Source organism: Acetatifactor aquisgranensis, from assembly GCF_943193215.1.
GTDB classification, from domain to species: Bacteria; Bacillota; Clostridia; order Lachnospirales; family Lachnospiraceae; genus Acetatifactor; species Acetatifactor aquisgranensis.
Window position 1 is genome coordinate 1 of sequence record NZ_CALPDH010000038.1, and the last position, 43717, is coordinate 43717.

Consider the following 43717-nt stretch of genomic DNA (forward strand, 5'->3'; position numbering starts at 1 on the left):
TAGATAGTATTTGACACTTGAGAATTAAATTTGACGTTTTTGTGCGGGAGACAGGAACTTTAGTTTGCTGGGCTACAACTAAGCTCTTTCAATGCCTGGAGAAGCACACTGTCCTCCAGCTGCATGAGAATGGGCAGCCCAAGAAACATGTCCTGCTCTATGCTGCATTCCGGCATAAACAGGAAATCCTCGGTGAGGCTCTCAATCTGCCGGCGCCTGTCCAACTGTTGTATATAATCATTTCTGCGGCGCTGCACTGCAGTTGCCAGATACGCCGTAAAACGATTCTGCATAATTTCTGTTTCGCTTTTTCCGTTATTTTTATGCCACATGGCTTTTCCTCCTAAAATTCCAGATTTTTAGTTGCAAAATCTGGAATTGGAGGTGAGCGGCATCGGGTAATACAAAAAGAACCATTACCCGTTTTACACCCCAGATAATCGTTCTTTTTCCAATCTTTTCTATCTTCCCCTAAAAAGTAGCGCAATGCACTACCATTCAGGTCCTTCTCTACCCACAAAAAACTTATGATTTTTTTAACGAAATTCCCCTGCCGATGCCCGGCTTAAGACCATTCCCCAATGTCTGCCATGCGTCCTCTCCCATGGCACAAAAAAGACACCCAAATAAGACTCTGATGAACCATGTTTTTTTTGTTCACCAGATGTCTGGGTGTTTAGTAGGTTATCACTCTACTTTTTAGAGTGTTTATACCATTTTTACTTTTATAAAGTGTGGCACTACACTACTTATAGGAGGTGACCACAATGTCTTTATCTATCAATGATGCCAAGGTCTTCGGTGCTGCGCTGAAGAAAGCCAGAAAGAAAAAACATCTGACGCAGGCACAGTGTGCGGAATTACTGGAACATTCCCTATCCTTCCAAAAGGATCTGGAACGTTGCCGCTGTTCACCCAGCATCGAAAATTTCTACCATATCTGCAGATTACTGGATATTTCTGCGGATGATTGTATTTTCCAGGATCACCATGACAGAACCGGTTCTACATACCAGGAGCTGTTAAGGCTGCTCCCACTTTGCGATGAAAAAGCTTTATCTGTCCTTGTATCCACAGCTACTGCACTCATTAGAGCAGACTCCATTCCTGAACTTGAGCGCTTGTCTGTAACTGTCTGCAGTAACGAAAAATAATATTCCGAAAAATAAAGAAGCCAGCGCTCAGATTTTGCTATCTGTTCCGCTGGCTTCTTTATGATTGCATGGAGACATTGCCCATGTCTGTTCTTATGTGATGAAATAAGTTTCAGCTGAATAATCTACAAATATCTATGTTCCTCTACCAGGACGGATTCGATTCCCCTTAATCCATACAGGGAATTATCTCCCTGCCTCTTGTATCATGGTGTATCTACATTTTACTATGGGTCTCGTTTCCGCAAATAAGACATAATAACCATTCTTCGGATTTCACCAACTGCCTTCACACTTTTGAATCCTTTCCATTAGACATCAGATGACCCGAACAGAAATCATTTATTCCTTTGGCGCGGCATACTTACTCCGCACCGCCTCCGGCAGTTCTTCATACTGCACTTCGTCCCAAGAAGTCACACCGCGCACCGGCACGACTTCCTGGGAAATGAACACGCCGTCCTGCAATTCTTTCGATGTTCCAAATGTAATCTCTTTTTCCTTCCCGTTCTCATCATAAGAGGTGAGCGTATAGGAATACGGGAGGTTTCCCTTGAAATTGACCACACCACCCTTGGAGTCGTTTTCATCGATTTTGCTGTTGTCAATCTGTGTATAATAGATGGTGGCTTTGCTGCCATCAAACAATGAGGGAACCGTAAACGCAACGACGGCAATCAAAAGTACTATGACCGCTGCAAGGATGGCAAACACTGTTTTTTTCTTAGATTTCATACTCATATCCTCCATTACCAACCCTTTTTCAAGGGCGTTTTTGTTTTTTTCCTGGCAGACCACCGCCTATCTGTGCCGGACTTCATGGTCAGGAGAATGACCGCCGTCAACGCAATCATCAGAGCCATACTTCCGCAGCACAGCGGAGTATTCCAGGTGACATCATAACTTCGATATCCAATCATTCCCAGGCTGGCCGTTATGGGATAAAGATTGGACAATTTTACACTGCCGGCTGCGAACATCCCGCCATAACCGTAAACAAAGGCAATAATGACGCCGGTCATATTGCCTCCCGAAATACAGGCGGAAACCGCAATGATGGGCAGAACGGCGATATAAAGGCACAGACAGTTGAAGCTCATCTGTACTGCCGTCTGTACCACTGCGGGAACAGTAAGCCCCGGAAATCCCGCAATCAGATTGCCGAGAACGGTCAGCGCCGCGCAGGCCAGCCCGAACAGGGCGGAAACCAGTCCGCCGACCACCAGCTTGCCACACAGCAGAGCGCGGTAGGAAACGGGAATCGTCACAATGTTTTTCAGCGTATCATCCTTTTCCTCCCTGGCAATCATATAGCCAGTAATCAGGGTGATACATACAGGAAAGATAGTTGTAGCATTATTTTTGATAACCTGCTCCGCCAGAAAGGAAAAGGTCCACACAGAGCCATCCTGAGCCGTGGAGCTGAACAGGGCCAGCAAGACGGACAGCGCCATCAAAAGAACACCGGCCCACAGGACATGATAGCGTTTCAGTTTCCAAAGCTCGGTTTTAATCATCCGAAACATTTCTATTCCCCCCTTCTCTTATACAGGCGGTCGATCAGCAGTACCGACAAAATCGCCATAACACTCAAGGTGGCAGCGGTCTGAAAGGTAGAGGGAATGAGGTGCGCTAATTCCGTCAGGTTCATGGAAATGCCATGGTCCGCCATATTACCAGCAAACCATAGATTTGTCAGCGGAATGGGGAACAGCAGGCAGAGCTCTTTAGGGAGTATACTATACAGGCCCTCCAGCGTCAGGCTCAAAACACTGTAAAATACACACAGAAGGATGGAGAAAATATAGGTCCTGCTGAAAAAGACCACAAGAACCACCAAAGGCAGGGTTCCGGCTGTGATAAAGATTCCCAACATAACAGACGCCAGCAGCTTGTAAGCAAGACCTCCCACCTCCGCCACCACACTGCCGCACAAAATCGTGGCGAATGTGGAGGCGAGGGAAAACAGGATACCCATGAGGAACAGCACAATAATTTTTGTCAAAACCATCTGTGTGCTTGTCACCGGGATGGTCCGCAGGCTTTTGAAGGTATCATTGTCCCGCTCCATAAAGAACAGCATGGTTGCCAGAACGCCAATGACGCAGGGCAGGAGAAGTAGCACGCCATACCCCATGATAAAGCTGAACAGCGCGTCAAAAATCTCGGCTTTCGTGTCATAGCGCCCCATAATGCGGGGCGTCATCGCTACGGCCGTCACAGGAAGGGGAAACAGAAACGCTGCCAGCACCACCAGAAGCACAAACCGCTTCCGCTTCAGTTTCCAAAACTCACACTGGATCAGTTTAAGCAATCCCAACACCTCCTGTCACCTTCTTGAAGTAGTCCTCCAGAGTGTCCTCGCACAGATGGGCCTCGGAAACAGTAATATCATGTTCCACGAAACAGCGGATCATCTCCGGCATGGGGAGGGAGGTGTCCATCAGGAACAGCGTGTGTTTATCTTCAATCTGATAGTCCTGCGCCTTGAACTGACGGGCCAGCAAACTGGATGCCCTATTCGCATCAGAAAGGATAAATCGGATGTATTTGCCGTTCCTGCTCTCCAGCTCTGCAAGGCTTTCTTCCTCCAGCAGTTTCCCCTTGTCAATAATCCCGATATCATCCGCCAGCAGCGCAATCTCGGAGAGGATATGGCTGGAGATCAGGATAGTCTTGCCCTGGGCGTCGCACAGCTCCCGGATAAAGGAACGTACCTCCGCAATGCCAATGGGGTCCAGACCATTGATGGGTTCATCCAAAATTAACAGCTCCGGGTTGTGCATGATGGCCAGGGCAATGGCAAGCCGCTGTTTCATACCAAGAGAATACTGGGCATAGAGCTTTTTGTCCCGATAGGGCAGACCAACCAGCTCCAAGGCGTTTTGGATTGCGTTATGCTGTTTCACATCCCGAAGCACCGCAAAGATTTTCAGGTTTTCCGTTCCGGTCAGGTTTGGATAAAATCCCGGCGACTCGATCAGGCTGCCCACACGGGGCAGAATTTCCCTGGCTGCGGTGCGGATGTCCTCACCGAAAATGTGCAGTTCGCCGGAACTGGGGGCCGTCAGGCCCAGGAGCATTTTCATGGTGGTGGTTTTCCCAGCTCCGTTGCGGCCCAGCAGGCCGTAAATCCGCCCCCGCCGGACGTGAATGTTCAAGTCGGAAACGCTTTTCTGGCTTCCATAGAGTTTTGTCAGTCCAGCCGTCTCAATAATACAGTCATTCATTGGCAATACCTCCTTGTCGTTTGTGACATTATCATAGCACCTTCTCCTTGAGAGAACCTTGCGGCAAACTTGAATTTACCTTGAGATTGGAACGCTGTCCTATGCAGGATATGAAAAAAGAGGTATAATACACCCAGTCGGAACTGTTGGGAGGTGTGCTGCGTGAAAGACAAACCGATTCTTGTTGTGGACGATGAGCTTGATCTGCTGGCTATGGTCCGATCGATTTTTGAGCGGGCGGGATTTACACAGATCATAACCGCTTCCTCCGGGGAAGCGGCTTTGGATGAATTTTTTAAGAAAAAGCCTGCAATGGCAATTCTGGATGTGATGATGCCGGACATGGACGGGTTTGAGTTGCTGCGGGAAATCCGTCAGATCAGCGGGATTCCCGTCCTGATGCTGACCGCTAAAGGAGAAGCCGAGGACAGGTGCCGAGGACTGGAACTGGGGGCAGACGATTATCTGGTCAAGCCTTTTCTGCCCAAGGAGCTTCTTCTGCGGGTCAACGCAATTTTGAAACGGGCATATCCCGACGGCAATCGGACGGTAATTCTTGCTGCATCCACAGTGGATTTAGACCGTGCGGAGGTCCGCCGGGGCGAAACGGTTTTCTCTCTGACCGGAAAGGAGTACGCAATTTTTCTGAAGCTGGCGGAGAATGCCGGGCGTGTCGTCACCATTGGCGCTCTATGTCAGGCCGTCTGCGGAGAAATCTGGACAGGATATGAAAATACGCTCATGTCCCATATCCGTCACTTGCGGGAGAAGATCGAAGATACTCCATCAGTGCCAGTCTCTCTCCTGACCATCAAGGGCCTGGGCTACAAACTCGTGGTAAAGGGGTGATCATTTTGAATCCGATACAAAGGTTTTTCCGGAAATATTTCCTTTCTACAATCGCAGCTCTGGCGCTGTTCCTGTTGATGAACCTTGCGCTTGCGGTCGCAATCCGGGTGATTGCTGACTGCCGTACTTCTGCCCCCGACTTGTCGGTATCTGCTCTCTCCGCTATGGTGTCAGAGGTGAGTGGTGTGATTGAGGCGGAACCGGATTTGTCCCGCATACTGTCCAAAAACCACGCCTGGGCCATGCTGTTGAGCGACGATGGCGCGGTTATCTGGGAAGAACAGATGCCGAATGATCTGCCCCGCTCTTATACAGCCGCTCAGATTGCCCAATTCAGCAGATGGTACTTGCAGGAATATCCAGTATTTGTCTGGCAACATCCAGCCGGACTGTTTGTATTGGCCTATCCCGTAAATAGTCTGCAACGATACAACTTTGCTATGGAAACCGGCGATGTTTGGGCTATGGTCATCACAGTGTTTGGCATATTTCTTGTCAGTATCTTACTGATGCTGTTTTTACTGTGGCGCAACACGCGCAGGGTAGAACAGGCGGTAAAGCCCATTCTGACAGGTATCATCGCAATGTCCCAGGGTAAGCCGGTTCAATTAGAGGAACACGGCGAGCTTACGGACATCAATGCGGAATTGAACTGGGCCAGTGAACAGCTCCACAAAAAAGACACGGCCCGCGCCGATTGGATCAGTGGAATTTCCCACGATATACGCACCCCGTTGTCGGTCATGCTGGGCTACGCCGGGGAAATCGAGGACAACGACGCACTTCCGTCTGATGTTCAGAAACAGGCTGGTTTAATTCGTAAACATGGGGAAAAGCTGCGGCAGTTAATTATTGACTTGAATCTTGTGTCAAGACTGGAATATGCTATGCAGCCATTGCAAAAAACCTCTGTCAGTCCGGTTGAGTTATCCAGGCAAGTCATCAGTGATTATATGAATAACGATCTGGACGAGCAGTATGTGATTGACCTTTATGCAGGGGATGGTGCTGAATCAATTCTAATTGAGGGTGACAACACTTTGCTTACCCGTATGCTGGAAAACTTAATTGGTAATAGCATTGCCCACAATCCGGATGGATGTCATATTTGTGTTTCGGTTGAATTGACTGACAGAATGTGTAAACTTATGGTTCAGGACTCTGGCAAAGGCATGGACGAGACTGCTTTACGGATGTTAAACGCAGCAGAGTGTGTTAGCTTCACACAAAGCAATGGTAGCGGGATTCCTCATGGAAACGGCTTGAAAATCGCAAGACAGATTGTTTCTGCCCACAAGGGAACGATCAAATTTTTCGAAACAGAACCTCATGGGGTAACTGTTGTTGTGAAGCTTCCAACAATGAAGTAGGGCGGCAGAGGAGCAAGAATCTTCTCTAGTGGGTATGGAGATTACTCCCCATACCCCTAATCAAAACCGTGCGTGCTATTTAACATATAAGACTTTTCACCTTACATTCATTGCTCATTGATAGTTTCAGTAATTGCCATATTGCGTATACGCTTTGCCGGAGTATAAATTGATATAATACAAGAAAAAACAACCAGTAAAAGTACAAGGGCAATAGTAGTAAAGGGAATATTCCATGAGCCGCCAAAATGGGTAATAACAACCTTTGTGTAAATCAGATAGTGAAGCAGCAGTCCAAGTATAATTCCGACAGTCGTACCGCAGACAGCGTATGTGGCTGCTTCAGCAGTTATCATTTTTGTAACCTGTCTGCTTCCCATACCAACAGCACGCATAGCCCCATACTGTTTAATTCTTGCTGACACACCCATTGAAACACTGTTCATAATGTTCAAAATGGTTATTAAGGAAATGATAGCAAGGAAACTGTATGCCGCAATTCGGAACACCCAGTAGGAACCATTGATCTCATCATCTTCCTCTCTGTTGTCTGCAATTACATTTCCTTCTGACAGTCCATAAATTTTGTTTACCGCTGCATCAGATACATCTTTTTCTAATACAATGCCTACCATAGCATAGCCTTGTTCGCCTATCAGACGTGTGCAGGTTTCTTCCGAACATACCACAACGGTCGAACCGCTGATGCTTCCCACACCCTCAGACATAACACACGCAACTTCAAGTTCTTCGGAACCTATTTTTATTTTATCTCCCACATCCAGTCCTGTATGGTTACTGTAGACTGCCATGACATATTGAGAATTTCCATACACTTTTGCTATATTTCCGCTTACAACGGATTTCCTGAAGTTGTCCATCATGGTATCTCCATAGGAAAATAAATCAACCGTTGACATATTCCCGTTAATTTCTGCGGGATAGCTCATGCTATACATCATGCCAAAAACAGACTCTACCCCCGATATTCCGGAAATTTCTTCTGATATGCTTTTATCTATGGAATTAGACTCATCCTGACTGGTAACCGTAATGTCCGGAGTTAAATCACTCACTGATGGAAGCAGCCTGTGAACAATATCAAGACAAGCGGAAAAAGTCAAAAAAAGCATAATTGTAAGGGCAAAGGAGCCTGTCATAAGGACTAAGTTTTTCTTAACTCCTGTTGCATGGTGGACACCAAGGGAAGTTTCCACTTTGAAAAGCCTTGTATTTGCCGCATGGACGATTTTTTTGTTTGTTTCTGCGTTGCCGGATATTGCTGCTATGGGCGAAACTTTTGCTGCCTGTTTAGCCGGGGATTGTGCTGCAATAAACACGGTAATGATACCTATGGCTACCCCACAGAGGATACCACTTATACTTACTGAAAATAGTGGCATATCTACCCATTCGCCTTTTACGATAAATTTTAGTATCAGACACGATACCCAACAAATTACCGTTCCTAACGCACAACCAATAGGAATTGCTGTTTTACACCAATTCAGTGCTTCAAGCCTTACAAAACGTACAATCTGTTGTTTACTTGCACCAATGCAACGCATCATTCCGAAAAATTTTGTCCGTTGGGCAACATTACTGTTCATGCAGCTTGAAATCATAAAGATTCCTGCAATTAGTATAATGACAAAACAAGCTATCACCAAAGGGTAGAGTTCATTTACGCTTTCATTGCTGCTCGCCCCTAACAGGCTCAAAACGGGCGTGTTTTCACTAATATTTTCAGAAGTGAGCGAATATTGCTCTTTTATACTGGCAATCGTTTTTTTCAAACCGTTCTCACTTTGAAACCGAATATAAAATTGAGATGTAGGTTCTATGCCATTCAAATTTCTCACTTCATCAAACGCAGCTTTGCACATATACATACAGGTTCCGTCAATAATGTCGTTAAATTCCTCATCATCTTCATAAAATCCTGATATTGTATAAGTAAAATCGCCTGCGAGCGTATTAAGAGTAATATCATCGCCTATCTGGACTTTGAAAAGCTCCTTTGCGTCTGCACTAATGGCAATTTCCTTTTCATTTTGTGGGTAGGAGCCTTCCAACGGATAATTCATCATATCTGTGACGTAGGCTTCTTCGACGCCATACAGCACAACATTTTTTCCGTTGATATAATAGTTGCAATCTGCATTTTCATTTATTACATCATACCATGAGGAGTATGCCACATCAGAATTATCTATAATCTGTTCGGCTTTATCCTCTGGCATATTTTGAAGAACAATATGCCAATCTCCGTGATTACTCCGCATTGCTGTTATCTGTCCGTTTGTCCACATCTCCAGCAAAGAAAAGATTGCAGTTACAAGGAATACAGCAAGAATAATGCAAATGCGTGTCATGCGGCTTTGCCGCCTGTGAACCTTTGCGGAAATCGGGATAAGGCTTAAATAGCTTTTCATTCGCGGCACCTCCCTAAATCGGTCAGCACACCGTCTGATACCTGTAAAATTCGGTCTGCGCTCTGTGCAATGTTCCTATTATGAGTAATCATAATAATGGTTTGCTCATACTTCCTTGACGCTTCTTTTAACAGGGCAATGACTTCGCTGCTGTTCTGCGTGTCAAGGTTTCCTGTTGGCTCGTCGGCAAGGATTAACGACGGGCGCGTGATAAGGGCGCGTCCGATTGCCACACGCTGCTGCTGTCCGCCAGATAACTGGCTCGGCAAATGGTTACGGCGTTCTTTCAGATTAAGAACAGTAAGCAGTTCTTCCAGATATTTTTTGTCCGGCTTCTGATAGTCAAGCAGCACCGGGAAAATAATATTTTGCTCAACGGTAAGCTCCGGCACAAGATTGAACGCCTGAAAAATAAATCCGATATTCCTCCGGCGGAAAACGGTAAGTTTGCGGTCGTTCATGGAAAAAATATCCTTGCCGCCAATCGTTACCTTTCCAGATGTAGGCGTATCAAGTGCGCCTATCATATTGAGCAGCGTACTTTTTCCGGAGCCGGATTCTCCAACGATAGCCACATACTCGCCTTTTGGAACGGAAAAGCTCACTTTTTTCAAAGCGTGTACGGCAGTTTCGCCGCTTCCATATGTTTTACAGATATTGTTGACTTCCAATAAGTTCATGTGTAAACACCTCTTTCTGTTTTGATAGCCCCACTATAACAGAAAAATCCTACACCAATATTACAATCAGCCTACAATTTTGTAGGAATCAGGAAATTCATTGTGAAAGAGGTTCCGCTGCCTAATGTACTGTCTGCTTCAATCGTTCCATTATGGGCTTCCACAATCGCATTTGCTAATGACAGTCCAAGCCCGATACCCTGCGTGTCTTTAGAAAAACGGCTGCGGTAAAACCGCTTGAAAATATGGTGCAAGTCCTCCGGGTGTATGCCGCTGCCGTTATCCTTTACGGTAATCTGAACAATAGAAGTGAACGCCCGCCACTCAATACGGATCATACCGCCATTTTCAGTGTGGTCAAGGGCGTTCTTTACAAGGTTGCTGATTGCTTCGATTATCCAGTTGCGGTCACATAAAAGTGAGATTTCTTCATTGCCTGATAAGCAGATTTCTTTTCCCTCCTGTTCGGCACGAAACAGGAAATGCTTTTTTACATTCTCTGCAAGCTCGGACACATTTTCTAATGACTTTTCTAACACAATCGTACCCGCGTCCAGCTTCGTAATTTTCAAAAGGCTCTGTACCAGGGTTTCGATACGGTCAAGCTCCTGCTCGGAAAGCTGGCTAAATTCCTGTATTGTCGGAAGTTCCTGTTCTTTTGCTTCGCCCTGTATAATGCCATTGTAAATATTGAGGGCGGCAAGCGGTGTCTTTAGCTGATGTGAAATATCCGATATGGTACCTCGTAAAAATTTTTTTGAACTTTTTTCATTCTCGGCATGAGCGTTCAGGATTGCAACCAAAGAATTAACTTCATGGAACAGCCTGTATAGCTCGCCCTCGTCGTTACACTCAATGGTAATGTCTTTGTTGCCGGAAATATATTCTGTAATCTGCGATATGGCATTTTCCATGATTTTATGCTGTTCCCTAAAATACCCGTAACAAAGCAGCAATATGACAGATCCCATACATACGCCGCAGATTATGACGTAATATGCCGCATTTCTACCCGCAAAAGCCGCTAATAATACTGAAAGTAACGTAAAAAACACGATAGAGAAAACCATACTGGCAAAAAGGATTTTGATTTTTCTGTTTGCAAATATTTTCATCATATCCCCGGTTCCTCCGTATTCCATTTGTAGCCCATACCGCGAACAGTAACAATCCTTTTGGGTTCTCCCGGATTGTCCTCAATTTTTGTACGAAGCCTGCGGATATAAACAGTAAGAGAATTATTGTCTATATAATTTTCGCTGCAATCCCATAGTTTTCCTAAAATCTGTTCCGGGGAAAGTATCTGGTCGGGGTTTTCCATGAACAGGCATAACAATTTATATTCACTCGCCGTCAAATCAAGCAGTTTCCCCCGTTTATAAACCTCTCCTTTTAGAAGTCTTATGCTTATATCGTTGGAGTTCAGTTCTGTAACAGCGGTATTGAAATTCTCGCTCCTGCGGAGCAATGCGTTAATCCTTGACATAAATATTGCCAGCTTGAAAGGCTTTGTAATATAATCATCGCCCCCAATATCAAGCCCCATAATAATATCTGTTTCTTCATCAGCAGCAGTAAGAAATATGACAGGCACTTTTGAAGTCAGGCGTATCTTTCTGCAAAAATCAAAGCCGGAACCATCGGGAAGCGATACATCCAGAATGACTAAATCATATTTATCATTTACCCATAACGTATCAGCTTCCAGTGTGGTACGGGCAACGTCTATTTCATATCCCTCTTTTTTTACGGCAAAAGACAGACCGCTGATTAAACTTAAATCATCTTCCAATAAAAATAATCGTTTCATTTGCTGTGTCTCTTTCCCCTATGAATTTGCCATAACAACTGCCTTTAGTTTCTGTACGCTTTCCTCCGCCCCGCAGGAGCGAATCATGTCCGAGATTTCTCGATAAGCCTCCTTTGCACTCTCCGCCTCCGAGGGAATATAGACCCACTGACTCATAAAGCTGTGGGCATAATTGCAATGGATATTGCCGGTGTAAATCTGCACAACGGGGTCCTCCACCTTACAGCCAGTCTGCTGGGCGCAGTCTGAACGGAAGGAAAAATAATTCTGACCGTCTTTTACATAAATAATGTTAATTTTTAGGTCCTCTTTTGCAATATTCATTCTTTCACTGATTCCGGCCTCCTGATTGTAGGCGTTTTCCGCTTCGACCTTTTCAAAGTAAAAGCGATCCCGATGTGCTTCGACAATATCATCTTCCATATCCCGATATTTTTCCGGCACCAGGAGATTCAGCGTCAGATCGTCATAAACAAACTGTCCCGTCAAATCACTGCCGTCTGCGGTTTCGATTGGGTTATGCACAAAGTAGTTCCTGCTCACGCGAATACAGCGTCCGTTAGGGTCGATTTCCTCCGCAAACTGCATCCCATTCATGGTATAGAGCGGCGTACTCGCATCATCCATAGCCTGATAGTTGTAGAAGTCCGCAACGAAGGCCCCCGCTTTGTCCTCCAGTTCGGCAAGAAGATGGGCGCTGCGGGCCGCGATCTCCAGATATTGCACAGGGTCGTCCTCGCCGGTGTACTGTACCTGGGTCGTATAGATATGGCTCTGCTCCTGTGCCGTCCCCTCGTTGGCAGCCGATGCGGGCGTTTCTTCTTTTCCGCCACAGGCGGTCAGACCTGCAAGACAGGCCAACGCCAGGATTCCACATAAAAACTGTTTCATAAAAACTCCTCCGTTCGTTTTATTCTATCTTAAAAAGTAAATAGACTGACATTCGGAAACCGGAGGCAACCTGCCTCCGGCTTCCAGACGAGCATTCAGTTTTGATGCAGCCGCTCGATGATACTGACCTTTGCAATCTGCCGGTACATAAGCGCCGGTATTGCAGCCGTTAAAAGGAGCAGGAACGGATAGACCGCCAGCATGGGCCACATGACAAATTGGTAGGTGAAAAACCAAATCCCACTGGAAATGCCCCTTACGATTACCACCGAGAACAAAGCCCCCAGGACGGCGGATGTGATGATTGTTCCCGCCGCATAGTACAGCCCCTCAAAGGAGAGCATACGCTTTAACTGCTTTCCGGTCATGCCAATGCTTTGCAGCATGGCAAATTCCTTTTTGCGGGTGATGACACTGGTCAGAACGGAGTTGACAAAGTTTGTAATCCCAATGATCCCGATGATGATGCTCAACGCCCCGCCGATGGTGATAATCAGGGAGGTCAGGCCCTCAAAGGAGCTGACATAGGTCGATTTGGACTCAAAGTCCATACTGGGTTCCACGCTGTCGATATAGCTTTTCAAAAACTCCTCCATAGCTGGTTCTGTCCCCGGCTTCACGTTGAAGGGGAAGTTGACCAGGTGCGGCTGGTCGCAGAGGGGCAGATAAATTTCCGTAGGGAGATAGAGTCTTGAAGCGCCGGTATTGCGGGTAGTAGTGGTGTTTTCGTTTTTTCGGACCTTTGCCATAATGGTAAATTCATAGCTCTCCCCAATGGTATCGGAGAGGCCGTCCTTTCGGATATGGTTCAGCTGGATGGTATCTCCAACATGGATATTCGGATTGTCGATCACCGTTCCATCATCTGTACATTCCACGCTCAACAGGATATACTTGCCTGTTTTCAGCTGTTCCAGGTCGATGGTTCCCTCTACCGCCTCCATCGTGTTCAGAACAAAATCATCTGCGCCGTATATGTCCACAAAAGGATTTCCGTTCTCGTCTTTATTGTAGTTTGTAAATGCGGCGTGGTCGGTAGAAAAGTTTTCTTCCAAAAGGCGGGAGGTATAGAGCCTGCCGCCGTCGTCAAAGTTTTCATTCTGCCGGACGGCCTGGATAAAGCTCTCCGTCAGATCGCCTTCGCTCTTTTCAAACTGGTACTGGAAATAGTCCGCAGTGGAAATCACAAAGTCAACATTCAAAAATTTCTCGATATACTTGTCAATATCAAATCCACCGGACAGGGTAAATACCGTATTGAACAGAACAATGCTTAATGTCATGGACACGATGACCAGCACGGTTCGTTTGCGGTTGCGGCCCAGGTTAGCCAGAGCCATGAAGTGGAGCTTCGCGCCGTGGGTGGACTTCTTGTCCGTGACCTTGCGGCTTCCGAATGCTGCCGCGTCGTTTTCCGTGTAGCGGATGGCCTCAATGGCCGAAACCGTTCCGGCGATTTTGGCCGGCTTGCGGACGCTGATAAAAACGGTCAGCAGGGCAAAGGCGGCGGAGCCAATGAAGATCAGCGGATTGACCGTCACACTAATCCCGGCGTCGGCAGTATAGGTTGTGCCATTCATCAGGAACGGCACCAGGGCACGCCCAATCACAAAGCCAATCAGTAGTCCAATGGGGATGCTGACAGCACAGAGCCTGATGGCCTGCCGGTTAATCAGCCGCTGGATCTGGCGTTGTGTTGTACCCAGGGTCTTGAGCTGCCCATAGGATTGAATATCCTGAATGACGGAAATCTGAAAAATGTTGTAGATAATCAGATAGCCCGTTATGATAATCAGCAGAACGCCCACGATGCCGGAAATCAGCATGGCAGGGTTTTCTGATAATGCGCCGCTCTGGTAAGCGGGACTGATGCCCGCAATGATATAACTGCTGTCCCCCGGACTGCCGCCCATAGTGTCGCAGGTATAGCCAGCTTCGGAAAGAAGCTGATGCAGACGGCTTTCCACATCGCCTCTGCCCTGAAACATGATGTAGGCGGTCACAACACCGGAATAGTCGTTGTCCACGGGGTAGGTATAGGTCAGAATGTCTGAATGAGCGTCAAGAAAGGCTTTTGATATGATCAGCCGCCCGATGTTGCTCAAACTGTCGGTTTCCCAAAAGCCACAGAGAGTAAAATCTGTGGTATACACAATGCCCTTGACCTCATAGGTCAGCGAAACCGTTTCCCCAACCTGTGCCGGAACGCCCAGAGCCTCCAGCGTTTTTGTGTCTGCGATAATCTCATTTTCCGCGACCGGCCGACGGCCTGTTGTGGGGGTATAGCGGGCAAACTCCAGGGCGGTATCATCCATATACCACAGGTCAGACCGCCAGCGTTCCAGGCCCGGATTTTTCAGCCGGTAGGAAACTGCCTTTGCATAAGCGATGCGTTCGATCAGGGGACTGCCCGCCACATTGTTGTAAACCTCGTCGCTGATATAGGTCAGAGCCGCCTGACCATCGCCGCCTGCCTTGCGGATGTTCTGGTCGTGAACCGTGTCCAGCAGGCCGGAACCCAGGGTGAAAATCGTGGTAAACAGGATCGTCGTCAGAATGATTGCGATAACCGCAATGATGTTCCGGCTTTTGCTGGCCTTGTAGTAGCGGCCGGACAGTCTTTTCATGACTGCGCCGTTGTTGTTTCCGAATAAAATATCGTTCATGTCTGCGCCCTCCTTACTGGGAAATCCTGCCGTCCTCGATGCGGATAATGCGGTCGGCAAGCTGGGCGATCTCGTTGTTGTGGGTAATCATCACCAATGTCTGGCGGAACTTGCTGCTGGTGACTTTCAGAAGCCCCATCACATCGGCGCTGGTCCGGCTGTCCAGATTGCCGGTTGGCTCGTCCGCCAGGACGATGGCAGGCTTGGAGACCAGGGCGCGGGCGATGGCCACACGCTGCTGCTGCCCGCCGGAAAGATTATTCGGCATACTGTTCAGTTTATTCTCCAGAGCCAGCAGGCGCACCACCTCGTCCATGAACTTCTGATCGACCGTATCGCCGTCCAGCTCCACGGGCAGGACGATGTTTTCATAGACGTTCAGAACGGGGACAAGGTTGTAATTCTGGAAGATAAAGCCAATGTTGCGGCGGCGGAAAATGGTGAGCTGTTCATCCTTCAGGCCGGCCAGCTCTTTGTCTTTCACCTTGACGCTGCCGGAAGTAGGCACATCCAGCCCGCCCATCATGTTCAGCAGTGTGGACTTGCCGCTGCCGGAGGTCCCCACGATGGCGGCAAACTCCCCCTGTTCAATGGAGAGAGTCACGCCGTCCAGCGCCTTTGTAACATTCGGCTCTGTGCCGTAGTGTTTTTTTAGATCGGTTGTTTGCAAAATGCTCATGATAAACACCATCCTTTCTGTGATGCCGTTATCCTAACAGCCAATCCTCACAGAAATGTCACAGATGGCTGGGTTTTTCGCCTTGAAATGTTACAATACTGTAATAGTTCAAGGCAGCCGTTTGATTGAGGGTTATTTCTTAAATGTAAGAAAAGCGCAGACAAGGGCATATCCGGTCACAGCAATCAAAGAAGCCTCCACACCAAATCCGCCTCCCGTCAGCCATATATTGTCCGAAGGAATGATAACGGAACAGATCGGATTGCCATACGCTCCCTCTGCGGTGGTGATGTGTAGTATGTCTGTGACCATAACAAAATTCCATACAGCGTGCATAAGCGCCCCATTGCTGATGGAATTTCCTTTATAAGCAGCAAGCGAAAACATAACACCGACCAGCGTACCGCTTATCACTAAAAGCAAAACACCTGCAATCGTAAAGTATTCCATAGACGGAATATGCGCCAAACCAAAAAGGAGCGATGGCGCCAGTATAGCAGCGTATTGATTCCATCTTCGCTCAAGCAGCGTCATGATGAAACCGCGAAACAACATTTCCTCCAGCACACCGGCTTTTAAAGCGGTAATCATAGAAGCGATTACGATAAAGACGCTTTCACTGGGCGCAGGCATATGTGTTTCTGCTTTACCAATGGCCAGAAAAACAATGACAACAAAGGCAGGCAAGAGAGTGGATAAAAGAATGCCCCAGCCTTGGATGTTCCATGTGATTTTGAAATCACTCATCTTCAAATGCAGAGCTTTGTTTGTGTAAAGCCAAAAGAGAAACGCGGTAACAAAAGTACAGCCCAACATTCTCAATATGACATAGAAACTTGCATTCTGGAATTTGACAAGTGAAAAAAGCCGGTCAAAAATGATACTGTTCGCCAAATCTCCAGCCAAAAACAACAGAAAATAGGCAGCGATGTTTACAAGCGTTTTAGATGTCGAAAAGGAAGGAAATTGCGTTTCCATCAAATAGCCCCCTTGGTTTGAATTTTGAACATGTAGATTGATCACTCAACAAACTGGAATTTATCATTGCGAATGTTCAGCCAAATATTTCAGAAATTCTTCTGTTTTTGACCAGTACAAAATCCCCCAATTTTCAAAATTCCATTCTTCCATATAATCGTTACATTCAAAATCAATATAATATATCAATCTGTTCTGCACCACAAAATTTGTGGGAAAATAATCAATGTTGGTGTTTGCGGGATAGAGCAGACTGCACATATCTTTTATCTGTTCTATGTATTCGTTTTTCATACAATCAGATTTTACAAGTTCATATATGGTTCTGCCCTCGATATATTCTTTCAAAATCCTTTCATTCACTATATCAACATCTATCATTTCGGGGATTCTGATACCAATTTTTTTCAGTCTATTATAATCATTTATCTCTGCCTGAATCTTATTGCCAAACTGATAATAACTGCATGGCTCGTGATGTATCTGCTTTAAAACATACTGTTGCTCTCCATCGCTTGCTAAATAAGAATAACCGCCTTTACCTTTTCCCAAAAGCCCAATAATCTTATATTCTTTTCCATTTACGAGTAATGTGTTAGGCATATTTACGTCAACCATTTCTATACCTCCAAATTCCAGTTTACCGTTTCCATTTATCCAGCTTATACCCCTTCTGCTCCAATCTGGCCCGGAAAGCCTCCAAAAAGTCCAGGAACCGTTCCTTTTCTTCCGGCTGATGGATGTTCTTGGGGCCATACATGGTTTTGCTGCTGGTGCCGCCAATGTCCAGCAGTTCCCCAAAACTGCCGTAGTCCTTTCTGTACTCCAGACAGGCTTTGGTGATCTTAGGGTCATAAGACACATTGACAATACTGTCCATATCGAGGAACACCGCCTCCGAGTGGTTCTCCAGCGCACTGTCCACCTGGATCAGCACAATGCAAAAATCACTTCGCCGGTAGCCCATAACATAGAAACAGAACGTGGTAGTATTAGTATCAAAGACAAATCCTTCCTCAAATTTGGAAGAATACATACAGGCGTAGAGAACTTCGTAGCTGTCGCCATCCTTCACAGTTTCGTTAAAAATCTCCCGCAGCCGTTTTTTCTTCGCCGCGCAGTCTGCCGGATCGTACTCCGGCGCTTTCGGTTTTCTGGAAAACAGTCCCATGATTGGTTCCTCCTAATCTAAATTATTTACAAGGCTAATATTGTAACAGGCAATTGTCACAGAAATGTTACAAGCGGCTGGATTTTGAAACTTTATCTGCGGGGCAGAAATATGGAAACCATAGAGCCTTGTCCCAGCGAAGAAGTGGCCTTGATGTAGACACCCTGCATGGTGACGGTCTCACGGGCCAGGTGCAGTCCGATGTCGATGCCGCCCTCCGGCGTGTACTTTGCGGCGCTTGATAGCAGGCACAGCTATATGTACTCATGGAGCCAATCAATTCCTGGATAAAACGCCCCTGTCCGAATAAAATATTCAACTGCCTTGATACCCGTTTCAATATCGGTAAGCGCATGAATTTTGGCAATCGGCGACTGACCTCCGCTTTTAAGATCTGTATATATACTTTTGTCTGAAAAATCCATTTTGCTGACCTGGCCGGCAGTATCCACAAATGCAGGATTATAAGAAAAATAAGTGTTTTCTCCCAAATCGCCCCAAAACCAGATTGCGATCCATTTGCCGTCACAGTTTACTTCAAGCCAATTATCCTCTCCGCATGGGTCTAAGAATAAATAAATATTGATTCCACTGGGAATTTTCTTTAAGACCTCCGCTATCACCTGTTCTGTGATTTTTTCTCCATGATATTCCTGATAGGGCGGGTCAAAATATTCAATGTGCTGAACCTTGATTGCTTGAGAGTCAAACGGCGGAATATATGCTTGCTTTGGAATCATCTGCGATTTCATGATTTTCTCCTTTCATACTTGAACCCCTGTGTTTGTCAGTGTATCTATGGGGGAATATGTAAAGCATCACTGCTCTGAGGAAAACATAGCTTTCTGGATATTCTTCTGCTAATATGAGCTGTCAAAGTAATTCCCGCTTTTCGGCAGATTCTTGAACATATTCATGATCATGTCATATGTCATGGATGAAGTATCAATCTCCAGTTTCTTCCCGTCCTTTAACTTGATTACGGTAACGTTATCACCCACGTAAGCAACCGTATTATCATCAAGGTACTGTATCATTCCTGTCATTTCCGCAAATTTTTTCACCGGATATTCTCCCGTCTCCTTGCACATTTCCCAAAATTTTTCAGTATCTTCCCCTGTCATATATGGCTGTTTGCCGTCTATAACATACCATGAGAGACCCGTTGCCGGATCTGTATATTTTGGTGCTGTCAACGCCCATTCTTCCAATGTCTTGTCTTTGTACCACGTGGTCAGGCCGCTGTCATTTGATACTGTGCCTTGCTCCTGTTATACTTGTTCGTTGATACATTGTTCTGATAAAAATTCTGCTCTATTCCATTTACGCTCTTTTTTCAAATCCATTGTTGTCATTTTTTCACGGCTCATCTGTCGTTCCGAACCGTTCCTGCTCCCTCATAATAAGTCCGAGCAATCTATTACAAAACGCATTTCCCTACCGCTTCCGCAATCAGGGTGTCCTTCACTTCAATGTCATACCCATGCACTGTGAAATGACTGTTATATTCATTGTTTTTACTTAAATCTATACACTGCTATTACAATACATACATTTATTCCAATCACAAGAATATGCTTTTTCCATGTCAGACTTAAATATCCAACAAATTCCCGGATAAAAGCATTCAGTGTAAAATACCATTTTGTTTTAGAACCGAAACCCACACATCTTATTCCCTGCCTCTTTGCCAGTATTAACGCCCTGAACATGTGATAAGCAGTTGTGACAACTATAATTTGTGGATTCTGTTTATTTATCAGTTTTCTCGAAAACCGTAGGTTTTCCTCCGTGGACACAGATTTCTGTTCCAAAATGACTTTTTCCGCACTTACGCCTTTATCAATCGCATAATCTGCCATAGCTTTACTTTCTGGAATATCCTCTCCTGAACCTTGTCCGCCAGACATAATCAGTACAGCATTTGGATTATAGCACAGCAATTCTATTCCTTTTTCAATCCGTGCTGCAAGTAACGGCGTAACCCTGCTTCCAATAATTCCTGCCCCCAGTACAATAATGTAATCTGCGTTTCTTTTCTTTTTTAAGTGAAGAAGATTGAGCACTGCGGAAAGTGAATACACTGCCAGCACCAACAATATATATACTACTATGAAACTAATAATTTTATACAGCATTGTACCTAATGTATTCTTTCCCAAGTTTCCAATTACCGGCCAGACCGCCAGATAAATACATAACAGAACAGAAAACAACATTGATAATAGATTTGTCGGTTTTATTCCTTCATGTCTAATAACTCTTACCCCTTCTATAAAGAACACAAGAATCAAAGCCACTGGAAACAAAGCCACACTGCCTACTGCTAAAACAAACATAACAATCAGTATTCCAATCACTAAAGCATGCGCTGCCAGCCATTCTGAACATTGGTATAAGACAAACAACAAAAATATCGCCAGACACATCATCATAATCAAAAACGAGGCTCCACTCCATAATGTTCTGGAATCATGAAACATAATTCCTGCGAATATGCAGACTGAAACAAAAAATACAAAAAATGCAAACTGCCACATAATATACTCCTTATGCCATCTTGCAGCCAGACTATCAAGCTGCCTGCAAAATGGCAGAAAATATTTCTAAATAATAACATTTCCCATCCTTGCTAAGCCATGTCATCTCTAAGTGCATCAATAATATTTTCTTTCCTGATTTTGCTGGTAGCATACAACATTGTAATAAAAACAATACAAAATACACCTAATATGCTGATTATCATGCTTTGCCACGGAAAACGATACGAAAATCTTTCAAGCTGTTCATTCGTAACCAGCCCTTTATAAATCAGCCATGAAAGAATACCTGCAATCGGCACTCCAAACAGAATCGTGCGCAATCCATAAAAGAAACACTCGAAATTCATCATCCGGTTAAAACCATGTTCCGACATTCCAACCGAACGCAGCATGGCAAGTTCCCGCCTCCTGATGCGGATGTTTGTTGAAATCGTATTAAATACATTTGCAACCGCAATCAATGAAATCATAGCTCCAAAGGCGTAAATAAACACATCTACAACAAAAGTGATGCTCCGGAACAGATCAACTGCGGAAGATAGATTTATAAGCGTATAATCATAGGCAATCCCCGCATCTGTAATTTCAGACTGAATCTGCGCCATTGTCTGCGTAGGCGTATCTGTCCAAAAAGTCAGACCTGATTTAGTAAGTCCCGTTAATCCGTCAAAATCAGCGTTCATTGACCATGGAATCACCATAAAAAATAAGTATTCCGGTGTAGAATCAAGCGGAAGCGTATCTAACGGATAATTATCCACCACGGTTACACAGACTGTTTTTGCCATTCCCCAGTCCAGAAGGTCATTTTCCCCCACATCAGAATAAATGGTAAATTCCATCAAAGCGTTTTCATCGTTGGGAATTATACCACGTCCAATAAGGAAAACGAGTTTGGATGATATAATCTTTCACTCTCCCGTTTCCGGAATTTTAACCATAGGGAAGGAATATGGAAAATACAGAGCCGTATCCCACAGCGGAAGATACCTTGATATAGCCGCCCTGCATAGTAATGATCTCGCGGGCCAGGTACAGCCCGATCCCGATTCCCGGAGCATCGTGGACTTCTTCTTCCCGATAGAAACGTTTGAAAATCATGCCCTGCCGGTTCTCCGCAATTCCTTTTCCACTGTCCGTGATGTCGATTTTTATATAGAACTCCCAGCTCTGGACGGTAACGCAGATTGTACCGCTTTCTGGGGTGTACTTCACTGCATTGTCCAGGATATTGAACAGAGCCTCGCTCGTCCATTTCCGGTCATGGGCCAGCACTATGTCTGGCGGACAATCTACGCTGACACGGATATTTTTCTTTTCGGCGTTCAGCAGAATACCGCCCAGCGATGCCGCAAGCGTATCATAGAGCGGCTGCGCCTTTTTGTCCAGAGAAATTACGCCGGTTTCCAGCCGGGAGGTCTTGATCATGGCCTGCATGAGAAAATCCAGCTTATCAAGCTGGCCGCTGGATGCATATAAAAACTCCTGCTGTTTTTCCTCTGACATAGACTGTTCCAGCAAGGTGGCGTTTACCATCTGGAGATTGGCAATGGGCGTTTTCACCTGATGGGATATGTCGGAGATCAACTCCTGCAAGTCAGCCCGATCTTTTGCCACGCTCTCCTGGTTCTCCCGCATGACTTCATACAGGCGCAGCAGCCGGTGATTGATTTTGTAAAACAGGCTTTCCTCCTCGCAGACCTGCGGCGGCTGGGCTGCTCCATTCAGCATATCGTCTATCGTCCGGCAAAGGCTGTCCGAAAATAGAACCAGTTTGCGGCGGAGGAATGCCACAAAGAGGATCACACAGGTAAGCACCAATACGATATACAGCAGGCACAGCCAGACAATAATCAGATTTCTGGTAAGCAGAACTGCCGCAATCATGGCAATCAGCGAAATTGTTCCTAAAAAAGCTGCTCCTATTCCACAGGCTCGGTTAGCAGAAAGACCATTCACTTTTTCAGCCCTCCGATCCACATATAACCCATACCATAAACAGTCTTGATATATTGCAGGCCGTCCACTTCAATTTTTCCCCGGATACGGCTGACTGCAACCGTCAGAGCATGTTCATCCACATAGTTTTCGTCTGCGTCCCACAGTTTTTCCAAAAGCGTCTGGCGGGTCAGGACAATCTGCGGATTTCTCACCATCACCTTGAGCAGACGGTATTCCAGCGGCGTGAATGTAATCGGTTCTCCGTCAAGGTCGGCAGTCATTTCTGAAAAGTTGATCGACAGAGCGCCATCCGTGTAGCAGTCGCCGCCTGTCTGCCTCCGGATGCGTCCCAACAGTGCCGATACCTTTTTGCGGAACACGCTGATCGGGAAGGGCTTTGTTACATAATCATCTGCCCCCAGCTCAAACCCTTTCAGCATATCACTTTCCATATCGTTGGCCGTCAGGAAGATTACTGCAGTATCTGGGCGGCGTTCTTTGATCTGTTCGCAAAAATCAAAGCCGTTTCCATCGGGCAGGTTGACATCCAGCACAATCAGGTCATAGTCCTGCGTTTCGCAAAAGCTGATCGCCGTTGCTTTTGTCATGGCAGCATCTACGATATAACCAGCCGTAGAAAGATTGTAGCATAGCGTATTATTCAAAAGGCGGTCATCTTCAACTACTAAAAGCCTCATGCACTCACTCCCTTTCCGTATTTATTGTATCAGGGAAATGTCACAAAAATCTCACAAGACCAAAATGTTTTTTCATCTCCTAAATGTAGATTTTGTTCTTTTTCCGCTTGTATGTTATGATTTGGAACAAATCATAACATACAACAGCTAAAAGTCAACCTATATCAGACAGCAGCACTTATACTTGCTATATTTATGCTGTTATGAATATATCTGCTCACTTTACATCCATCTCCTCCACCCATTTAAGCCCCTTATTCTCTTTCAAAATTCCCATGTGGTACAGCACCTGAATGCAGTCTGCATACCCCTGTATATAGGCACGTTTCTCCTGAGCAGAAGCCAAATCTTCCTGGCATTCCTTCATTTCTTCTGCCTTCTCCCGCTGTCCTGCGGATAAGGTTTCCAAAAGCTCCTCCCATTCAGATTCCTTCTCTTTCCATATTTCCAGTGTTTTTTCATATTCTGGGGTACGCACATAGCTTCTCCTTCCTATGTTCTCCCCGTTTAGGCTGCCTAGGAACTGGGCCATCTTCTGCCACACATCATTTAACATCTCACATCCTCCTTTCAATGTGCATCATCAGCCTCTATATTTTCCCTATATTTTTTCTTTTACTGTACATTATACATGTTATAGACGAGTTTTATCAACCATAATCGCTTAATTATTTATGTTATAGCAGATAAAATTAAGCCATAACATGGAGGTGAGCAAATGGACGATTTGTTAAAGCAGGTTGGATATCGGATACTAAGCCGTAGAAAGCAGCTGCGTATGACACAGGAAGAGCTGGCAGAAAAGGCTGGTATTACTCCGCAAACTGTTTCTTCTGCGGAATTAGGTAAAAAAGCACTGCGCCCGGAAAATATTATACGGATCAGCTCAGCACTGGGAATCAGCACCGATTATCTGCTCCTTGGCGAAATAAATGCCTGTGACCATTCCACTTTAATTTCCAAAATCTCAAATTTATCACCAATCCATTATCAACATCTGGAAGATATCATCAACAGCTTTATTGCAGCACTGGAATGCCAGGATACACAGGGAGCCAAATAACACCTCCCTGTTTTTAATTGCTGCGAAATGCTGACATTGTATCTGCGATCAATGCCAATGTAACCGGATCTACTTCTTTTTGTACTCCTTCTCCGTTTTTCATTTTTTTCGGTTCAGACATTATCTGCTCCTCTTTCAGTTCTGCTTTCGTATCCTCCGCCCTGCCTTTTTTCTCGTATCCGTTCCTATTACGGTTCAGGATCTCCATAACAATCCCTTCAATGGATTCTCTGTCGATTGCCTGTGGAAAAAGTATATCCGGTGTCTTCTCGCAGTTTATATAATGAAGAACTGCATTCACAATAAACTGTGCCTTTCTATGGGGACCTTGTTGCTCCAGCAGGCGTATCACTGCATCATGAGACGGATCATTCTCGTTAAACTTAATGCTGAACCGTTCCCGATCCTTTTTTACACTCATAGGCTCACCTGCCTATAGTTTCTGCTTTGTAAAGAAATTCATACCCCTTTGCATTGGCACTGATATCCTCTACAAACAGGGGATTCCCCACCTTTCTGGATGCTTCAATATGCCGGCGCAGCAGGATTGCTCCGCCTCCCACAAAGACTACCATGCCGGACATCAGATCCAGCATACGTTCCCGCAGGCTGTTTGCCAGATCATTAACAAAACCCTGTGCCAGCTTTTCTACCAGAGAAACAACTGCCGGGGAATAGGTACTTTCCCCGTCTTTCAGGATGCCGTCAATATCCGCCTCTTCCAGCAAAATATCAAATTCAGCGTTGGCTTTTGTCCGTATCCGGTTATACAGAAGGATCACACCATTTTCCAAAGAATCACATACTGTCAGGTCTGCCCGGCCGGAACGCATCATCAGATAGTCTGCCGTAAATCCACCGATATCAATGATCAGCACTCTCGGTTTTCCAATCAGCTTGTCCATCATGGTCACCGCTGCCGCAAAAGCCTGGGGATAGCATCGCACATCTTCAATATAAATCGTATAGGGCTTTCCGCGATAACGAAACTTTTCAATTCCCCGGTTAGAAAAATACTGAAGAAAAGCTTTGTTCTGCGCTCCATAATGCGCCGGCGGCAGACCGACTGCAAGACTGATCCGCATAATTTCCTCTCCATATCCTTCTTCGGCAAGGATTTCTTCCGCAATCCCAAACAGCGTAAGGATAAAGAAACGGTCATCCTCCGTCTTATCCCTCTTATAGGGAATCCTCTGGTTTGACAGTGTATAAAACCTGTCCTGATATTCCAGGATGTCACTGCCGAAAGGTTTCGTGATACTTTCTGCCAGCCCGGACACAAAGGGCGGACAGTGGATTGTTTTCATTTGTTTGTTCCCATGGTCGATTGCAATTAACATAAGTTTCCCATCTCCTTTTTTATTTTATACTTATCCTTTACGCATGGATTACGCATTTTTCAACAAAACAGAAAAAAATACAGGACAGACAACATATCCTGCTGCCCGCCCTGCATTCTGTCCTGTAAAACCTGTCCTGCCTGTTCTGGTCAGGTATGTATCCCATAATACGCTTTCTCCATATTTTCCCGCCCATGAAGAATGATTCCTCCGCAGATTCCGGTTCCGTATGGCGTCTGTTCCCGAAAGAAAAAGCTGTATGGCTCGAAATCATCGTATATTGTAATCTGCCTGCTCCCTTTCCATGCAAAATGTCTCCAGAGAGCCTTCCCCAGCTTTTTCCGAAGAAGTTTTTCCCCTGTGACCGCCTTCAGATTCCGTCTGCTCTGGAATTCAATCCTCGGTCTGGGCTTTTCATCCAAAGACAAAATCCTTTTCTGCTCTCCGTTATTTTTCCTGCTTTCCCGGACATACTCCTGAAACTTCTCATAGGAGAGCAGAACCGTTTCCTCTCTTCCAGAAACCTTTCCTCCGCCTGCATCACTCAGCCAGGTAAAGTTTATGACCAGAATATCGGTTTCGTCCATTGTTTTCCGCAGAGACAGTCTTGCAAAAGAATGGATATCTGATATAACCTTATACCCCTTTTCCTCCATCTCCGCTAATTCTTTATCTGTAATCGTAAATCCCTGTGGGGAACGATATTCCTCTGATAATGTCCTCAGATAAATATAATCCTCAGATGCCGACAATTTTATCATGGTTCTCTTGCTCATTTGATTTCCTCCTTTAAAGACAGGAGAGAACTCTACAAGCTCTCTCCCATACATAAAATCCTATTGTTTTAGACCCTTGCCTATTCGCCGGCCATATGGAAAAACTGTTCCGGTGTCAGGACTTTTATTCCCAGTTCCCTGGCCTTTGCCAGCTTGCTGCCGGCTTTTTCTCCACAGACCAGATAATCTGTTTTACTGCTCACCGAACTTCCTGCACGGGCACCCAGAGATTCAATTTTCGCGTTGATACCACTTCGGGTATAAGGCTCCACCTTTCCGGTCACTACAATCGTCATTCCTACAAAAGGATTCTCCGATACGGAAACCATGCTGTCCTCTGGTGAGTTGATCTCGATATTTAACATTTTCTGTAATACCTCCCATACATAAAGATTCTCTTCATCATAAAACCATTCATGGATATTGTTGTGCAGAGTATCTCCGAAATCCGGAAGCTGTGTAAAATCATACTGATGATGCACTGCATCCTCGAATTCCTCCAGGCTCCCATGAAACTGTCTGCAAAGCGTGCGGCTGGCTGTGTTCCCCACCATTGGAATATCCATAGCAATCAGATAACGCTCAAAAGTCGTGTTCCTGCTGCCCTGAATCGCATCCCAGAGCCGCTGCCAGGATTTCTCTCCAAAGCCTTCCATCTGAATGATCTCATTCCTGTGCCTGTCCAGTTCATAAATATCCATATAGGTATGAATCCAGCCTCTGCCTATGAATTTTTCCAGTGTCGCTTCAGACAGCCCTTCAATATTCATAGCCTTCTGGCCTGCAAAATGAACGAACTGACGCAGCCGTCTGGTTTCACAATTCAGATTGTCACAAAACAGTGTCTTTGTGATCTTTTCTTTTCCATCCTCTATGGAACGACTTTCATGGACACGGGTTGGTTCCCCGCAGCAGGGGCATTTATCAGGTATTACCTCTGCCAGAGAAAAATCACCACGATCCAGATTTTCTTCCACATGGGGGATGATCATATTCCGCTTGCTGACCAGTATCCGGCAGCCAAGTTTTAGTTCCATGCCCTCAATAAAAGACATGTTATGCAGGCTGGCCCTGGATACCTCACAGCCGTCAATCTGTACTGGCTGGAAAACTGCCACCGGAGAGATCTCCCCGGAACGGGAAGGGTTCCATTCAACTGCGAGCAGCTTTGTCTCATGGAGCTCATCCTCAAACTTAAAGGCCAAACCGTCTTTGTAGTGGTGGCCTGTCCTTCCACAGGACATGGAAAAACCAATATCATTATAAGATGCCACGATTCCGTCAATGGGGATATCATTATCACTGGCAAACTGCCGCAGTTTCCCGATGCCATCCTCCATCTCCTGACAAGTAAGGCTCCGCCTGCTTATGACAAATTTGCAGACCTGAAATCCCAGTTCCGGAAGTTTTCGCAGTTTCTGGGACTTTAACTCCAGTTCAGGGAATCCCTCCACTACAGCAAAAGGCATATACATCACTTTTCTTTCCCGGCAGACCGCACTGTCTAAAAGGCGCACAGAACCAGCGGCCAGGTTCCTTCCGTTCTTATAGCGTTCTCCACTGCTGTCTGTCAGGGTTTCTCTCAGACGATGAAAATCACCGGGGCGGATGAAAGCCTCCCCGCTCACTACCAGTCTCTCCCGATAAGGAATACTCTGGGGTATCCCGGAAATACCACGGACATTGTGGGTGACCACCTCACCGGTATCTCCGTCGCCGCGGGTAGCCGCCTGGGCCAGTTTTCCATCCTCATAAGTCAGCTTGACGGTCAGCCCGTCCAGCTTCAGCATCAGAAGAATCTGATGCTCACCCACAAAGGAAACCAGTTCTTCTACGCTCTTGGTCTTTTCCAGTGATAACAGGGAAATGGGATGGTTCGTCTTTTCCAGCTCGCTGACTGCTTCAAATCCCACTGTCCGGGTGGGGGAATCCGTCATCCAGATTCCCGTCTCCATCTCCAGCACTGCCAGCTCGTCACACATCCTGTCATAGACGGCATCCGAAACAGACGGGGCATTGCCGTTATAATATTCGTCTCTGTACCGGTTCAGCTGTGCGGTCAGTGCCTGCACTTTTTCCCATGCATTCTGTGCCATTTAAGCCACCTCCTCTATAATGCGGAATGACATGATCAGATATTGCTTCGTATGCTCGTTGTCGCTGCAGTACACACTGCAGATATCATTTTCAAACTCCCAAAAGGATGCTTTCTTCCACCAGAGAACATTTCCTTTCCCATCGTTGGCAAGCGTCACTTCATTATCCGGCTCATCCGGTACGATGCTGTAGAATCCCTGGGTATTGGACTTGGTGATTCTGCGTTTCTGCCCGGCATATTCCGTGCGGCAATGAGAAATGATCTCAATATTGGTTCCCTTCTTTAAAGACTTTTTTAACTGGCTTAAATTTTTGATCATATAGTCCTCCTTGTAAAAAAGACAGGATGCCGATAAGACATCCTGCCAGTATTTATTATGCGGCCGCCGGTAAAACAGTTTCCGCAAGTTCCTCTTTGTTCTCCATCAAATCTGCCATCAATACGTCAACTAAAAGCTGGCCTCTAAGGTCACCTGTATTGATAACAATCTGATTTTCCCGCATTTGTGTAAATTCCTGATTCCGCAGGATACGGCTTTTTTCTGCAAGCCCTCTTTCTTTGGAGGTGATTCTTTTGGAAATTACCTTCTGCCACTCCTGCAGGAATTTTTCTGCGTCTTTGATATCCTCCTTTTGTCTGTCATACATAGTCCGTTTCTGCCTTACAGTTCCATCCGGTTCAATCTCCAGCGTATAATATGAAGTGTCCAGATCAGATGTCCTGCGAAGAAACAGCACATAGCTTTCATTTCTTTCAATGCGTTCCCAATACCGGTCACTGCTCCCCACACAATGATGGAGTTTTTCTCCTTCATTCATGATTTCTTCAATCCGGGAAGGAACGATAACCGTATAATCTTCTCCTGCATACCCATAGATTGCTCTGACTTCCTGATAAATGTCCTCAATATGCGGATATTTTTCCAGAATTTCTCCAGCCCTGATTGCAAGCTCCTTCTGTCCGCAGAGCTTTACAAGTTCATCATGCCGCTGGCGCAGTCTCCGTACACGATAGATGATCGCGTCATTGGTATCCATTTTCAGGCGACAGGCCATAGAAAGATAATCGGCCCATGTAGTAAGTACCTGATCACTTTTCATACGGTTTTCACACATCTGACGCCTTATGTAATTATAGATCTGCACAATGCTCATCCTATCTGTTATAAACCGCAGTTTATCCGGTACAATTTTTTCTTTGCAGAACCAGGAAACCACCTCATCCGGCAGACATTTTCCGGTAACCTTCTCATATTGAAGCCATGTCAAAAACTGACGTCTGCCCCTGTTTTCCCTAAGCCGCTTTAACTGCTGGGAATCTATTCCCAAAAGCTTCAACAGGCTTTTGGATCTTGGATTCTTAAATGCTTCTTTAAAATGATAGTAATTACCCATACATTCCGATACCAAAGCAGGCAGATGAGCCTTTGCCAGCTGTTCCAGCTGAGGTATCCTGTCAAATACTGCAAAATATTTTTCCGGGTCCATGTTCTTATTGTCCTGAAGGGCTTCTATGATTCCCGTACAGCGTAACTCTTTTTTTCCAAGTGAAGGAAGGGTTTTTCCATATACCCGCCCATTCCCATTTCCATACCAGTTTGGACTACAGAAATCAGTACAGATCCACCTGGTTTCCGAATGTTTATAATCTCCCCAGTAATAGGCATTCCGTGGCTCTGCATTATGGTCATAAAGAGCTCTTCGCACTTCCCAGCTGCTGCATTCCGGATTTTCATACTCTCCTTTCCGATATTTTCTATATCCTCTAAATTCCCGAAGCATGAATCCATCCTCACATCTCTGCATCAGATACATAGGATGATATTCCGTCATAACTGTGCCGGCCTTTCCAATAGATTTGTATATAACCTTGTGACGGCACCGTGGACAGTGCCCGATTTTATTATGACGTGGATTTTTTATATCCACCTCTTTTTCACAAAATGTACAATATCCGGTTTTTGCTCCTTTCCTGCTGTACTGATAGAACATATAATTTTCTGTAATCCCAACCTTGTTTACCCAGCGTTCCCAGTCTTTTGGCAGCTCCGGCGTCTGTTCCAGGTCAAGATCCCATGGATCAGTTTCTCTTTTATGGCGCCGCTTCAACTCGTCTGCACGAACCTTCAACTGATACTCCAACAGCCCCTGATAGCCGCCATGCTCAACACCGAGATACTTTTTAATCAGTTCATATCCTTGTGGACTGATCCATTTTTTCTCAGAATAATATACATACCCTGGCCAGGGAATCATATCAAGTTTGGCCGTAAGCCATTTTTGTGCAATCCGGTCATACGTGAGAAATTCTCCTTTTTCTTTGTCAATATACAATTCATAAACTGGCATTCTTCCTCCCGTTCTCATGTGTTCCGTAAGGAAAAAAGCCACTTTCATGAAGCTATTTAAGACCTGACAACGCATATACAGCCCGCATTGGTAGGATATATGAACACGCTCACCGTTCCAATAGCGCTGCACTGTGCGCTGCGGTAAATCCAAATCTGCCATCTGCATCATTTTTGATGTGGCATTCAGTGTCCGCAATTTTAACAATTCCTTTTTTCTCATATCAAAGCCACCTGCCTCTCTGTCAGATCTGTGCCGTACCATGTATCCGGCAGAACTTTTTTGCCGTCTACCTGCGCCAGCGCAATCTGAATAATATGCCCATTCACCGGATCTTCCTTAGCAAAAGCAAGGATGTCTCCTTTTTTACCGCTGGCTACCGGGGCGATTCCTCTCACCACGGCATATCCGGCGGATGCCTCTGCTTTATCCCTTGATACATGGCAGCTCCATTCCCGCAGCGGATGGTCTGCCATAAAAGCGAGACTGTGAAGAAAGAAATCCTCTTTTGTCAGCTTTTTCAGTATCGTCAACTCTGTACAGGAGATTTTGGTATCATCCCCATCCTCATCCATATCTCCTCCGGCATTTACGATATAGTATTCTGCCTGATTCATATTGGAATAATAAGTAAGACAATCCAGAGGATTTTCTGCACAATGAAAACCATTTTTACGGCAGTTTGCTTTTTCCGTTTTGTTAAGGCCCATAACAAATTGATACCCCAGGCAGATAAGGCCGGGTTTAAAGCCTTTATATGCTATCATCTTTTTCACCTCCATGAAACTATATTCATCCTGCCTTTTTTTCCGGCGTCAGCATACCTTCAAGAGAAAGCTGTTCCATAAAGGATATCTGCCCGTTATCTTCAGATTCCTTTTTCTCCGTTTTCTTCTCTGCCGGTTTTTTAGCCGCAGCTTTTTTTGTTACCGTTTTCTTTCCTTTGGAGCCGGCTGCCGTCTTCCCTGCATAAGGCCGTGGAACAAATTCTTCCTCGTCCTCTTTATCCTCCTTCACGTCCATGGTACGGAAATATTCTTCGGCCCAGTGATAACAAATGTCATCCGGAATATCGCTGGAATAACAGGGCGTATCCCGCCCCGGCTGTATCCCGGATGCTTTTATCTCATCCTGGATATATTCATAAGCTTTCCGGTTGATATATTGGAAACAGCGAACCATATTCTTCTGGGGAAGCATGACCTGTTTGGCAAATGCCACATCTTCCAGGCATGCGGTCTGGATATACTCAGAAACGCATTCCTTCATATTGCGGCGTGTCAGCTTCTCTGTATCAGTGCTAACCCTCTTCATGGATTCAGCAGTCAGCTCCTCATCGTTCATAGCCTTGATTCGGTCAAGCTGTGCCTGCCTTTTCGCCTGTTTTTCCTGTTCTTTTGCCTCCCATTCTGCTTTGCGCCTGGCCTCTGCCGCCTCATGTTCCGCACGTTTTTTATCTTCCGATTCTTCCTCCATATTGGAATCCGTAGAGCCAGTTTCTTTTTCTTCCTGCTCCTCTTTTTCTCCTGCATCTTCTTCAGGGCAGGTATTTTCTTCTTCCGTCTCCGCCTGTACTACAGTCTCTGCAGCTGCTCCCTGGACTGGCAAATGACTGGCCTGTTCCGCTCCGCTCTCAAAGGGATTGCCCGAAACCGAAGCTGTTACCGGAAGAAATCCGTCCAGTGCGCCTTCCTCTGTTCTTTCCGCAGTACTTCCGAATAATCCGTCTTCCTCAAACGGATTGTCTCCTATATTCATTTCCATGCCCATATTTGTAAAAGTATCCATAAAAATCTCCTTTCATAAAAACGGCATGGAGCGGGCTGTTCCCATTCCATGCCATACCTGCCGCCCATTTCTTACCCTTTCATTGGCTTTGCAAGAAAGGGAGAGAAACGGACAGGTTCAAATATTCTGCCATCCACATAAAAATAGTGGCGGCCGGTCTCATCATCTAATTCCACCACATCCGAGGATGCAAGAGGACGTCCCTGGTAACCTTCCGGTATATGATTCCCATAGTGATCCAGAATCTGTTCCAGGATTTTTTTCTCTTCCCAATGCTCAGGAAAGAGAAGTTCTGACTCACATACCAGCTGATAATCGGAAGCAGGAGGCTGGCCGTATCCGGCTTTATGCAGATCCCGAATCCCTTTAAAGGCAAAGGGGATCGTCTCCCGCCCCTCTTCAAAGACAAGCTGGTAAATACGGAACCTGCACTTCTTTCCGGGAGAATCCGCAGACTTTTCTACAGACCCTTTTTCTTCCGGACAGAAAACCGCATGCTCCTCCGGTAAATTCTTCTTTTCACCTTCTTTCTGTTGTTTTTCCTTTCTGAGCGCCAGCTGCCAGTCATCAATCCCTTTGTAATTGGGATTCCAGGTCAGCCGCCGGCACTCCATTCCATACTGTCTTGCAAGCAGATAAATTTTGGAACTTCCTTTTGCAATCATTTCATTGCTGTATTTGTCCATGTCATGGGCTTCAATGATCAGCTCGGTTCCATTCTGTGCCAGGAGGGCAAATAGGGGGCCAAGCTGCTGCACATTGTTTGCTCCGGCAATCGCCACAAAGGAGCGGTTCAGCAGGCAGTGGGCAATATCTGCTTTCAGAATCCCTTCTGTGACATAAATGGTCCGTGCAAAAGGGTTTCCAATAAAATGTACCGGACTGCCGGAAGTGGTTCCCATGTTCTTTCCCGCGGAAGAGAACCAGATATATTTCGTTCCGGCTTTTTCCGGTGGGTCATCCTTGTCCTTAAAAGGTTTATCTAAAAGAATCTGCATTCCCCGGATCAGCCCGTCAACACCGACAGCCGGTATCAGGATTCCTGCCGTGCGGCTGCTGAATCTCAGTGTCCAGTATCCGCCTTCATGGAGATAGAACCCCGGAACACCTTCCACTTTGCAGCCCTGTTTTATCAGCCTTTCCGTCAGAGAACGGCATAAGAAATAGGGCGGGGTACTCTTAAATCCCAGGCTGTCTATCTGCCCGTCACTAAGCCCCCGCTTCTCCGAGCGCAGATGCGCCCGGTGTGCAGGGTTCAGGGACAGCATTTCAAGCAGCAGGGAGTAAGTCTGGTGTATCTCCTGCAGGCTGGCACGTTCCGACTGAGTGATTCCCATAGCTGTCTGTCCGCCTGTAAGGGATTCCTTTACCGGCCCCCCTGTATAAGCGTCCGTATTCTCTGAACCGCCATATCCCCAGGAAGTATCCCCTGCCTGGAGGGCATCACAGATTTCCCGGTAGGCTTCGGAATTGGTAGTATTGTTGACCCTTGCATACAGGTTCAGCATCCCGCCGTGTTCACCGCAGTAGTTGCACCGCCACACATTCTTTACAAAATTGACATTCATCTTTCCTCTCCGGTCGCCGCAGAACGGACAGTCTGTGTAAACGCTGTCCGTCTGCCTGCGCCGGATATGCAGATGCAGAAGTTCCACCACATCCATGATCCCGAACGGGAAATCTTCTGAAAACGAGGCCATTGTCTGTGCCCTCCTTCCCTGTAGTGTCTTTCACTGTCCCTTCTGTGGTTATCCATGTACCGCCATTACCCGGCTTTCTTTACTGCCAGGGAATCCAGCATGATCTGTGCCGCCGCCCGGAGAATATTGTTATCCCCTTTGTAGCCGCCGTACAGATAAAATTTCAGACTGGGAGGACGCCTCTCTGCTACTTCCGCAATAGTCTGGCCCTTGCAGACGCCCGTATCCACGACCACCTGCCCTGCCTCTTCAAAGGTCATCAGCTTGACGATCTCCTCCACAGGCATATCAGGGGTATATCTGGCCGTTGTTTTCTCCTGTACCGATGCTCCGGCAACAGGCAGTTGGGGAATCTCTGGTGCCGGATCTCCGGCAGCCGGCAGATTCTGTACTTCTGATGCCTGGTCTTTGACCTGGTCTGTTTCACTGGAAGGAAGATTTTGCCCGCCTAACAGTGCCATCATTCCCTGCACTGCTTTCTGCGTGTCTTCTTCCGTATTCTTTCTTCCGGAAACGGGAAGAGTGTTACCCATATTTTCCGTTTTAAGAACTTCTGTGCCTGTCTGTATGGGAAGTGATTCCGCTTCCCTCACAGCCTGTACGTTCTCCCGGACATCCGCCTGGGATTTCACTGGAAGGCTGCTGTCTGCAGTCTGCGCCTGAACCTTATCTGTCTGCACATTTTCCATGGTTTCATGAGTTTTGGCATTCTCAGCAGATGTTACAGGAATCTGTTTTTCCGCTTTCTGCCCTGTTCCAAGCAGCGGCAGACTGCTTTCCACAGATTTCTTTTCCTCTGTTTTGGTATTTACAGCTATCTGACCGCCTGAAACAGGCAGTCCGGATTCCTGCGCCGGCTTTTGCAATTCTTTTTCATCCGTGGCTGTCGGGAATGGCCTGACCACACCTCCGGCAGGCGTTCCCGCTGACTGTTCTGCCTCACCAGATGCCTTCTGCATGCCGGCCGGAGCTGCCAAAGGATGTCCCTGGGCGGTCCCATTTAAGGGAATCCTGCTCCCATAACGGCTCCCTTTCGCCCCCATGTTGACGTCGGCAAACTGGATGCCAAAGCCTGCATCTGACAGTGCCTCGTCCATAGCCGCCTGCTGTGCTGCCTGAATATAATGCCCTCCCGGCGCTTCTTCCTTTGTACAACTGGAAGTAAAGCTGCCTATGGGGTTCTCGTCTGTACGCTCCAGGAAAACCTGTGCCTCGTAAATTGCCATCTGCTCCGTGATACGGAGGGCATTGAGCCGGATACGCCCTTTCGGGTTCGCCAGCCGGAACCATAACTTCTTATAGGGAAGGTCCAGCTGCAGAACCGTCTCCCCGTTATCCGGGGAAATGACACGGCGGAGCAGCTTCAGCGGGTTAAAGCCCGGCACCTTGTTCAGCTCTGCCACTGCGGGAATACTTTCATACATTGTTGCTGTGTGTTCGTTCTTATTCATCTTGAAAACTCCCTTCATCAAATAAATAAGGGATACCCTGTGCATTTTCTGCACCATATCCCATTTTTAACCTGCTGCTTTCAGTTTTTCTTCCAGGAACTCCGGCACAATTATCCCGGCGCTTTTTGCATAAGCCTTGTAATACAGGCGGATGCGTTCTCCCAGAAGGGTGTTCCTTTTGCTGATCTCATTCTTGTGTATGGCCATAAACAGCACGCTCTTTTCTCCTGCCAGCACTACCTTTTTCCTGGCACGGGTGATTCCGGTATACAGAAGATTCCGATAGAGCATGATATAGTGTGCCTTCAGTATAGGCATCAGTACGATATCATATTCGGAACCCATGGCCTTATGGATGGTGGTCGCATATGCAAGATCCAGATTCACCAGATCCTCCGTGCTGTATTCCAGGCTGCGGTTCTCTCCGAATTCCAGGCCAATCCGTTTCCCGTCCGGCGTATCATCTATATATCGGATGAAACCCAGGTCTCCGTTGGATACCTTGTCAGTATTCTTCGTCTGCATGATACGGTCGCCGACACGGAATGTCTTCGGGCCGATACGCACCTCATCCTCTGTTGACTGGAATGGATTCACGATCTCCCGGATGGCAGCATTCAGGTGGTCTGAAGACGCCGCCCCTTCTGTCCGGAAGGGAGAAAGGATCTGCACATGCTCAATCCCGTTGCTCTCAATTTCCTGGCAGTACCTCTCGATGATAGCCGCTGCCGCATCTTCCTGACTGTCACAGAGCAGAAACTGAAAATCATTTCCGTAATACAGCCTGGTATTGCCGTCATGGATAAACCGTGCGTTGTGAGCAATCAGGCTGTCCTTTGCCTGACGGAAAATTTCATCCAGCACTGTAACCGGCACAAGGCCGCACTGGATCAATTCCTTGAATACGTTTCCCGCTCCTACGCTGGGCAGCTGGTCCGGGTCTCCGACTAAAATGATCTTCGCCCCTTTTTTCAATGCGGGAAAGAATTTCCCTGCCAGCCACATATCCACCATGGAAAACTCATCCACGATCACCATGTCCGCATCCAGGCCGTCTTTTTTTCTATTGCGGCTGCCCTCATCCTCTTCGCTGACAAGGCCAAGCCCGCTGTGAAGGGTGCATGCCCCCTCAAACCCGGTGCTTTCCGCCATCCTCCGGCTCGCACGGCCCGTAGGCGCCATAAGGACGATCTTATTATCCGGCCAGAGCCTTCGGTAAACCTCTAAAATAATCTTCAGCACGGTTGTCTTTCCTGTACCCGGAGAACCGGTGATGATGGACAGGTTGTAGAGAAAAGCCGTCCTGACTGCGGATTCCTGTTTTCCGGATGTCCGAAGCCCCAGTTCTGTCCTGACAGTTTCAATGACAGCAGAAATATCTTTCATCGGCGGCCTTTCCTCCGCCAGCAGCCTTGCAATCCGGCTGGCAGTCTCGTCCTCCTGTGCAAATACGGCAGGATGGTAGATATTGTCTCTCATGGATACCACAGAGCCGTTTAAAATCATGCCGTCCAGTTCCTTTTCCACTTCCTCCGGCCGCACACGCATTTCCGGCAGGGGAATCTTTTCGTTCAGCAGCTTAAAGGCCGCCTTGCACAAAGTTTCTCTTTCCAGGAACAGATGCCCCTGCTTTCCCTTCGCTTCGTCCAGCGTACAGTGAAGCGCACCCCCTATCCGCATGGGATCACGGGGACGGTTATCCGTCTTCCTTACAATGGCATCCACCCGCCGGAACCCAAAGCCTGGTATCCGGCACAGCTCGAAGGGACTTTTTTTCAAAAGATCCATACAGGCCGGCCCAAAATGCTGGTAGATCTTCAATGCCGTCTTTGGTGTCAGCTTAAAGGGCGCAAGAAGTGTCATGATGTCGCGCAGCATCCGGCTCTCCGCAAAAGAAGTCCGGATATCCTCCAGCTTGTTTTCCGTAATCCCCCGGACCTCCAGAAGCCGTTCCGGATGCTTTTCCAGTATGTCCAGCGTGCCTGTGCCGAACTTTGCCACGATCTCCGCAGCGGTCTTTTCCCCGATGCCTTTGATCAGACCGGAACCCAGGTAACTCAGCACGCCCTCCTTTGTCTTCGGCACGATCTCGCGCCACTGCTCCACCTGAAGCTGCATGCCGTATTTTCCGTTTACCCATTCACCGTCCAGTTCCAGCTCCACGGCATCCGTCATGGGGATTTCATAGCCGACAGCAGTGAAACGGATCAGGTGATCCCTATACCGTCTTTTATCCCTCGCCTTTTCCGGGATGGACGTATCTGCGGTCTTCACAATGACAATGCAGAATTTATTTGACGGGTTGTGGAAGATCTTCCCGTCATAAGTTCCGATATAACTCATTCTCTCACCTCCATAAAAACCATAAGATCAACATGCTCACAATCACTGCCAGGACAGCGCCCAGCAGGGGAGACAGTACCAGAAACCAGCCCAGTCGTATGAGCCAGTATACATCTTTCAGCAGGAGAAATAAGAGAACTCCCCCTATGCTCCCCAGTATCAGTGTCTTTCTTTTCATTTTCCTGTTTCCTTTCTTTTTTCTATCATCCGTTCGTATGTTCCTGTCCGGTTTCAGGCAGCATCCACGGCGCTGACTTTCACATGGAATGTCCGAAACTCTGATACCGTTACAAACTGTTCATAGATTTCCGGATACTGCAGTTTCAGCCGTGCCAGGTTGTCCTTGTCAACGATCATCTTACGGACCGGATTGTATGTCACCGTATAGCGGCTCCCGCCCATATCGCAGACAGCCTTACAGCTCGTTCCCAGCTCCGCAGCCAGGATTGCTTTCAGCCTCTGGATATCGGCCTCCAGCTTTTTGGAAAATTTATCCGACTGTTTCTTCTGCTCCTGGAGCTGCATGTAACGCATCAGCGTGGACTGCATGGTGCCTTTCAGGATAATGGTTTCCGCATCCTTGTCTGCACGGCCGCAATACTGCCTGGCGCTTGCAAGGATCACATCTCCATCCTCCAGATAAGGCGGCGGAACCTGTTTCTGCACATAGCTGTTCCAGAATTCCTGTTCCAGGAATATCATTTCTTCCTCGTATGCTGTATCCCTGCGGATCTCCCGTATGATGACCTCATCCTCCGTGTTTCCATACAGACAGCAGAAAAATACCCGGTCTATATCCATCACGGCCATGTAATGCCTGCCCTGTGCCTCATAATAGACCGGCACAATCTCCCGGCCGTCTTTCCACCACAGGTCTTTTGCATTATAATTGGTGGTCTTGATCTCCAGGATTGCCTCTGTGCCGTCCGGCATGGTGATAAAATAATCCACATCCGCCAGCATGAACGGAAAAAGAGGATGCTGGAACATCTTCTTGATCTGATAGAGCTTAAGTCCTGTCTTGCGTCCAAATATCTTTGCCACAAGGTCTTCCAGAAGATGACCCATTTCCAGAGCCACCCAGTTGGACTCATTTTCCTCCACCGCCGCGATACCAAGCTTGTCATAATAGATATCCCTTGCGGTACGGAAAGGGGATATTCCCATGATGGCTGCTGCGTCACTGCCGCCGATCCCTTTACGTCTCCAGTCCAGCCATTCCTCACGGGTAAGGTTTTCTGTTTCCACCAATACCAGCGGACTGTTCCTTCCCTTTTCAAATACCATGCCGGGCATATTTACGCCCCCCTTCTTGCTCTGTGTGTGAAGTTTACTGTCCGTATGATGGTACAGTTCTTCTGATACCGGGCATTTGCTTTCTGGGCAGCAGTATCCTGAAACGGACAGCCTGCCGCCTGTTTCTTCCAGTTTTTACTGGCTTTTTTGTTTCTTGCACTCATTCTTTTTACCTGCCTTTCTAAAAATGTTTTATCCTCAAAGCCTGAAACGGCGTTTGGGCGGTGAAATAATTAAAAAGCGGAAATGACTGCCAAATCTTTGGCGTCCATGGATTTCCATGAACCATTGTCATTTCCGCTCTATAAGGGAATATCATCCCGTAACATAAAAAAGGCCAGTAAACCACTGCCCGGAAGGCATAGTGGTACTACTGGCACAAAATACAAACTTAACAGCGTGTGCAATGCGGAGCATATTCCGCATACAGCCTGAACAGACTATATCTCCCATACGGGATGCGCACAAAAATCAATTACAAGGACAGTTTAGCACAAGATATTGATTAAGTCAAGCTGTCAATACTATATATAGTATTGTCGGATGCGTAAGCACCAGATCTGGTACAATGAGAGATTTTCTTCTCAGGAAGCTTCCATGTCAAACAGAGAAAGCTGTACCGGCTGTTCTTTTTTCTCTTTCTCTTTTTTAAGGCGCATCTCTTCCAGCTCTGCAATCCGTTCCCGGCCCAGCCATTTATCCGCATGGCGCCGGTCTGCGCTGAACTCCTCCAGGCTCTCATATCCATGCTCTATCAGTTTCTTTTCCAGGCGCTTAACTGCAGATTCCCTCAGCTGCCGCCGCCTTTCCCTTTTGTTTTCTGAATTTTGTTTTTCCATATCGGAGGCATGTACGATCTGGATTCCGTTACGGATATCCTCCAGGTCCTGCATCAGATCCCGGCTCTCCCTCTGTTCAGCACGGACATTCAGAATCTCAAAGGAAAAGTGCCTGCCGTGGTATTCAGAGAAAAACAGTTCCGTAAAATAGTGGTTCCGCATTTTGTCCCTTATCCTGTCCTGGCAGAGTCTGGCGCATATTTTGGCGATATCCATGCTCACCGGATGGTCAAACAGCTTTTTTCCCTTAATGATCTGGGTATCCATCTGCCCCTCAAACAGTGTGCCGTTTAAGTCGCACCTAAGATATGTGATCTTAACATCATAAAACACATTCCCCCGTTTTTTATCCAGCTCATGCCCCAGAACCGGACACAGCCCTGCGCACCTCCTTAATCCGCAGTAATAAGGATCATAATTCATTTCCCATTCCAGCGTATCCCTGTTAAACCTCGTATGCTCCCGGCAGACGCGCCCCTTCTTTTGAAGCTCGAAACTGACCTCCTGCCTTCGTATCTCTTCATCATGGAGTTTTAAGATATGCTCCACACTTCCTTCATAACAGTATTCTTCATCTGTCATATGGACTTCACAATCATACCGGAGTACGCCGTGATCCTGAAGGTACTCATGTTTCAGCGTGCATTCCTTTTTTTCATAAGGACAGTGGATCGTTGCCATATCGTTTTCAAACGTCCACTCAATACCCATGTAACTCATGTTGCTGTGACACTGGAGGCCTTTACACTGCAGGCCGCAGGGAGTCTTAAAGGTCTGCTCATAGATCCACCAGCGTTCATAGGTAAAGCCTCCATAAAAATTATCAAGGGTCTTTTTCTCCCATGTGGAGACGTCCACCCTTACATGGTCCGGATGGCGGTCTGCGGTATAGCCTTCCGCCAGCAGCCGTTTTGTCAAAGCGTTGTATTCCTTATACTCATTCTCTTTCATTTTCTTCCTCCTTACAGGCCCTGGCAGGGGCGCATCCCAAAATAGTCTTCCATGCGGTCCCTCAGCCTCTCCGCTGACATGCCGTATTCTCCGGCAATACAGGATTCACAGCATGGATATTTGTATGCCAGGGTTTTTGATAACCGGGCATCCCAGCTGTTTAACTGCCGTCCGCATTTGTTACAGTCCTGATCCAGCCATCTTACTTTCTGCAATCGTTCTCCTCCTTCCTGATATATAAATTTCTATCCTCAGCCTTCCCGGCATCTGGGCAGCAAAAAAGCAGGAATGACTTCCCTGATATATCTGGCGTCCATAATTTCTATGAACCGGCGTCATTCCTGCTCTGATAAGAGATTATTAAATTCTAAACTAAAAAGCCAGCGGTAGATCACTTGCTGGGCATAGTGATACTGCTGGCACATTCATACAAACTTAACAGCGTGTGCAATGCGGGAAATATTCCGCCTACAGGTGTTTCTGACTGTAGCTCCATAAAAGGATTCGCACAAAAATCAATTACAAGGGAAGTGTAGCACAAGATATGGAATCCGTCAATGATTTGCAACTATATATAGTAGGAACATACTTATGGAGCGTAATTTCCTCCGGTGGTGGACGGGCTTTTTTTAATGTGTCAATGACCGTCGGATTTTGTTGATACGCTTTGCGATTCATGGCGGCTACCTCCTTTAGCCGTCGCTTTAACAAAAACCGCATATTACTTTAGAGGATAAAAGAAACGGCGGCTTTGATCTCTCAAAAGCCGCCGTGTAAGAATAGGCGCATGAAAACCTCTGCTGTACGACGGCTTTTTTCTTTTGCCCTATGCAAAATTCTATTTCTAAAGATATGACAAAGAGTATAAGAAATTCCTTAAATAAAATCCCTATTTTTTCAGTTGGTAGAAATTATAAAATGCTGCGTTTTTTGCAATAAGTGTTTCAAAGGTGCCATGCTCAATGATTTTTCCGTCTGCCATAAAGATAATTTCATCATAGAGTTCAAGAATATCTTTGCTCATATTGTGGGTAATAGTGAGTAGCGTTAAATCAGATATTGCTAACAATCTGCTTTCAATATCATACGCAGTTTGCATATCAATAGCAGACGTACCCTCGTCTAAAATTAACAGCGGCTTTTTACGAATTAAAGCCCTTGCTACGGCAATTCGCTGTTTTTGACCACCGGAAAGGTTATTACCATTTTCCCCAACATGATATTCAAGTCCGTTTGGTACTTGCTCAACGAAATGCAATAAGCCACTATCAGACAGTGCAGATTGTAATTCTTCTTTGTCATAATCTTCATGTAGGCAAATATTGTCTAAAATGCTTTCGTCAAACATATAGACATTTTGATGAATGACCGACGACAGGGCGGTTATTTTATCAATATCCACAATGGAAAGACTATCTTCATCATACAGAACATCACCTTTGAAATCAGAATAATATCCGGCAATCAGCTTGATAAGTGTAGATTTTCCGCAGCCGCTTTTACCAACAAAGGCATATTTTTTTCCTTTTTCAATGGATAATGAAATACCGTTTATGACTTCAATTTCTTTATCATAAGAAAAATGCAAATCTTCTATACAAATCGTCTCATTGAAAGTAGGGGATTTTTTTGTATCTGTGTCTTGCTCCCTATAATCTGAAAATTCATTTAGCTTTTGTGCAATCGGCTTTATACTTTTAATTTTAGGAATATTGCTAAAAATAATTAAAAGCGGATTTGCAAGATTGCTGCTAACCTGCACCATACCTAATAAGGCCCCTGCGCTGATACGCCCGATAATAATGAAATATGCCGAAAGAAAAACAACAACAACCTGAACGAGAAGCGCAAGAACCATAGAAACCGCTTCATTGGCAGCAATCGCTTTGTCAACTGAATATTTTGCTTTTATCGTGTCCTCATTACTTGCTTCAAATCGTGAGAGGACATATTTTTTCATTCGGTACGACTTGATAATTTCAAAGCCGGATAACAGGTCTTTTACATGGTTTGTAAAAGAGGATAGCATATCAGAATATTTATCCTGCCGTTTGGAGAGCAATCCTCCAAACAGACTGGGTACAATAAGCATAATAGCGATTGCAATAATTACGCATACCGTAACGATAATGTCGAAGTAAATCATTACAGCAAGGGACGCTATGAAAATAATAGTGTATTGAATGACTTGCAGGAGAGGAAGTAAAAAATTGTCCTCAATCATTTTTACATCATTCGTAATTGCAGATAAGTAATCTGCGGTATGGTTTTTAGAGTAGTCCTCAATCGTGTGTTTCTCAATTCCCATAAAGGTTTTAGAACGGACAGCTTTCATAATCTTGCAGACAAATTTTTTGCTAAACAAAGATTGCAAGTACATAAATACTCCCATTAGCGCAAAGTAGACGAAAGAAAAGAGCAGTATTCTGATAAATCCCTCCATATTGCCCATATCTACAATGTCCATAACCTGTTGCAACAAGATAGCGATAAACACATAGGACAAAGAACTAATAGCAGTAAATAATACGGTAAGAAACAGCAGAAGTTTGTATTGTTTTAAGTAGCGTATCATATAGCAGTGTCCTCCTATTTTCTGTTATAATCTCTCGGAATCTTTAAGCCAATA

At 46.1% G+C, this 43717-nt stretch carries 43 protein-coding genes; 4 read left to right on the top strand and 39 right to left on the bottom strand.

Going from position 1 to position 43717, the window contains the following annotated elements:
* Positions 1-59: 59 nt before the first annotated feature.
* Positions 60-332, bottom strand: coding sequence for a hypothetical protein (locus tag NFS35_RS23970; protein ID WP_251209582.1), 273 nt, complete (start codon positions 330-332; stop codon positions 60-62).
* A 435-nt stretch (positions 333-767) separates the two neighbouring features.
* Here NFS35_RS23970 and NFS35_RS23975 point away from each other — a divergent pair, with 435 nt between their 5' ends.
* Positions 768-1154, top strand: a complete 387-nt coding sequence (locus NFS35_RS23975; protein WP_251209583.1) for a helix-turn-helix domain-containing protein — start codon at positions 768-770, stop codon at positions 1152-1154.
* A 342-nt stretch (positions 1155-1496) separates the two neighbouring features.
* Here the strand turns inward: NFS35_RS23975 and NFS35_RS23980 are convergent, their stop codons facing one another.
* From NFS35_RS23980 to NFS35_RS23995, 4 genes are read right to left on the bottom strand one after another with little or no spacing between them, the layout of a single operon-like run.
* Entirely contained in the window at positions 1497-1889 is a 393-nt protein-coding gene (locus tag NFS35_RS23980) for a YxeA family protein (RefSeq protein ID WP_251209584.1), read from the bottom strand.
* Between the two features lie 14 nt (positions 1890-1903).
* Positions 1904-2680, bottom strand: a complete 777-nt coding sequence (locus tag NFS35_RS23985) for an ABC transporter permease (protein WP_251209585.1) — start codon at positions 2678-2680, stop codon at positions 1904-1906.
* Between the two features lie 2 nt (positions 2681-2682).
* On the bottom strand, positions 2683-3468 hold the full coding sequence (locus NFS35_RS23990; RefSeq protein ID WP_251209586.1) for an ABC transporter permease: 786 nt from the start codon (positions 3466-3468) through the stop codon (positions 2683-2685).
* On the bottom strand, positions 3461-4384 hold the full coding sequence (locus tag NFS35_RS23995) for an ABC transporter ATP-binding protein (protein WP_251209587.1): 924 nt from the start codon (positions 4382-4384) through the stop codon (positions 3461-3463). Before NFS35_RS23995 ends, NFS35_RS23990 begins: the two co-directional genes overlap by 8 nt.
* A 162-nt stretch (positions 4385-4546) precedes the next feature.
* On the opposite strand from NFS35_RS23995, the gene NFS35_RS24000 reads away from it, so the two are divergent.
* Both NFS35_RS24000 and NFS35_RS24005 read left to right on the top strand, forming a co-directional pair.
* A complete protein-coding gene (locus tag NFS35_RS24000) occupies positions 4547-5233 on the top strand; it encodes a response regulator transcription factor (RefSeq protein ID WP_251209588.1) in 687 nt (228 codons plus the stop codon).
* A gap of 5 nt (positions 5234-5238) precedes the next feature.
* Positions 5239-6603, top strand: coding sequence for a sensor histidine kinase (locus NFS35_RS24005; protein WP_251209589.1), 1365 nt, complete (start codon positions 5239-5241; stop codon positions 6601-6603).
* Positions 6604-6710: 107 nt separating this feature from the next.
* Here NFS35_RS24005 and NFS35_RS24010 read toward each other — a convergent pair whose 3' ends face one another.
* The 17 genes from NFS35_RS24010 to NFS35_RS24095 form a co-directional block, all read right to left on the bottom strand.
* Positions 6711-9038: an ABC transporter permease gene (locus NFS35_RS24010; RefSeq protein ID WP_251209590.1), complete on the bottom strand. Its 2328-nt coding sequence runs from the start codon at positions 9036-9038 to the stop codon at positions 6711-6713.
* Positions 9035-9718, bottom strand: a complete 684-nt coding sequence (locus tag NFS35_RS24015; protein ID WP_251209591.1) for an ABC transporter ATP-binding protein — start codon at positions 9716-9718, stop codon at positions 9035-9037. The genes NFS35_RS24010 and NFS35_RS24015 overlap by 4 nt, the downstream gene beginning before the upstream one ends.
* A 71-nt stretch (positions 9719-9789) precedes the next feature.
* Positions 9790-10833, bottom strand: a complete 1044-nt coding sequence (locus NFS35_RS24020; RefSeq protein WP_251209623.1) for a sensor histidine kinase — start codon at positions 10831-10833, stop codon at positions 9790-9792.
* Positions 10833-11528 (bottom strand): response regulator transcription factor, encoded by a 696-nt coding sequence (locus NFS35_RS24025; protein WP_251209592.1) that lies wholly within the window; start codon positions 11526-11528, stop codon positions 10833-10835. Before NFS35_RS24025 ends, NFS35_RS24020 begins: the two co-directional genes overlap by 1 nt.
* 18 nt (positions 11529-11546) lie before the next feature.
* The gene (locus NFS35_RS24030) at positions 11547-12419 is read right to left on the bottom strand and encodes a hypothetical protein (RefSeq protein ID WP_251209593.1); all 873 of its coding nucleotides are present in this window, start codon (positions 12417-12419) and stop codon (positions 11547-11549) included.
* A gap of 95 nt (positions 12420-12514) precedes the next feature.
* Positions 12515-15085, bottom strand: a complete 2571-nt coding sequence (locus tag NFS35_RS24035; protein WP_251209594.1) for an ABC transporter permease — start codon at positions 15083-15085, stop codon at positions 12515-12517.
* Positions 15086-15098: 13 nt separating this feature from the next.
* On the bottom strand, positions 15099-15764 hold the full coding sequence (locus tag NFS35_RS24040; protein WP_251209595.1) for an ABC transporter ATP-binding protein: 666 nt from the start codon (positions 15762-15764) through the stop codon (positions 15099-15101).
* Between the two features lie 132 nt (positions 15765-15896).
* A complete protein-coding gene (locus NFS35_RS24045) occupies positions 15897-16742 on the bottom strand; it encodes a CPBP family intramembrane glutamic endopeptidase (RefSeq protein WP_251209596.1) in 846 nt (281 codons plus the stop codon).
* A gap of 63 nt (positions 16743-16805) precedes the next feature.
* Positions 16806-17360, bottom strand: coding sequence for a BUD32 family EKC/KEOPS complex subunit (locus tag NFS35_RS24050; protein WP_325213808.1), 555 nt, complete (start codon positions 17358-17360; stop codon positions 16806-16808).
* A gap of 22 nt (positions 17361-17382) precedes the next feature.
* A complete protein-coding gene (locus NFS35_RS24055) occupies positions 17383-17913 on the bottom strand; it encodes a type 2 periplasmic-binding domain-containing protein (protein ID WP_251209597.1) in 531 nt (176 codons plus the stop codon).
* A gap of 254 nt (positions 17914-18167) precedes the next feature.
* Complete coding sequence (locus NFS35_RS24065; RefSeq protein ID WP_251209598.1) at positions 18168-18665, bottom strand: hypothetical protein; 498 nt, start codon at positions 18663-18665, stop codon at positions 18168-18170.
* A 108-nt stretch (positions 18666-18773) separates the two neighbouring features.
* A complete protein-coding gene (locus NFS35_RS24070) occupies positions 18774-18977 on the bottom strand; it encodes a hypothetical protein (RefSeq protein ID WP_251209599.1) in 204 nt (67 codons plus the stop codon).
* Between the two features lie 453 nt (positions 18978-19430).
* Positions 19431-20453, bottom strand: a complete 1023-nt coding sequence (locus NFS35_RS24075; protein WP_251209600.1) for a YdcF family protein — start codon at positions 20451-20453, stop codon at positions 19431-19433.
* 92 nt (positions 20454-20545) lie between these two features.
* Positions 20546-21298, bottom strand: coding sequence for an ABC transporter permease (locus NFS35_RS24080; RefSeq protein ID WP_251209601.1), 753 nt, complete (start codon positions 21296-21298; stop codon positions 20546-20548).
* 91 nt (positions 21299-21389) lie between these two features.
* A complete protein-coding gene (locus tag NFS35_RS24085; protein ID WP_251209602.1) occupies positions 21390-22415 on the bottom strand; it encodes a sensor histidine kinase in 1026 nt (341 codons plus the stop codon).
* Entirely contained in the window at positions 22412-23095 is a 684-nt protein-coding gene (locus NFS35_RS24090) for a response regulator transcription factor (protein WP_251209603.1), read from the bottom strand. Before NFS35_RS24090 ends, NFS35_RS24085 begins: the two co-directional genes overlap by 4 nt.
* A gap of 217 nt (positions 23096-23312) precedes the next feature.
* Complete coding sequence (locus NFS35_RS24095; RefSeq protein ID WP_251209604.1) at positions 23313-23651, bottom strand: DUF6809 family protein; 339 nt, start codon at positions 23649-23651, stop codon at positions 23313-23315.
* Positions 23652-23813: 162 nt separating this feature from the next.
* Here NFS35_RS24095 and NFS35_RS24100 point away from each other — a divergent pair, with 162 nt between their 5' ends.
* On the top strand, positions 23814-24158 hold the full coding sequence (locus NFS35_RS24100; RefSeq protein ID WP_251209605.1) for a helix-turn-helix domain-containing protein: 345 nt from the start codon (positions 23814-23816) through the stop codon (positions 24156-24158).
* Between the two features lie 13 nt (positions 24159-24171).
* On the opposite strand, the gene NFS35_RS24105 is transcribed toward NFS35_RS24100, so the two are convergent.
* From NFS35_RS24105 to NFS35_RS24185, 17 genes are all read right to left on the bottom strand, one after another.
* A complete protein-coding gene (locus NFS35_RS24105) occupies positions 24172-24579 on the bottom strand; it encodes a hypothetical protein (RefSeq protein WP_251209606.1) in 408 nt (135 codons plus the stop codon).
* Positions 24580-24583: 4 nt separating this feature from the next.
* Complete coding sequence (locus NFS35_RS24110; protein ID WP_251209607.1) at positions 24584-25498, bottom strand: ParM/StbA family protein; 915 nt, start codon at positions 25496-25498, stop codon at positions 24584-24586.
* Between the two features lie 149 nt (positions 25499-25647).
* Positions 25648-26274: a DUF4120 family protein gene (locus NFS35_RS24115; protein ID WP_251209608.1), complete on the bottom strand. Its 627-nt coding sequence runs from the start codon at positions 26272-26274 to the stop codon at positions 25648-25650.
* Positions 26275-26354: 80 nt separating this feature from the next.
* A complete protein-coding gene (ligA, locus tag NFS35_RS24120) occupies positions 26355-28370 on the bottom strand; it encodes an NAD-dependent DNA ligase LigA (protein ID WP_251209609.1) in 2016 nt (671 codons plus the stop codon).
* Entirely contained in the window at positions 28371-28691 is a 321-nt protein-coding gene (locus tag NFS35_RS24125; RefSeq protein WP_251209610.1) for a hypothetical protein, read from the bottom strand.
* Positions 28692-28746: 55 nt separating this feature from the next.
* A complete protein-coding gene (locus NFS35_RS24130) occupies positions 28747-29859 on the bottom strand; it encodes a PcfJ domain-containing protein (protein WP_251209611.1) in 1113 nt (370 codons plus the stop codon).
* Positions 29860-29882: 23 nt separating this feature from the next.
* Positions 29883-30161: a hypothetical protein gene (locus NFS35_RS24135; protein WP_251209612.1), complete on the bottom strand. Its 279-nt coding sequence runs from the start codon at positions 30159-30161 to the stop codon at positions 29883-29885.
* Between the two features lie 777 nt (positions 30162-30938).
* The gene (locus NFS35_RS24140; protein WP_251209613.1) at positions 30939-31487 is read right to left on the bottom strand and encodes a DUF7666 domain-containing protein; all 549 of its coding nucleotides are present in this window, start codon (positions 31485-31487) and stop codon (positions 30939-30941) included.
* A gap of 25 nt (positions 31488-31512) precedes the next feature.
* The gene (locus NFS35_RS24145; protein WP_251209614.1) at positions 31513-32508 is read right to left on the bottom strand and encodes a Cas9 inhibitor AcrIIA9 family protein; all 996 of its coding nucleotides are present in this window, start codon (positions 32506-32508) and stop codon (positions 31513-31515) included.
* A 71-nt stretch (positions 32509-32579) separates the two neighbouring features.
* A complete protein-coding gene (locus tag NFS35_RS24150; protein ID WP_251209615.1) occupies positions 32580-34208 on the bottom strand; it encodes a YodL domain-containing protein in 1629 nt (542 codons plus the stop codon).
* Between the two features lie 65 nt (positions 34209-34273).
* Positions 34274-35659, bottom strand: a complete 1386-nt coding sequence (locus tag NFS35_RS24155) for a hypothetical protein (protein WP_251209616.1) — start codon at positions 35657-35659, stop codon at positions 34274-34276.
* A gap of 66 nt (positions 35660-35725) precedes the next feature.
* Positions 35726-38002, bottom strand: a complete 2277-nt coding sequence (recD2, locus tag NFS35_RS24160) for an SF1B family DNA helicase RecD2 (protein ID WP_251209617.1) — start codon at positions 38000-38002, stop codon at positions 35726-35728.
* A 4-nt stretch (positions 38003-38006) separates the two neighbouring features.
* Positions 38007-38180, bottom strand: coding sequence for a hypothetical protein (locus tag NFS35_RS24165; protein ID WP_251209618.1), 174 nt, complete (start codon positions 38178-38180; stop codon positions 38007-38009).
* 53 nt (positions 38181-38233) lie between these two features.
* On the bottom strand, positions 38234-39298 hold the full coding sequence (locus NFS35_RS24170; protein WP_251209619.1) for a YqaJ viral recombinase family nuclease: 1065 nt from the start codon (positions 39296-39298) through the stop codon (positions 38234-38236).
* A 584-nt stretch (positions 39299-39882) separates the two neighbouring features.
* Positions 39883-41088, bottom strand: coding sequence for a hypothetical protein (locus NFS35_RS24175; protein ID WP_251209620.1), 1206 nt, complete (start codon positions 41086-41088; stop codon positions 39883-39885).
* Between the two features lie 11 nt (positions 41089-41099).
* Positions 41100-41303, bottom strand: a complete 204-nt coding sequence (locus NFS35_RS24180) for a hypothetical protein (RefSeq protein ID WP_251209621.1) — start codon at positions 41301-41303, stop codon at positions 41100-41102.
* Positions 41304-41977: 674 nt separating this feature from the next.
* Positions 41978-43663: an ABC transporter ATP-binding protein gene (locus NFS35_RS24185; protein WP_251209622.1), complete on the bottom strand. Its 1686-nt coding sequence runs from the start codon at positions 43661-43663 to the stop codon at positions 41978-41980.
* Positions 43664-43717: the final 54 nt, after the last annotated feature.

Excerpts from the sequence above, each read along its gene's own strand:
- NFS35_RS23970 (WP_251209582.1), bottom strand. The coding sequence starts at position 332 with ATGTGGCATAAAAATAACGGAAAAAGCGAAACAGAAATTATGCAGAAT.
- NFS35_RS23975 (WP_251209583.1), top strand. The coding sequence starts at position 768 with ATGTCTTTATCTATCAATGATGCCAAGGTCTTCGGTGCTGCGCTGAAG.
- NFS35_RS23980 (WP_251209584.1), bottom strand. The coding sequence starts at position 1,889 with ATGAAATCTAAGAAAAAAACAGTGTTTGCCATCCTTGCAGCGGTCATA.
- NFS35_RS23985 (WP_251209585.1), bottom strand. The coding sequence starts at position 2,680 with ATGTTTCGGATGATTAAAACCGAGCTTTGGAAACTGAAACGCTATCAT.
- NFS35_RS23995 (WP_251209587.1), bottom strand. The coding sequence starts at position 4,384 with ATGAATGACTGTATTATTGAGACGGCTGGACTGACAAAACTCTATGGA.
- NFS35_RS24010 (WP_251209590.1), bottom strand. The coding sequence starts at position 9,038 with ATGAAAAGCTATTTAAGCCTTATCCCGATTTCCGCAAAGGTTCACAGG.
- NFS35_RS24015 (WP_251209591.1), bottom strand. The coding sequence starts at position 9,718 with ATGAACTTATTGGAAGTCAACAATATCTGTAAAACATATGGAAGCGGC.
- NFS35_RS24020 (WP_251209623.1), bottom strand. The coding sequence starts at position 10,833 with ATGAAAATATTTGCAAACAGAAAAATCAAAATCCTTTTTGCCAGTATG.
- NFS35_RS24025 (WP_251209592.1), bottom strand. The coding sequence starts at position 11,528 with ATGAAACGATTATTTTTATTGGAAGATGATTTAAGTTTAATCAGCGGT.
- NFS35_RS24030 (WP_251209593.1), bottom strand. The coding sequence starts at position 12,419 with ATGAAACAGTTTTTATGTGGAATCCTGGCGTTGGCCTGTCTTGCAGGT.
- NFS35_RS24035 (WP_251209594.1), bottom strand. The coding sequence starts at position 15,085 with ATGAACGATATTTTATTCGGAAACAACAACGGCGCAGTCATGAAAAGA.
- NFS35_RS24040 (WP_251209595.1), bottom strand. The coding sequence starts at position 15,764 with ATGAGCATTTTGCAAACAACCGATCTAAAAAAACACTACGGCACAGAG.
- NFS35_RS24045 (WP_251209596.1), bottom strand. The coding sequence starts at position 16,742 with ATGGAAACGCAATTTCCTTCCTTTTCGACATCTAAAACGCTTGTAAAC.
- NFS35_RS24050 (WP_325213808.1), bottom strand. The coding sequence starts at position 17,360 with ATGGTTGACGTAAATATGCCTAACACATTACTCGTAAATGGAAAAGAA.
- NFS35_RS24055 (WP_251209597.1), bottom strand. The coding sequence starts at position 17,913 with ATGGGACTGTTTTCCAGAAAACCGAAAGCGCCGGAGTACGATCCGGCA.
- NFS35_RS24065 (WP_251209598.1), bottom strand. The coding sequence starts at position 18,665 with ATGAAATCGCAGATGATTCCAAAGCAAGCATATATTCCGCCGTTTGAC.
- NFS35_RS24075 (WP_251209600.1), bottom strand. The coding sequence starts at position 20,453 with ATGTGGCAGTTTGCATTTTTTGTATTTTTTGTTTCAGTCTGCATATTC.
- NFS35_RS24080 (WP_251209601.1), bottom strand. The coding sequence starts at position 21,298 with ATGGAATTTACCATTTATTCTGATGTGGGGGAAAATGACCTTCTGGAC.
- NFS35_RS24090 (WP_251209603.1), bottom strand. The coding sequence starts at position 23,095 with ATGAGGCTTTTAGTAGTTGAAGATGACCGCCTTTTGAATAATACGCTA.
- NFS35_RS24095 (WP_251209604.1), bottom strand. The coding sequence starts at position 23,651 with ATGTTAAATGATGTGTGGCAGAAGATGGCCCAGTTCCTAGGCAGCCTA.
- NFS35_RS24100 (WP_251209605.1), top strand. The coding sequence starts at position 23,814 with ATGGACGATTTGTTAAAGCAGGTTGGATATCGGATACTAAGCCGTAGA.
- NFS35_RS24105 (WP_251209606.1), bottom strand. The coding sequence starts at position 24,579 with ATGAGTGTAAAAAAGGATCGGGAACGGTTCAGCATTAAGTTTAACGAG.
- NFS35_RS24110 (WP_251209607.1), bottom strand. The coding sequence starts at position 25,498 with ATGTTAATTGCAATCGACCATGGGAACAAACAAATGAAAACAATCCAC.
- NFS35_RS24115 (WP_251209608.1), bottom strand. The coding sequence starts at position 26,274 with ATGAGCAAGAGAACCATGATAAAATTGTCGGCATCTGAGGATTATATT.
- ligA (WP_251209609.1), bottom strand. The coding sequence starts at position 28,370 with ATGGCACAGAATGCATGGGAAAAAGTGCAGGCACTGACCGCACAGCTG.
- NFS35_RS24125 (WP_251209610.1), bottom strand. The coding sequence starts at position 28,691 with ATGATCAAAAATTTAAGCCAGTTAAAAAAGTCTTTAAAGAAGGGAACC.
- NFS35_RS24130 (WP_251209611.1), bottom strand. The coding sequence starts at position 29,859 with ATGGACCCGGAAAAATATTTTGCAGTATTTGACAGGATACCTCAGCTG.
- NFS35_RS24135 (WP_251209612.1), bottom strand. The coding sequence starts at position 30,161 with ATGGATTCATGCTTCGGGAATTTAGAGGATATAGAAAATATCGGAAAG.
- NFS35_RS24140 (WP_251209613.1), bottom strand. The coding sequence starts at position 31,487 with ATGATAGCATATAAAGGCTTTAAACCCGGCCTTATCTGCCTGGGGTAT.
- NFS35_RS24145 (WP_251209614.1), bottom strand. The coding sequence starts at position 32,508 with ATGGATACTTTTACAAATATGGGCATGGAAATGAATATAGGAGACAAT.
- NFS35_RS24150 (WP_251209615.1), bottom strand. The coding sequence starts at position 34,208 with ATGGCCTCGTTTTCAGAAGATTTCCCGTTCGGGATCATGGATGTGGTG.
- NFS35_RS24155 (WP_251209616.1), bottom strand. The coding sequence starts at position 35,659 with ATGAATAAGAACGAACACACAGCAACAATGTATGAAAGTATTCCCGCA.
- recD2 (WP_251209617.1), bottom strand. The coding sequence starts at position 38,002 with ATGAGTTATATCGGAACTTATGACGGGAAGATCTTCCACAACCCGTCA.
- NFS35_RS24165 (WP_251209618.1), bottom strand. The coding sequence starts at position 38,180 with ATGAAAAGAAAGACACTGATACTGGGGAGCATAGGGGGAGTTCTCTTA.
- NFS35_RS24170 (WP_251209619.1), bottom strand. The coding sequence starts at position 39,298 with ATGCCCGGCATGGTATTTGAAAAGGGAAGGAACAGTCCGCTGGTATTG.
- NFS35_RS24175 (WP_251209620.1), bottom strand. The coding sequence starts at position 41,088 with ATGAAAGAGAATGAGTATAAGGAATACAACGCTTTGACAAAACGGCTG.
- NFS35_RS24185 (WP_251209622.1), bottom strand. The coding sequence starts at position 43,663 with ATGATACGCTACTTAAAACAATACAAACTTCTGCTGTTTCTTACCGTA.